This window comes from Archangium violaceum Cb vi76, from assembly GCF_000733295.1.
GTDB lineage: Bacteria > Myxococcota > Myxococcia > Myxococcales > Myxococcaceae > Archangium > Archangium violaceum.
In genome coordinates, this window is record NZ_JPMI01000136.1 from 1 (window position 1) to 57,671 (window position 57,671).

General features: G+C 69.4%; 38 protein-coding genes (1 of these 38 running past the window's edge). 10 read left to right on the forward strand and 28 right to left on the reverse strand.

Annotated features, from left to right (window positions below; genetic code table 11):
* Window positions 1–137 precede the first annotated feature (137 nt).
* A complete protein-coding gene (locus tag Q664_RS20115) occupies window positions 138–1,460 on the reverse strand; it encodes a sigma-54 interaction domain-containing protein (RefSeq protein ID WP_052518411.1) in 1,323 nt (440 codons plus the stop codon).
* Between the two features lie 108 nt (window positions 1,461–1,568).
* Window positions 1,569–2,846 (reverse strand): NAD(P)/FAD-dependent oxidoreductase, encoded by a 1,278-nt coding sequence (locus tag Q664_RS20120; protein WP_084610150.1) that lies wholly within the window; start codon window positions 2,844–2,846, stop codon window positions 1,569–1,571.
* A 311-nt stretch (window positions 2,847–3,157) separates the two neighbouring features.
* On the opposite strand from Q664_RS20120, the gene Q664_RS52400 reads away from it, so the two are divergent.
* The 4 genes from Q664_RS52400 (at window position 3,158) to Q664_RS20140 (ending at window position 11,934) form a co-directional block, all read left to right on the forward strand.
* Complete coding sequence (locus tag Q664_RS52400; RefSeq protein WP_052518412.1) at window positions 3,158–5,500, forward strand: PAS domain-containing sensor histidine kinase; 2,343 nt, start codon at window positions 3,158–3,160, stop codon at window positions 5,498–5,500.
* A gap of 143 nt (window positions 5,501–5,643) precedes the next feature.
* On the forward strand, window positions 5,644–6,636 hold the full coding sequence (locus Q664_RS20130) for a glutathione S-transferase family protein (RefSeq protein ID WP_052518413.1): 993 nt from the start codon (window positions 5,644–5,646) through the stop codon (window positions 6,634–6,636).
* 95 nt (window positions 6,637–6,731) lie between these two features.
* On the forward strand, window positions 6,732–10,781 hold the full coding sequence (locus Q664_RS20135; RefSeq protein WP_052518414.1) for a protein kinase domain-containing protein: 4,050 nt from the start codon (window positions 6,732–6,734) through the stop codon (window positions 10,779–10,781).
* 556 nt (window positions 10,782–11,337) lie between these two features.
* Window positions 11,338–11,934 (forward strand): hypothetical protein, encoded by a 597-nt coding sequence (locus Q664_RS20140; RefSeq protein ID WP_043397910.1) that lies wholly within the window; start codon window positions 11,338–11,340, stop codon window positions 11,932–11,934.
* Window positions 11,935–11,945: 11 nt separating this feature from the next.
* Here Q664_RS20140 and Q664_RS20145 read toward each other — a convergent pair whose 3' ends face one another.
* From Q664_RS20145 to Q664_RS20160, 4 genes are all read right to left on the reverse strand, one after another.
* Window positions 11,946–14,645, reverse strand: coding sequence for an AsmA family protein (locus Q664_RS20145; RefSeq protein WP_043397913.1), 2,700 nt, complete (start codon window positions 14,643–14,645; stop codon window positions 11,946–11,948).
* Between the two features lie 209 nt (window positions 14,646–14,854).
* Window positions 14,855–16,495 carry a WD40 repeat domain-containing protein gene (locus Q664_RS20150; protein WP_160174455.1) on the reverse strand — a complete coding sequence of 547 codons (1,641 nt, stop codon included), beginning with the start codon at window positions 16,493–16,495 and terminating at the stop codon, window positions 14,855–14,857.
* 103 nt (window positions 16,496–16,598) lie between these two features.
* Window positions 16,599–16,919 carry a hypothetical protein gene (locus tag Q664_RS59205; RefSeq protein ID WP_160174456.1) on the reverse strand — a complete coding sequence of 107 codons (321 nt, stop codon included), beginning with the start codon at window positions 16,917–16,919 and terminating at the stop codon, window positions 16,599–16,601.
* 347 nt (window positions 16,920–17,266) lie between these two features.
* Window positions 17,267–18,934, reverse strand: a complete 1,668-nt coding sequence (locus Q664_RS20160) for a hypothetical protein (protein ID WP_160174457.1) — start codon at window positions 18,932–18,934, stop codon at window positions 17,267–17,269.
* 202 nt (window positions 18,935–19,136) lie between these two features.
* Here Q664_RS20160 and Q664_RS56440 point away from each other — a divergent pair, with 202 nt between their 5' ends.
* Window positions 19,137–20,582, forward strand: a complete 1,446-nt coding sequence (locus Q664_RS56440) for a hypothetical protein (RefSeq protein ID WP_160174458.1) — start codon at window positions 19,137–19,139, stop codon at window positions 20,580–20,582.
* Between the two features lie 169 nt (window positions 20,583–20,751).
* On the opposite strand, the gene Q664_RS20170 is transcribed toward Q664_RS56440, so the two are convergent.
* From Q664_RS20170 to Q664_RS20185, 4 genes are all read right to left on the reverse strand, one after another.
* Entirely contained in the window at window positions 20,752–21,411 is a 660-nt protein-coding gene (locus Q664_RS20170) for a hypothetical protein (RefSeq protein WP_152622227.1), read from the reverse strand.
* An 8-nt stretch (window positions 21,412–21,419) separates the two neighbouring features.
* The gene (locus tag Q664_RS20175; protein WP_160174459.1) at window positions 21,420–23,087 is read right to left on the reverse strand and encodes a hypothetical protein; all 1,668 of its coding nucleotides are present in this window, start codon (window positions 23,085–23,087) and stop codon (window positions 21,420–21,422) included.
* A 253-nt stretch (window positions 23,088–23,340) separates the two neighbouring features.
* Window positions 23,341–23,988 (reverse strand): hypothetical protein, encoded by a 648-nt coding sequence (locus Q664_RS20180; RefSeq protein ID WP_043397932.1) that lies wholly within the window; start codon window positions 23,986–23,988, stop codon window positions 23,341–23,343.
* A gap of 20 nt (window positions 23,989–24,008) precedes the next feature.
* Complete coding sequence (locus Q664_RS20185) at window positions 24,009–25,667, reverse strand: hypothetical protein (protein ID WP_152622230.1); 1,659 nt, start codon at window positions 25,665–25,667, stop codon at window positions 24,009–24,011.
* A 107-nt stretch (window positions 25,668–25,774) separates the two neighbouring features.
* Between Q664_RS20185 and Q664_RS20190 the strand changes: the two genes are divergently transcribed.
* Window positions 25,775–27,550: a DUF885 domain-containing protein gene (locus Q664_RS20190; protein WP_200883733.1), complete on the forward strand. Its 1,776-nt coding sequence runs from the start codon at window positions 25,775–25,777 to the stop codon at window positions 27,548–27,550.
* A 16-nt stretch (window positions 27,551–27,566) separates the two neighbouring features.
* On the opposite strand, the gene Q664_RS54965 is transcribed toward Q664_RS20190, so the two are convergent.
* The 6 genes from Q664_RS54965 to Q664_RS20220 form a co-directional block, all read right to left on the reverse strand.
* Window positions 27,567–28,463, reverse strand: coding sequence for a nucleotidyl transferase AbiEii/AbiGii toxin family protein (locus Q664_RS54965; protein ID WP_075207472.1), 897 nt, complete (start codon window positions 28,461–28,463; stop codon window positions 27,567–27,569).
* 3 nt (window positions 28,464–28,466) lie between these two features.
* A complete protein-coding gene (locus Q664_RS61040) occupies window positions 28,467–29,054 on the reverse strand; it encodes a type IV toxin-antitoxin system AbiEi family antitoxin domain-containing protein (protein WP_075207473.1) in 588 nt (195 codons plus the stop codon).
* A 165-nt stretch (window positions 29,055–29,219) separates the two neighbouring features.
* Window positions 29,220–31,262, reverse strand: coding sequence for a lipoxygenase family protein (locus tag Q664_RS20205; RefSeq protein WP_043397944.1), 2,043 nt, complete (start codon window positions 31,260–31,262; stop codon window positions 29,220–29,222).
* A 52-nt stretch (window positions 31,263–31,314) separates the two neighbouring features.
* Window positions 31,315–32,025 carry a hypothetical protein gene (locus Q664_RS20210; RefSeq protein ID WP_052518415.1) on the reverse strand — a complete coding sequence of 237 codons (711 nt, stop codon included), beginning with the start codon at window positions 32,023–32,025 and terminating at the stop codon, window positions 31,315–31,317.
* Between the two features lie 102 nt (window positions 32,026–32,127).
* Window positions 32,128–34,173 (reverse strand): M56 family metallopeptidase, encoded by a 2,046-nt coding sequence (locus Q664_RS20215; protein ID WP_043397946.1) that lies wholly within the window; start codon window positions 34,171–34,173, stop codon window positions 32,128–32,130.
* Window positions 34,170–34,565, reverse strand: a complete 396-nt coding sequence (locus tag Q664_RS20220; RefSeq protein WP_043397949.1) for a BlaI/MecI/CopY family transcriptional regulator — start codon at window positions 34,563–34,565, stop codon at window positions 34,170–34,172. Before Q664_RS20220 ends, Q664_RS20215 begins: the two co-directional genes overlap by 4 nt.
* Before the next feature lie 89 nt (window positions 34,566–34,654).
* Between Q664_RS20220 and Q664_RS20225 the strand changes: the two genes are divergently transcribed.
* Window positions 34,655–35,140, forward strand: a complete 486-nt coding sequence (locus tag Q664_RS20225; protein WP_152622231.1) for a hypothetical protein — start codon at window positions 34,655–34,657, stop codon at window positions 35,138–35,140.
* An 11-nt stretch (window positions 35,141–35,151) separates the two neighbouring features.
* On the opposite strand, the gene Q664_RS20230 is transcribed toward Q664_RS20225, so the two are convergent.
* Genes Q664_RS20230 through Q664_RS20245 form a run of 4 tightly spaced genes read right to left on the reverse strand, consistent with a single transcriptional unit; the run spans window position 35,152 to window position 39,182 of the window.
* Window positions 35,152–36,903, reverse strand: coding sequence for a fatty acyl-AMP ligase (locus Q664_RS20230; RefSeq protein WP_043397955.1), 1,752 nt, complete (start codon window positions 36,901–36,903; stop codon window positions 35,152–35,154).
* A 1-nt stretch (window position 36,904) separates the two neighbouring features.
* Window positions 36,905–37,204: an acyl carrier protein gene (locus Q664_RS20235; protein WP_043397958.1), complete on the reverse strand. Its 300-nt coding sequence runs from the start codon at window positions 37,202–37,204 to the stop codon at window positions 36,905–36,907.
* A 28-nt stretch (window positions 37,205–37,232) separates the two neighbouring features.
* On the reverse strand, window positions 37,233–38,198 hold the full coding sequence (locus Q664_RS20240; protein ID WP_052518416.1) for an acyl-CoA desaturase: 966 nt from the start codon (window positions 38,196–38,198) through the stop codon (window positions 37,233–37,235).
* Between the two features lie 21 nt (window positions 38,199–38,219).
* Window positions 38,220–39,182 carry an acyl-CoA desaturase gene (locus Q664_RS20245; RefSeq protein WP_235216785.1) on the reverse strand — a complete coding sequence of 321 codons (963 nt, stop codon included), beginning with the start codon at window positions 39,180–39,182 and terminating at the stop codon, window positions 38,220–38,222.
* Between the two features lie 116 nt (window positions 39,183–39,298).
* Between Q664_RS20245 and Q664_RS20250 the strand changes: the two genes are divergently transcribed.
* Window positions 39,299–40,531, forward strand: a complete 1,233-nt coding sequence (locus tag Q664_RS20250) for a cytochrome P450 (protein ID WP_043397961.1) — start codon at window positions 39,299–39,301, stop codon at window positions 40,529–40,531.
* Here Q664_RS20250 and Q664_RS20255 read toward each other — a convergent pair.
* The 8 genes from Q664_RS20255 to Q664_RS20290 form a co-directional block, all read right to left on the reverse strand.
* A complete protein-coding gene (locus Q664_RS20255; protein WP_043397964.1) occupies window positions 40,515–41,675 on the reverse strand; it encodes an acyltransferase in 1,161 nt (386 codons plus the stop codon). The genes Q664_RS20250 and Q664_RS20255 overlap by 17 nt on opposite strands.
* Window positions 41,676–41,759: 84 nt before the next feature.
* Complete coding sequence (locus Q664_RS20260) at window positions 41,760–43,475, reverse strand: lamin tail domain-containing protein (RefSeq protein ID WP_043397966.1); 1,716 nt, start codon at window positions 43,473–43,475, stop codon at window positions 41,760–41,762.
* 186 nt (window positions 43,476–43,661) lie between these two features.
* The gene (locus tag Q664_RS20265) at window positions 43,662–44,759 is read right to left on the reverse strand and encodes a hypothetical protein (protein ID WP_043397969.1); all 1,098 of its coding nucleotides are present in this window, start codon (window positions 44,757–44,759) and stop codon (window positions 43,662–43,664) included.
* Between the two features lie 16 nt (window positions 44,760–44,775).
* The gene (locus Q664_RS20270; RefSeq protein WP_043397972.1) at window positions 44,776–46,200 is read right to left on the reverse strand and encodes a vWA domain-containing protein; all 1,425 of its coding nucleotides are present in this window, start codon (window positions 46,198–46,200) and stop codon (window positions 44,776–44,778) included.
* 107 nt (window positions 46,201–46,307) lie between these two features.
* Window positions 46,308–48,839, reverse strand: coding sequence for an ATP-binding protein (locus tag Q664_RS20275; protein WP_084610158.1), 2,532 nt, complete (start codon window positions 48,837–48,839; stop codon window positions 46,308–46,310).
* Between the two features lie 134 nt (window positions 48,840–48,973).
* Window positions 48,974–51,481 carry a sensor histidine kinase gene (locus Q664_RS20280; protein WP_043397976.1) on the reverse strand — a complete coding sequence of 836 codons (2,508 nt, stop codon included), beginning with the start codon at window positions 51,479–51,481 and terminating at the stop codon, window positions 48,974–48,976.
* 92 nt (window positions 51,482–51,573) lie between these two features.
* Window positions 51,574–53,280: a sensor histidine kinase gene (locus Q664_RS20285; protein ID WP_052518417.1), complete on the reverse strand. Its 1,707-nt coding sequence runs from the start codon at window positions 53,278–53,280 to the stop codon at window positions 51,574–51,576.
* Window positions 53,281–53,369: 89 nt separating this feature from the next.
* A complete protein-coding gene (locus Q664_RS20290) occupies window positions 53,370–53,882 on the reverse strand; it encodes a GreA/GreB family elongation factor (protein WP_043397979.1) in 513 nt (170 codons plus the stop codon).
* 62 nt (window positions 53,883–53,944) lie between these two features.
* Between Q664_RS20290 and Q664_RS20295 the strand changes: the two genes are divergently transcribed.
* Together Q664_RS20295 and Q664_RS20300 are read left to right on the forward strand one after the other, a co-directional pair.
* A complete protein-coding gene (locus Q664_RS20295; protein WP_043397982.1) occupies window positions 53,945–54,226 on the forward strand; it encodes a rhodanese-like domain-containing protein in 282 nt (93 codons plus the stop codon).
* Between the two features lie 112 nt (window positions 54,227–54,338).
* Window positions 54,339–57,671: the 5' portion of a Dyp-type peroxidase gene (locus tag Q664_RS20300; RefSeq protein WP_052518418.1), read on the forward strand. The gene runs 591 nt beyond the window's last position; only the first 3,333 of its 3,924 coding nucleotides appear in the window; its start codon is at window positions 54,339–54,341; its stop codon lies beyond the right edge, outside the window.

Here is a 57,671-nt window from a genome sequence, read left to right on the forward strand (position 1 = left end):
GGTACGGGAACGGGGACGACGGCCCCGGGTGAGGTGTTCTCAGAGGGCGCTGACCCTCACCCTGACCCTCTCCCAGAGGGAGAGGGGATTCAAACGGTGAAACAGTTCGTGAAATCGGTGAAACGGTCTGAAACGGCTCAGGCGATGCCCACGTCCCGGAGACGGCGCCAGAGTGTCACCCGGCTGATGCCCAGCATCCGGGCGGCCTCCGTGCGGTTTCCTCCCGCTCTCGCCAGTGCCGTCCGCAGTGCCTCCGGATCATGGGTGTCCTCCGCCGGGATGGGCTCGGACACCACGGTGGCGGCCAGGGGCCGTGGCTCGGAGAACTCGGGCGGCAGGTCGGCCTCGTGCAGCACCGGCCCCTCCCCGATGACGTAGGCGTACTCCATCACGTTGCGCAGCTCGCGCACGTTGCCCGGCCAGCCATGTGACTCCAACAGGTGCCGCGCTCCCGGCGAGAAACGCTCCACGCACCGTGGGCCGTTCTGCTCCAGCTCGTCGAGGAATCGCCTCGCCAGTGGAAGGATGTCCTCGCGCCGCTCGCGCAAGGACGGCAGGAAGAGCGGCACCACCCGCAGCCGGTACATCAGGTCCGCTCGGAAGCGGCCCGCCTCCACCTCGCGCCGCAGCGGCCGGTGGGTGGCGGCCACGATGCGCACGTTCACCGGCACCGGCGAGCGTCCTCCCACCGGAATCACCGAGCGCGTCTCCAGCACCCGCAGCAGCTTCCCCTGGAGCTCCAGCGGAATCTCTCCCACCTCGTCCAGGAAGAGCGTGCCCCCGTCCGCGAGGCGGAAGTGGCCCGGGCTGTCCCGCACCGCGCCGGTGAAGGCGCCGCGCACGTGGCCGAACAGCTCGCTCTCCAGGAGGCTCGGCGGAAGCGCCGCGCAGTTGATGGCGCGGAAGGGCCCCTTGCGCCTCGCCGAGATGGCATGCAGCGCGTTGGCCACCAGCTCCTTCCCCGTGCCCGACTCGCCCCGCACCAACACGCTCGACTCGGTGCGCGCCACCTTCTCCACGATGCGGAACAGGCGCTTCATCCCCGGGTTCCGCGTCCACATGCCGTGGAACGTCTCCTCGGCGTCTCCCCGCGTCCCCTCGGTCTCCGCCTCCGCGCCGAGCAGCACCACCCACCCGAGCCGCTTCGCTCCCTGCTCCACGGGCACGGCCCTCACCCGCATTATCCGCACGGCTCCCGGCGTCCGCGACCGGGCCTCCACCTGGCGCCCATGGGAGAGCAGCGCCTCGAGTCCCCGCGCTCCCTCGGACACGGAGAGCGCTTCCGCCAGCGGTGTGCCCGGGCGGACGGTGGTGGGGCCCAGGCGCTCCTCCGCCTCGGGGGTGGCCGCCGTCACCCGCTGCTGGGGGTCGACGAGCAGCACGGCCCCCGCCAGCGCCTCCAGGGCGGGTAGAAGAAACAGCGGGGAACCGGTGGAGGGGGAGGAGCGCGAGGTGGGCATGGGCGCGGGCGGGTGAAACACCGTGTTTCACCCCGGTTCATACCCCTCCCGGCCGCGCGCTTCACCAACTGGTCCGACTGTTGGACCAGTTGCTCACCACCGCGCCCGTCAGGCCCGCCCGCGCAGCATCAGCTTCCAGTAGAGCTGCGGCAGGCCGTACTTCTTGAGCAGCCACATGTCATGCCGCTCCTTGAGGGTGTCGATGAGCGGGATGCTCGGCGTGGGCTTGCCGTCGTAATCGAACTCGGCGAGCAGCAGCTTGCCGTAGCCCGTGGTGAGCGGGCAGGACGCGTAGCCGTCGTAGCTCGCGGTGGGCGCCCGGCCGGCCATGATGGCGAGCAGGTTCTCCACCAGCACCGGCGCCTGCTTGCGGATGGCCGCCCCGGTCCTCGACGTCGGCAGGTCCGACGCGTCTCCCAACGCGAACACCTCCGGGTGGTCCGGGTGCTGCAACGTGTGCTTGTTCGCCTTCACCCACCCCTTCGTCCCACCCTCCTGCCAGGCCAGCGGGCTGCGCTTGATGAAGTCCGGCGCGCTCTGCGGCGGGCACGCGTGGAGGAGCTCATAGGGGATGACCACCTCCTCGGTGCCCCCTTCCGGCAGCGTCCGCGTGAAGACGGCCTCGTTCCGGTCGCCCCGCACCTCGGTGAGGTTGTGCTGGTAGCGCGTGTCGATGCCGTAGCGCTTCACCACCTGCTCCAGCACCGTGGCGAACTCCTTCACCCCGAAGATGGCCTTGCCCGCCGAGGCGAAGATGACGTGCGCCTTGTCCTGCATGCCCCGCTTCCGGAAGTGGTCCGCGGCCAGGTACATGATCTTCTGCGGCGCGCCCGCGCACTTCACCGGCGTGGCCGGGTGGGTGAAGAGCGCCGTGCCTCCCTGGAAGGCGCGCAGCATCTCCCACGTCTTGGGCGCGTAACGCACGTCGTAGTTGCTGGAGACGTTGGGCCGCTCCGCCAGCGCCTGCCGCAGGCCCTTCACCTTGTCCCAGTCGAGCTGGATGCCCGGTGCCACCACGAGGAAGTCGTAGCCGATGCGCTTGCCGCTCCGCGTGCCCACCGTCTTGGCGACCGGGTCCACCTCCTCCGCCCAGTCTTGAATCCACTTCACGCCCCGGGGGATGAGGCGGGCCTCGTCGCGGATGGTGTCCTCCACGCGCGCCTCGCCCGCGCCCACCAGCGTCCAGAGCGGCTGGTAGTAGTGGTGCGCGCTCGGCTCGAGGATGGCCACGTCCTTCTGCCCCGCGTGCGCCAGCCGCGCCGCCACGCTGATGCCCGCCGTGCCCCCTCCGATGATGAGGACCCGGTGCCGCTCGGTCCCCGGCCCCCGGGCCACCGGCACCATCACCGGATCCTCGCAGACCTGCTCGGTCACCACGTCGCTCATCTCGGCCTCCCGTGCCCCGGAGGGCAGTTCATGTCTCGTGCAACACCTGTCTCCGTCTCATTGGAGCCAGGTTCCGTTCCACGGGGTTCGTGCAGATGGCGTGCCACCCGTTCGCTGCCGGGCACTCGGGAGGTCACGGGGCGAACGGACGGGCCCGTGACTGTTTCACGGTGTTTCATACCGGGGACCATGCCGTTACAGGACGAGCGCCTTCCTGGATGAGCTCCAACCGGGCGGACCCCTGGTGGCGCCGGGGCGGCTCCCGGCCGCACCTTGAAAGTCTCAGGGCTTGTCCAACCCCGGTTCGAGGAATGCGCACGGCACGGGAAATCCGGGAGGAGATTGAAGCGCGCTTCGGGTTCTTCCCCCCGTTCTTCGCGTCCGCGGAGGACGACGCCCGGGTGCTGGAGAACCTGTGGGGGCAGTCGCTGCTCGCCTACGTGGACAATCCCCTCCCCGCCCTCTTCCGCGAGAAGCTCTTCGCCTGGTTGTCCCGCTACTGCGCGGTGCCCTACTGCATCGTGTGCCACTCCTGCGCCCTGCGGCCCATGGGCCTGCGCGCCTCCGAGGTGCTGGCGCTCCTGGAGTCCCTTCCTCCTCCCCACGGGGCCATCGACGAGGCGCTCGCCCGCATGGATGCCGGCCATGAAGCCCTCGAGGACTGGCCAGCCCCTGGCTCGGCCCTGGAGGAGGACCTGTTCCGCTGCTCGGTCTTCCTGTTCGACCACCACGCGAGGGCGGAGCGGTGCCGGGAACGGGTGCGCCGGTTGCTCGGTCCCGTGCGCTACGACCACCTCGTCGTGTTCCTCGCCTATGTGAAGACGTGCCTGCTGTGGGCGGAGACCCATCCAGAGCTGTCCTACGAGGCGGACCGACGTGCCCGGGAGCACCTGGGGCCGCTGCTCCAGGAGGAGCCCCGGCTGAGGGAGTTCTTCGCGGGGTACACCGAGCGGGTGCGCCAGGAGCGGGAAGCGCGCGAGCGGGAGGCGGCGCGGGCGGGCGAGCGCGCCGAGGCCCTCTCCCAGACGTTGAGCCAGCGGACGGAGGCGCTGCGCGAGAGCGAGGCCCACCTGCGGCTCGCGCTGGAGTCGGCCGCGCTCGGCACGTGGGACTTCAATCCCCTCACGGGCGAGCTGCGCTGGGATGCGCGTTGCTCGGCCCTCTTCGGACTGCCGGTGGGGGCGCACGTGGACTACCCCATCTTCCTGGCCAGTGTCGTCCCGGAGGAGCGGGAGCGGGTGGATGCGTCGGTGGTGCGGGCGCTCGCTCCAGGCGGTGACGGCGAATACCGCGAGGAGTTCCGCATCCGGAGGTTCCAGGACGGCATGGAGCGGTGGGTCGCCTCGCGCGGCCAGTGCTTCTTCGGCGAGCAGGGCCACGCCGTGCGTTTCATCGGCACGGTGACGGATGTCACCGAGCGCCGGCGCGCGGAGGACGACCTGCGCTTCCTCGCCCAGGCCAGTGCGGTGCTGGCCACCTCGCTCGACTACGAGGACACCTTGCGGCGGGTGGCCACGCTGGCCGTGCCGGTGCTCGCCGACTGGTGCGGGGTGGACGTGGTGGATGAGCGGGGGGGGGCGCACCGGCTCATCAACGTCCACAGGGACCCGGAGAAGGTGCGGCTGATCGAGGAGCTGCTCCGGCGCTACCCCATCCAACCGGACGCCGCTTTCGGCGTCTCCCGGGTGCTGCGCACCGGCGAGCCGGAGCTCATCCCGGAAGTCACCGACGAGGGGCTCGTCCGCTACGCGCGGGACGCGGAGCACCTGCGGCTGATGCGGGAGTTGGGGCTGCGCTCCTATCTCACGGTGGTGTTGCGCTCGCGCGGGCGGGTGCTGGGAGCCCTCACGCTGGTGCGCACCGGGACGGGGCGGTGGTATGGGCAGGAGGAGCTGCGGCTGGCCGAGGAGCTGGCTCGCCGGGCCGCCGTCTCGGTGGACAACGCGCTGCTCTACCGCGAGGCGCAGAAGGCCATCGGGTTGCGCGATGGGTTCCTCCAGGTGGCCGCGCACGAGCTGCGCACGCCCGTCACCGCGTTGAAGCTCAACGTCCAGACGCTGGTGGCCGGTGCGCGCCGGGAGGCGGCCTGGAGCGAGCGGACCGTGTCCCGGCTGACGGGCCTGGAGCGCGGGGTGGGCCGCCTGGGCGTGCTGGTGGACGAGTTGCTGGATGTGTCGCGCATCACCTCGGGACGGCTGGTGCTGCGGCCGGAGGCGCTGGACCTGGCGGAGTTGGTACGGGAGGTGGCCGGGCGTTTCCGCCCCGAGGCCGAGCGCGCGGGCTGCACCCTGCGCGTGCGGGTGCCCGGGCCGGTGGTGTCGCGGTGGGACCGGCTGCGCCTGGAGCAGGTGTTGAGCAACCTGCTCTCCAATGCCCTCAAGTATGGCGCGGGCCAGCCGGTGGAGGTGGCGTTGAGCACCTCGGGCGAGCGGGCCCACCTTCACGTGCGTGACGAGGGCATCGGTATCGAGCCCGCCGTCCAGGCGCGCATCTTCGAGCGCTTCGAGCGCGCGGTGAGCGACCGGCACTACGGAGGCCTGGGGCTGGGGCTGTGGATTACGCGGGAGATCGTCACCGCCATGGGGGGCACCATCCACGTGGAGAGCGTGCCGGGGCAGGGGGCCTCCTTCCTGGTGACGCTGCCCCGGGGGTGAGGCGCTCCAGCCCACCCGGGCCCCTGTCCCTCCGCCTGCCCGTCGTGCGCGCGGGCTCGCACCAGTCCTGTCGCACGCTCGGGTGATTGCCCGCCTGACGCGGCGTGCCAACCGTTACCGGGTAACGGAGGTGAAACGTGGGAATGTTGGTGGACGGAGAGTGGCGTACGGACTGGTACGCCCCGGACGAGGCCGGACGCTTCGTGCGTCCGCGAACGCGCTTCCATGACCAGGTCTCCGCGAGCGGGGAAGGCCGCTTCCCGGCGGAGGCGGGCCGCTACCATCTCTATGTGTCCTATGCCTGCCCGTGGGCGAGCCGCGCGCTCATCATCCGCAAGCTCAAGGGGCTGGAGTCGGCGGTGGGCATGACGGTGGTGGATCCGCGCATGGGGCGCAACGGCTGGGGCTTCGGGGGCTACCCGCGCTCGGGTCCGGACAAGCTCAATGGCTCGCGCTACCTGAGCGAGCTCTACCTGAAGGCGGATCCCCACTACTCGGGGCGGGTGACGGTGCCGGTGCTGTGGGACACGCGCGAGCGCACCATCGTCAACAACGAGTCGCGCGAGCTGCTGCGCATGCTGGACACCGGGTTCGACGCCTTCGCCGAGCACCCGGTGACGCTGTGTCCCGAGGAGCTGCGCGAGCAGGTGGACGAGACGATCGACGCGCTCTACGAGCCGGTGAACAACGGCGTGTACAAGGCGGGCTTCGCCAACAGCCAGGGCGCGTACGAGCTGGCGGTGCGCGAGCTCTTCACCGCGTTGCAGCACTGGGAGCGGGTGTTGGAGCGGCGGCGCTACCTGTGTGGCGACGTGCTCACCGAGGCGGACATCTGCCTCTACACCACGCTGGTGCGCTTCGACTTCGTCTACTACTCCCACTTCAAGTGCAACCTGGCGCGGGTGCAGGACTTCCCCAACCTGTGGAACTACCTGCTGGACCTGTACCAGACGCCCGGGTTCGCGGAGACGACGAACATCGAGCACATCAAGGTGCACTATTACTGGAGCCAGGACGCCATCAACCCCTCGCGCATCGTGCCGATGGGGCCGCAGGTGGACCTGCTGACGCCGCACAACCGGGACCGGATCGGCCCGCGCAGGCTGGCGCCCGCCCCGGGAGTCACGAGGCACTGAGCCATCCCCATTTCCCCTCTCCCGCCGGGAGAGGGTCGGGGTGAGGGTGCCGGAACTCCCGGGTTGACCCCGCGCACGCGGGGCAGGAGGGAGCCGTGGACAACTCGGACTTCGAGGACTCCTTCCTGGAGACGTTGTTGAGGTCGGAGCCGTTGCCCGTGTTGCCGTTTCCCGGGCAGCGGCTGGGCGGCCCGGACGGACGCCGGTTCGAGGTGCTCGAGTGGATGGGCGGCGGGGGCATGGGGCAGGTGTTCCGCGCGCGCGACGAGACGTTGCGGCGCGAGGTCGCGCTCAAGTTCCTGCTCCCCCGTCCGGGCTTCGAGGCAGAGGCGCTCGCGGAGGCGCGGGCGGTGGCCCGGCTGGACCACGAGAACATCGTCCGCATCTTCGACGTGGGCACGCTGCGGAGCCGTCCCGAGGGGCCGGACGTGCCCTTCCTCGTCATGGAGTGCCTGGAGGGCGAGCCGCTCGCCGCGCGGCTGAAGCGGGGGCGGTTGGAGGTGGGGCGCGCGCTGGAGGTGCTGGAGGGCATCTGCGCGGGGTTGGAGCACGCGCACGAGCGGGGCATCGTCCACCGCGACCTCAAGCCGGGCAACGTCTTCCTCACCCGGAAGGACGTGGTGAAGCTGCTGGACTTTGGCCTGTCGCACATGGCGGTCCGCGCCAGTGACGTGCCCCATCTGCCCACGGTGGGGACACCCGCGTACATGGCACCGGAGCAGTGGCGGAGAGAGCCGCCGGATGCCCGCACCGACATCTGGTCGGCGGGCGTGGTGCTCTACGAGCTGCTCACCGGAGAGCTGCCCGTGTCGGGGGCCACATGGGAGGAGTTGCGCGAGCGGGTGACGTCCAGGGAGCCGGTGCCTTCGGTGCGCGCGCGCAACCCGGAGGTTCCGCGAGAGGTGGAGTCGCTGCTGGCCACGGCGCTGGCCAAGGAGCCGGCCCGGCGTTTCCACTCGGCCCGCGAGCTGCGGCGGGAGCTGCACGAGCTGCGGGCCCGGCTCACCCGCTCCGGCGCCGGGGCTGCGGGGCCCGTGACGCGGCAGCGCAGGCAACTGGTGCTGTTGTGCTGCCAGCTCACGGGCATGTCCGGACTGGTGGGGCGGGTGGATGCCGAGGAGCTGGGAGAGCTGGAGGCGGCCTTCCACCAGGGCTGTGAGGAGCTCCTCCGGCCGTACGAGGGCGGTGTCACCCTGGCCATGGGCGCCGAGGTGTTCGCCTGTTTCGGAGGGCACCAGGTGCGGGAGGACGACGCGGAACACGCGGTGCGCGCGGGGCTGTGCCTGGCCCGCGACGTGCCGGAGTGGCTCCAGCGGAGGTTGCCGCACCTGCCGCTCCCGGTGCTGGGCGTGAAGGTGGGCCTGCACACGGACCGGATGGTGCTGGACACCCGTGCCATGCGGGGTGAGGCACCCCGGGTGGTGTCCTGGCTCGCGGCCCAGGCCGGGCCCGGAGAGGTGCTCGCCAGCGAGACGACGTGGAAGCAGGTACGCGGGGCCTTCGAGACGGAGCGGCTCGGCACGCGGGAGTTCACGGGCCTGGCGGGGCCGGCCACCTTGCGCATTCACCGTGTGCGGCGCGAGCGGGAGGTGGGGAGGCGCTTCGAGCGGAGGCTCGTGGCCGGGGGTCTCTCGCCACTGGTGGGGCGGGAGTCCGAGCTGCGGTGGCTGCGGGCACTCTGGGACGCGGCGCGAGGCGGGCGGGGCGCCGTCGTGCTGCTGCGCGGCGAAGCGGGCATCGGCAAGTCCCGCCTGCTCCAGGAGTTGCGCGAGCGTGTGCCCTCGGAGGCGGCCACCCAGGCGTGCTTCCAGTGCTGGTCCCAGCCGGGGGCCAGCGCGTTGCCTCCCACCGCCGAGGTGCTCCAGCGCCTGCTGCGCTTCTCCCCGGAGGGCACACCCGCGCGGCACCTGGCGGAGCTGGAGGCGCGGTTGGGCGAGCTGGGCCTGTCCGGAGAGCACCTGCCGCTGCTGGGCCAGCTCCTCGCGCTCCCCATCCCCGAGGACTCCCCGGTGTTCCGGCTCACCGCCGAGCGGCGGCGGGAGAAGGCGGACGAGGCCCTGGGAGACCTGCTGCTGGCCATGTCGCGGCGGCATCCGGTGTTCCTCGCCGTCGAGGATCTGCACTGGGCGGACTCCTCCTGGCTCGGGTTGCTCGCCACCCTGCTCGAGCGCCTCGAGGGCGCACGCCTCCTCATCGTCCTCACCGCCCGCCCCGAGTTCCAGCCCGCGTGGCCCGCTCGTGCCGGATTCCATGTGCTCGCCCTGGAGCGCCTGCCGGCCGGGCTCGCCACGGCGCTGGTGAAGGAGGTGGCGGGAGCGCGTGCACCGCCGGAGGAGACGGTGCGGGAGCTGGTGCGCAAGGCGGATGGGATTCCCCTCTTCATCGAGGAGCTGACGCGCCGGGTGGTGGAGGACGGAGAGGTGGCGTCCATCCCCGCCACCCTGCACGAGCTGCTGCTGGCCCGGTTGGATCTGCTGCCCTCGCGCCAGAAGGCACTGGCGCAGCTCGGCGCGGTGGTGGGGCGGGACTTCTCGCTGGAGTTGCTCGCGGCGCTCACGGGGCACGGGGCCGAGGGCCTGCGGCGCGAGCTCGGGGAGCTGGTGGCCGCGGGGTTGCTCCAGGAGGCGCGCGAGGGGACGGACGCGTCCGGGTTTCAGTTCCGGCACGCGCTCTTCCAGGAAGCGGCCTACGAGTCCCTGCCGCGCGACGAGCGGCGGCGGCACCACCAGCGGGTCGCACGCGTCCTGGAGGAGCGCTTTCCGGCCATGGAGACGATGCGGCCCGAGGTGCTCGCGTATCACCTCACGGAGGCGGGGGAGCACGCGCGGGCCCTTCCCTGTTGGATTCGCGCGGGCTGGTTCGCCCTCCAGCGCATGGCCATTCCCGAGTTCGTGAAACAGCTCTCCCAGGCGCTGGAGCTGCTGCCACGCCTGCCTCGGGACAGCCAGCTCCAGGGCGGGGAGCTGCAGCTGTTGTCCATCCAGGGCTTCTCCCAGGCCATGCTGGAGGGGTTCGACTCGCCGGAGGCGGCGCGAATCCATGACCGGCTGCGGGAGATGTTGCGGCGGATGGAGGCGCTCCCCCCGGGGCTCGAGGAGACGCTCTGGAGCATCTTCACCTATTACCAGCTCCGGGCGGACTTCCCCTCGGGGCACGACGTGGCCGAGCAGGTGGTGCGCCTGGGAGAGCGTCAGCGAAGCCCGGAGCTGCTCGCCACGGGTCATGGGATGCTGTCGGTCGAGCTCACCTACCGGGGACGGATCCGGAGGGCCCTGGAGCACAGCGAGCTCGCCGTCGCCTGGTCGCGCTCCCGCACCGAGCCCCATTGGGCGGTGCTCGTCTCGCAGGGCCTGGCCCATGCCTCCATCATCCATGCGATGTCGGGCGGGCTGGTGCGAGCGCGGGAGTATTGCCGGGAGGGCCTGGAGCTCGTCCGTCAGCTCGGCGAGCCCCTCTACCGGGCCCTGACGCTGACCTATATGGACGTGGCCTGTCTGATCCGGCGGGACGTCCAGGAGGCCGTGCGGTTGTCGGACGAGGTCATCGCCATCTCCAGCGAGCGCAGCCATTGGGTGTGGCCGACGTGGGCGAGGGCCATCCGGGGTTGGGTCATGGCCGAGCAGGGGCGACCCCGGGAGGGGCTGGTGCTCACGCAACAGCAGGCCGTCCACTGGAGGGAACGGGGGCTCCGGGGAGGGCTGACGTGCTGCTTCGTGTTGATCGCGGAGATGCACCTGCGGCTGGGGCAACTGCGCGAGGGGCTGGTGGTGGTGGACGAGACCTTGAGGGAGGTAGGGGAGACGGGAGAGCACGGCTTCAAGGCCGAGCTGCACCGGGTCCGGGGCGAGCTGCTGCACGCGGCGGGACAGGAGCGTGAGGCCCAGGGTGAATTCCTCCGGGCCCGCGCCATGGCGCACGAGCAGGGGGCCCTGCTCTTCGAGCTGCGCGCGACGGTGGGCCTGGGCCGGCTGCTGCGGGACACGGGGCGGCCCGAAGCGGCACGCAAGCGCCTGACGCGGGTGCTCGCCCACTTCGAGGAGGACGTGGACTCGGCGGACCTCCGGGAAGCGAGGGCCCTCCTGGAACAACTCTCCCTCGCCCTCCGGGAGAGGGACGGGGTGAGGGTGCCGGAGCTCCCGGGTTGAATCCCGACCCCCCCGCCGTGCCACACCGCGGGCCTCACTGGGGGACGACACATGGGACGCCTCGGCATCCTCGGAGGCGGGTTGTCCATCGCGGCGCTGGTGGCGCTGCGCGACCGGGGCGAGCCGCTCTGGAGGTGTGGCCGGAGATGGTCCACTTCCCCGAGTCCGTGCGTGCCACCGCGAAGCTGTGCGAGCACCTGCGGAGGGTGCTCGGAGGCGCCGAGGCTCGCGCCCACGTGGGCTGAAAACGTGGGCTGAAGGGGCTCACTTCTTCTCGTGCCATGGGAATCGTGCGGCCATGGGCGATGGCACTGTTGCGCCTCCGACGCTGAAGGCCCGCTGGCGTCGGGGAATGGCCATGGGGGGATTGCCGGGATTGCGGAGGTTGCCGATATAGGTCTGCACCCGAAAGGGAGGGCCGGGTGGGTCGCACCCCGGGAAATCACGAGGGCTGGGGGCCTCTCGCCGGTTTCGGAAACGCGCCCCGTCTGGAAGTCACACCATGGCCCGGCACCCAAGCAGACGTTCTCCTCGTGCGGGTACGCGAGTCTCCGGCTTGTTCATCCAACTGCTCACCACCGAGTGGACGAAGGACACGCGGGGAGGCGCGGGCGCGCGGGTGCGCGACGCCACGCCCCTGGCGAGTGTGCTGCCGGAGGCGGTGAGTGGGGCCGGGGGCAACGCCAGCTTCCAACTGCACCACGTCTACTTCTCCGAGCAGCGGCGCTTCCTGCCGAGGGACTGGACGGAGGTGCGCAGGGGCAGGCCCTTCATCGAGGTGGAGGCCTTCCGCGTGGAGCGTACGGACGAGGGAGAGGTCCGGGTGCTGCTCGACTACGGGAAGATGGGGATGCCGGGACGGCTCGAGTGGAGCGGTGTGTCCCGGGGCGAGCCCCACGAGGAGCTGTTCCGCGTGGCTCCCGGCGAGTGGGCGCGCGGGGTGTACAACGAGCGGCTCCAGTACTGGGAGACGGGGCACTGGGGCTACTGCAAGCACGTGCTCAACGTGGGCCTGCTGTTCGACGCGGAGCGGGGTGTCTTCGTGCGCACCGCGCCGGAGACCGAGGTCCGCCGCGAGTTCTCGCTGCACCCGCGCGGGTCCGTGGCTCCGGGAGCGCACACCTCCCGGATGCCCGCCGTCGCGCGGCACTGAGCCATGACGGATTAGCGCCCGAAGATGCCGCGGAGGCGCTTCTTCGCTTCCTCCTCGGCCTTCTTGCGCGCGGCCTCCGCTTCCTGCCGCGCCTTCTCCTCCAGCTCCTTCTGACGCTTCTCCGCCTCGGCCTTCGCGGCCTCCTTCGCCGCGTCCGTGCCGCCGGTGATGATCTTCCCCACCTCCTTGCCCTTCTCCCCCAGCGCCTCCGTCGCCGCGCTCGCCACCGCCATCTTCCCGATGGCCAACGCCGCCGGCTTCACGTCCAGCCCCGTCACCTCCGGGCTCCACGCCTTGCCCGTCAGCTTCAGCGCCACCGGCACCGGCTCGGTCGGCTTCGCCCGGCCCAGCGTCATCTTCTCGATGAGCGGCGGCCCCAGGTTCACCGTGCCCGCCAGGTCCAGCGTCCCGTCCAGCCGGATGCCGCCGTCGAAGCTCATCGCCGCTTCCGGCCGCGTCCACGTAATCGGCTTGGACAGCTGCGCCACGCCATTCTGGATGGTCACCCCGAACGGCAGTTGCTCCGCCAGCTCGGTCACCCCATCACTGTCCAGCACCTTGCCCGCGAAGGGCAGCGCCTTCACCAGCGGAGCGGACACCGCCGCCGGAATGTCGAGGCCCGTGAACGCCCCGCCCAGCAGGCTGCCGTCGATGGCCCCGGCGAGCCGCTCCTGCAGGCTCTCCATCTCGTAGCCCACGCCCGACAGGTTCATCTGCCCGTTGAACTTCCCGTCCAGCACCTTGCGCGGCACCCGCGTGGACAGTGCCTCCGCCACGTTCATGTCCTTGACCTCGGCCTTCAGCTCGAAGGGCCGCTGCGCCGCGTCCGGGCCCAGCCGCACCGAACTCCCGCTCGCCGACACCGTGCCGCCGTAGATGCCCGTGGTGAAGCGCTCCACCGTGATGAGGTCGTCCACCATCTTCAGGTCCGCCACCATGTTGGACAGGTCCATCCCGTTCATCCGCAGCGCGCCCATCTTGAAGGACATGTTCCCGCGCATGCCGTTGAAGCGCTTGGGATCCTGGGGCCCCTCTTCCTCCTCGGGCAGCGGACCGCCCGCCGTGGCCGCCACCTCCTCGTCCGTCATCAGCAATTCATCCACGTCGAGCCGCGGGCTCTCGAGCGCCAGGGCGAACGTCATCGTCTGCTTCGCCCCCGTGCCCGCCTGCGAGTACGACGCCGTGCCGGCCATCGTGTACTCGAGCAGGGCGATGCCCAGCCGGCTCAGGTCCACCTTCATGGGCTGCTTGCCGCTCTCGGGCTGGTACGTGCCCGCCGCGTCCACCGTGAAGGTCTGCCCGGGCCGCTTGTCCAGCAGCAGCCCCGGCCGCATGTCCACGCCCGACAGGTCCGACTTCGCATCGAAGCGCAGCGCGCCGCCGCTCGCCGCCGCCCCGGTGAGCCGAGCCGTCAGCCGCATGGGCGCGCCCGCCTCCTTGGAGAGCTGCTCGGGGATGCGCAGCCGCACCGGCGTCAGGTCCACCTCCGCCGTCAGCGCCTGCGACTCCTGCGTGCCGCCTCCGCGCACCACCAGGCCGATGGGACCCGCCACCTGGTTGGCGAGCTGCTTGCGCAGCGGCGGGTAGTACTCGGCCAGCACCGCCGGGTCGAGGTTCTGCCCCACCAGCTCGAAGTCCTGCACCGTGGGCTTCTCCGTGAGCAGCCCCTTCACCTGGCCCTTGCCGGTGATGCGCGCCGGGCCGAGCTCCACCCGCAGCGTCTGGAGGGACAGGTCTCCCTTCTCCATGTCGCCCGTCACGTCGGTGTCCACCACCACGTCGAGCGCCTTGCCACCCTCGGCCCCGGCGAAGCGCAGGCCCTGGGCACGCAGGCCGCCCTTGAGGTTCGTGGGCCCGGTGCCGCCGGGCACCGCCGCGCCGAGCCGCGCCGTCCAGTCCGCCTGGAGCGTGCCCGCCTGCAACCCCGCCTCCGCGCCGAGGAAGGGCCCCAGCGGCGCCAGGTCGATGGGCTCGGACTTGAGCGCCACGCGCTCGGGCACGGGGATGAGCGAGGCCGGCAGCGGTGTGGTGTGCAGCGTGAGGTGGAAGTTCTGCTTCTGCGCCAGCACCGCGGCGTGGAGCACCACGTCCAGCGGCTTGCCCGCGCGCAGGTCCTTCACCTCCACGTCCAGGTCGGTGATGGCCAGCTCGCGCGCCTGCGCCGCGCTCCGGTCGATGAAGCGGATGGTCGCATCGGTGAGCGCCGCCCGGTCCACGCGCACCATGGACAGGTCCGTGGGCTGCTCCTCGGCGGGAGGCGTCTCCTCCTTGGGCTGCTGCTGGGCGAGCTTCTCCATCAGTCGCGAGACATTGGTGGTGCCATCCGGCAGCCGGACGACGTTGACGGTGAGCCCGGTCACCTCGGCGTTCTTCACCTGGATGTCCTGGCCGCGCGAGGTGAGGGCGGGCCAGAGCGCCACCGCCACGTCGAGCTTCTTCATCTCCGCCAGGGGCACCTGCTCGCCCTCGGCGGCACCGACCACCACGTTCTCCACCTCGACGCCCACGTGGGGAATGAGCTGGGTGGAGATGTCACCGATTTCCACCGGCCGGCCCAGCGTCTGGGCGAAGGCAGCGGCCTCGGTGCGCGCACGCTGGAGCAGGAAGGCGTCGAGCCGCCACAGGGCCACGGCGACGACGACCACCAGGAACAGGACGATGCCGCCCAGGACGTAGGGCCAGCGCTTCTTCTTCGGCTGCTGTTCGGACATCTCTCGGTACCTCCACCCGCCCGGGGCCTCGGGGGTTGCTCGGAGCCCGGGCTGTCAGGCAGGCGAACCCTTAACCCAGGAGGACCCATCCCGCACGTTCCTCTTATGCGGGGGCGTGGGATTGGATGTTGAAGATGGCACTCACGGGCTGGGACGGGAGCCGCTCGCGGAGATGCACTCCGTTTCGTGAGGCCTGCCCGCCCGGCCGCTCACCGGGAGCGAACCGCCGGGGTCCACTGGAGGGGGCCTTGGCCCACCTTCTGGCTCCAGGCGGAGCTGTCGAGCACCATGCGGCCCTGGGTATCGAGGGTCTGCACATCCTCGGGGACCTTCCGGACGACCCGCCCGGTGCCCATGTCCACCAGCAGGCCCTCGGAGTAGGCGAAGTCCCCCGCGGCCGCGAAGCCGTACCCCCGCTGCTCGCCGAGCTCGCGCTGCTCTCCCGTCGTGGTGTCCACGAACCAGAGGCGCCTGTTCTCGTTCTTGCGTCCGGTAGACCGCTTCACCAGCGCATGGGTTCCCTCGACGTAGTGCACCTCGCCGCGCATCGGGTGCACGGTGCGCGTCTCCAGGTCCACCACGCTCTGAGCGGAGTCACCCTGGGTGGAGGCGGGTGAGATGGGGAACAGCCGGGGAGGACCCAGGGAGGGCGGGGGCCGCCCCGCGTACTCGGTGGCGATGCCGAGCGGCTGGTGGACCCGGGCCCCGTGCAGCTCGAGCGCGTTGCCCTGGGCGGTGCAGGCCACGAGCACCTGCTCCCGCGCTGCATCCACGTGGAGGACATTGGCGCGGCAGCTCGCGGGCACCCACTCGGTGCGCTGGCCCGAGGCCTGCTCGACGAACACCTCGCCCTGCTCCCCCTGGCGCAGCAGGGCGTCTCCGAGCGGTTGGAGGACACCCTCCTTCGGGACGAGCGGGCCGCCCTCCACCCGGCGCAGCAGCCACGAGGCCGTGTCGCCCTCCTGGCCGTAGTGGCCGTAGGACATGATGGGGCCGCGGCAGTACCTGGAGGCGAGCGACGTCTGCGCCCGGGGCCAGGTGAGCTGTCCATCCCCATCCGTGTCCTGGGTGACCACGCCGAACCAGACCCACCGGCCCTCGGGGTCGAGCGAGGCACGGCCCAGCAAGCCGGGGCCATGGGGCACCTCTCGCTTGCTGCCGTCCTGGAGGTTGATGAGGAAGGCCGTGGCCCGCTTCTCCGGCCCGCTCAGGGACACGAGGAGCAGGCGCTGGCCGTCGCGCGAGAAGGACACGGGCAGGGAGGCGCTGGGCGCGGTGCTGTCGGGGATGGTGTCGGGAGGGGCCAGCTCGGCGTCGGTGCGCGTGTACGTGTCGAGCAGCCGGAGCGAGCCGCCGCGGACCACCACGAGGTAGCGGCCGGTCGGATCCGCGGCGAGGAAGTCGTCGAGCCGTTCGCCCTCGCCGGGCTCGAGGAACAGGTAGGGGGCGAGCGTGTCCCCGAACGTGTCCCCGTGCCGGCCGAAGCGGACCTCCAGCTTGCCATCGCCGTTGGTGTCCTCGCGGGCCTGGCAGGCGATGAGCCAACGGCCATCCTTGGCGGCCCGCTGGAAGAGGATGGGGTGGCGCGTGCCGATGGGGCCTGACTCCCGCTGGAGGGCGGTGGGGGGCGCCACCGAGAACTCCTGGGCCGGAGGGAGAAAGGCAACCGGTGGGCTGATGGGTTCGGGGGCCGGAGGGGCGGCGGCAACGGGCGCGTTCGTGGGCTCGGAGGGCTGAGCGGGAGCAGCGACCGGTGGGGTGGTGGGCTCGGCGGAGGGTGGGGGCGAGGCTCTCCGCGCCGCACAGGCGGGCAGGAGGAGGGCGGAGGCGAGCAGCACGCGGAGTTTCATGGGGGGCGAGGCTGGAGGAGGAGACGCCGGGAGCGCAAGCGCAACGGGTCCACTCCGAGCGCCTTCCCTGTCATGCGTGGGGACTGGAGACTGCGGAGGTGCATCACCCTCGAGCGGACTTCACCCGGGCGAGCCAGTCCTGGAACTCGTCGCCCAGGTTCATGATGAAGTCGAAGCGGCCGGTGGCGATCATCTCGACCAGCCGCCGGTCACGGGCGATGAGCTCGGGGACGCTGTCGGGAAAATGGATGCCGGGCATGCCATCGAAGAGGTAGCCCTGGTCCACCACGAGCATGTCGACGAAGTGGGAGAGGGTATCGAAGAAGCGGTCCACGTCCGAGGCGATGGGCAGGACGTACCTGTCCATGTAGGCATCAATGAAGATGACGGGCTGGCGGCCGCGCTCGTCGGCGAGCTTGGGCACCACGGCGAAGTAATGGGCGAGCCCGGGGATGCTCCCAAAAAATACGGAGGAACAGAAGGGCTCCTCTTTTTCTCGAAACTCCTCGGTCCTGCGTGCGATTCCGTTGTGCTGGTCATCGACCCGGCTGAGGAAGAGCTGCCCCCCGAATTGCCCTCCGAAATCAGCTCTGCCAAGGCGCTTGTAGACGGCCGCGAGTACGGGGTCGAAGGGGTAGCCTGCGACGAGTGCTCCTGCTTCAGGCGGGGAACGCCCTGGTGGAAGGAGCTCCATGTGCAATCCGTACTTCCGATACACCTCCATCAACCGATCGAGCCCAGGCAGTGGGATGTCCGCAGTCATGGTCATGCTCATTTCAGGAGGAGGTCGACCAGTGCCTTCACTTCGTCGAGTGCATCCGCCTCGGCTTTGGCGAGTGAGGATGCGGAGCGGCTCACTTCATAACGTTGGTTGAACCAGCGGCCAAAGTGCCGGTCGACGATGTCGGCCACTTTTCGCACGTCTTCTGCGGTGGCCTTGCCTTTCGCCCGTCTGAACGCCGTCCAGATATTGTTGATCTTCTTGTGCACGGAGTCGTGCACGCCCCACAGGTTTTCGCGGGCGTTGATGTTCAACCGCTGGAAGAGATGAGCGTACTCCAGGGGAATGCGATGGTGCACAGGGTAGATGAATCCATCGTCATCAATGAGGAGCCTGGCCAGGTCGGTATTGAACTTGCCGTAGAAGTCCTTGTGCGCCATCTGCCTGAGGTCGTTGCTCGCATCTTTGTCCAGTTTGGTATCGAGGAGTTTCTCGAAACGGGCCATGAGCTTGCGGAGCTGCTCCTTCTCCGCGACCGACAGTCCCTGTGTCTGGGCCTTCGTCCACAAGCGATGGAACTGTTCTCGCTCCGCCGGACGTACGCGGGCGAGAAAGGAGCGGAACCAGGCCACGGCTTCCGAGCCGCCGCGAGCCAGGATGGGGGCCAGCCTGGGCGCCACTGCCTCGAAGAGCGCGATGCCGCCGCGTAGCGCGAGGCCGCTGATGAACCAGGTGGCGAGGAACTCGGTGCTGCTGACGCCCGCTTCCAGGAAGGCGTCCCGGGTCTCCTCCCTCCACTCGCGGAGGATGCGCTCGTAGAGCGCGTAGTGCTCGGCGGCCAGGTCGGGTGGGGCCTCCATGGCCGGGCGCAGCGTCCCTGCTTCCATCACGCGCCAGCGAGCATGCCGTTCAGCCCGGCGGTGTTCCGCCTCCAGCGACAACCGGACGGTGCGTGGCCCGAGGCCGTGGGTGAAGGGCAGCAAGGCTTGGGTGAGTTGCGCGGCCAGCTCCGGCGAGGGCTCGCGGATGGGCGGGCCACCATGCGACTCGTATCGCGCAATCGTCGCGCCAAGGACCCGCTCGTCATCCAACCGGACATCCGCCAACGCCGTGGCGCTGCCCCCATCGGGTACCCGCAGCCCCTTGGCCAACCGGGTGGCCATGGCATGCGCCTGGGCAAGAGTGTCCGCCGTTACGCCCGTGCGCCGCACGGGGAGCGTCCTGGCCTCCAGGGGTTTGGAACTCTCCGAGGTGGTGAGTGCCCGCAGGCCCCAGCCGTGCCGCTCCCGTTGCAAGGTGAGGGCAATCTCGCCGGTGCGTGCGTCCACGTAGGCAGGCAGGTGCGTTTCGAGACCTGGGGCGAGCGCCGCACTCGTCCCCGCGGAGCCCGAGCCCGAGGCATCACGCTTCCAGGACAGCAGTGTCAGCACCCCGTTCTGTGCCCAGAAGCGGAAGACCAGGTTGGCGCCGGGCTCCTCCACGTGGCTGGCCACTCCCCGCATGCCCGAGAGCGCCGCCGTGGTTTCGGCCCGGCGCGCGTCTTCGTCCGCCTGCGTGTCACGAGTCTCCCAGGGTGGAGGCAGGTCCCTCCCGACTTCCTCCGCCGGAAGGTCCTCCTCGGGCTCGATGCCCTCCATCGCTCCCGTCGTCGCGCAGGCCTGGAGCACCAGCGCCAGGAGGCATATCCACCCGGCGGGTCGAGCCGTTCCCCATCTCATGTGGGGGAGAGCCTATATCGGAGTTCTCCGATACCTGCCTGGGGGGCGGTTTCCACGACCGGTTTCTGCAACTCGTACTGCCCGTACCGCTGGTGCGGCAGGTACGGACGCCGGAGGACACGAGTCCGTTGCCGCAGTATCGTGTGCCTCCTCACGGTATGCGCTTCGATATCCCGAAGCGGCCGAAGAGGGGGAGTACCGCATGAAGCGCGTAGTGATTGCGAGTGTTCTGCTGTCCACGCCTGTTCTTGCAGCGGACTATCGGGACTGCAAGGAATTGTTCGTCTCGCCCATGGAAGTAATTGCTCCTGAAACCAAGTCCACTGGAGCCGCATGGGACAATGGGTCGCATGCAGACCCCGAGTTGATGGCCAGACCTGCCGAGCGGAACGACGTGCCCAGTGTCACTATCGGGCCAAAGTTGGAGGATACGCCCAAGCCGCGGTGGAACAGCATCTTCGTGGACGAGACAAGTACTGGAGCGTGGCTTCCGGTGCGCGTGGGGGACAGTGTCAGGCTGAGCCTCGTTGACCGTGATGCCATGTCGGACGATTTGATGGCGCAGTACACCGTGGAGGTGCCCAAGCAGCTCGCGACGAATGGAGTCACTTTTGTCGTGGCAGGTGGGGACACGCGCAACCCTTTGTTCCTTCGTGTTTCCGTCACGGACGGCAAGCGCGCGTGTTCAGGGGTCGAGTCCCTGGAGCCGCTCGTCTACGAACTGCCCAAGCCGGCCTTCATTGCCAAGGTGGACAGCGCGCTCTTCGAGAAGATCAAGGCCTATAATCGTTGCAGCGTGAACGGGGCCTCGGCTGCATGCAAGGCGTCGAACTACACTGCTGTGTACGGTGACATCAACAAGGACGGTGTCCCCGATACGATCGTCAAGGGAGGGCCTTTTGGTGGTGGAAAGGCCATCGTGATCGCCATCACCCAGGGTTTCGAGCCGTCGACTCGTCAGGACGTCTTCCTGGGGGCCTGCGAGGACATGGGAGTCTCCGCTTCGGGCGAGGCCGCGTGCACCGCGGAAGGGAAGACCACCCTCATCTCCATGGGCAACGGCAAAGCGGAGGCCCGGGAGGCTTCCGCGAAGGAAGTGGAGGCCGTGAGCGCGAATACGGCTGCCCTCAAGGCCGGGGAGGCCAAGGCCAACCTGAAGGCGCTCTTCACCTCACAGCGAGCGTTCTTGCAGGAGAAGGATCGATACTCAGCCAATGCTGTCGAACTCGGATACTCGCCCGAGCGAGGAAACCGCTACGCCTATTTCCTCGCCGCCCGCGGGGTCATCCAGAAGCGCGATTCAGCGCAGCTCCTCTCGCAGCAGACTGTCAACATCATCGCTCCAGACACGCATCGGCATCCTGAAGCGGTTCTGCCTTCTGGGTTGAAGGAAGCGGGCTGCCCGCTGACTTTTGGCACGAATCAGGACGGGGAGCCGGTGGGATTGGGTGTCTCGGGCGCAGGGGCGGAGCAGCATTTCATCGCCTATGCCATCGGTAACGTGGATTCGGATCCGGACATGGACTGCTGGTCCATTTCCGATGTGGAGCGCAAGACGAAGAGCGGGGACATCATTCCCGCTGGCGTGCCCTTCCAGGAGCGCAGCGACTACGAGGAGCCGAAGACGGCGACTTCGCCGACGCCGTGAGGTGCCCTCATGCCTGAAGGGTTCACTGGTGGGTGGATGCGGCGCTGCATCAGGAACCCTCCGCGGCGCTGACGCGAGCGGTGGCCGAGGTGGAGGGCTTCGCGCGCGGTGGAAGGAGCAGCGGCTGCTGCCGAAGGGGGATACGGCTCCTTCGCTGGAGTGAGGAGCATTACCCTCGAGCGGACTTCACCCGGGCGAGCCAGTCCTGGAACTCGTCTCCCAGATTCATGATGAAGTCGAAGCGGCCGGTGGCGATCATCTCGACCAGCCGCCGGTCGCGGGCGATGAGCTCGGGGACGCTGGTGGGAAAATGGATGCCGGGCATGCCATCGAAGAGGTAGCCCTGGTCCACCACGAGCATGTCGACGAAGTGGGAGAGGGCGTCGAAGAAGCGGTCCACGTCCGAGGCGATGGGCAGGACGTACCTGTCCATGTAGGCATCGACGAAGATGACGGGCTGGCGGCCGCGCTCGTCGGCGAGCTTGGGCACCACGGCGAAGTAGTAGGCGAGCCCGGGGATGTTCCCGAAAAAGACGGAGGAGCGGAAGGGTTCCTCTTCTTCACGAAATTGCTCGGTCCTGAGTGCGACTCCATTCAACTGATCATTGACGTGGTCGAGGAAGAGTTGCCCTCCGAACTCCCCGCCGAAATCAGCCCCGCCAAGACGCCTGTAGACGGTCGCGAGCACGGGGTCGAAGGGATAGCCCGCGACGAGTTCTCCACCTGCGGGCGGAGAGTGCCCTGGTGGCAAGGTCCTCATGTGGAGTCCGTGCTTCCGGTACACCTCCATCAACCGGTCGAGTCCGGGCAGTGGGATATCCGTATTCATTGCCATGCTCATTTCAGGAGGAAACCGACCAGCGCCTTCACTTCGTGGAGTGCATCCGCCTCGGCTGTGGTGAGTGGGGATGCGGAGCGGCCCACTTCATAACGTTGGTTGAACCAGCGGCCAAAGTGCCTGTCGACGATATCGGCCACTTTCCGCACGTCTTCTGCGGTGGCTTTGTCTTTCGCCTGTCGGAACGCTGTCCAGATATTGTTGATCTTCTTGTGCACAGCGCTGTGCACGCCCCACAGGTTTTCGCGGGCGTTGATGTTCAACCGCTGGAAGAGATGAGCGTACTCCAGGGGAATGCGATGGTGCACGGGATAGGGCTTTCCTCGCTCGTCGAGCAGGAGCCTGGCCAGGTCAGTATGGAACTTGCCGTAGAAGTCCTTGTGCGCCATCTGCCTGAGGCTGTCGCTCGCATCACGGTCCAGCCTGGAGTCGAGGAGCTTGTCGAAGCGGGCCATGAGCTTGCGGAGCTGCTCCTTCTCCGCGACCGACAGTCCTTGTGTCTGGGCCTTCGTCCACAAGCGATGGAACTGTTCCCGCTCCGCCGGACGTACGCGGGCGAGGAAGGAGCGGAACCAGGCCACGGCTTCCGAGCCGCCGCGAGCCAGGATGGGGGCCAGCCTGGGCGCCACTGCCTCGAAGAGCGCGAGGCCACCGCGTAGCGCGAGGCCACTGATGAACCAGGTGGCGAGGAACTCGGTGCTGCTGACGCCCGCTTCCAGGAAGGCGTCCCGGGTCTCCTCCCTCCACTCGCGGAGGATGCGCTCGTAGAGCGCGTAGTGCTCGGCGGCGAGGTCGGGTGAGGCCTCCGTGGCCGGGCGTAGCGTCACCGCTTCCATCACGCGCCAGCGTGCATGCCGTTCAGCCCGGCGGTGTTCCGCCTCCAGCGACAACCGGACGGTGCGTGGCCCGAGGCCGAGGGTGAAGGGCAGCAAGGCTTGGGTCAGTTGCGCGACCAGCTCCGGCGAGGGCTCGCGGATGGGCGGGCCACCATGCGACTCGTATCGCGCAATCGTCGCGCCAAGGACCCGAGCGTCATCCAACAGGACATCCGCCAACACCGTGGCGTTGCCCCCATCGGGTACCCGCAGCCCCTTGGCCAACCGGGTGGCCATGGCATGCGCCTGGGCAAGAGTGTCCGCCGTTACGCCCGTGCGCCGCACGGGGAGCGTCCTGGCCTCCAGGGGTTTGGAACTCTCCGAGGTGGTGAGTGCCCGCAGGCCCCAGCCGTGCCGCGCCCGTTGCAAGGTGAGGGCAATCTCGCCGGTGCGTGCGTCCACATAGGTAGGCAGGTGCGTTTCGAGACCTGGGGCGAACGCCGCACTCTTCCCCACGGAGCCAGAGCCCGCGGCATCACGCTTCCAGGACAGCAGTGTCAGCACCCCGTTCTGTGCCCAGAAGCGGAAGACCAGGCGGGCACCGGCCTCTTCCACATGGCTGGCCACTCCACGCATGCCCGAGAGCGCTGCCGTGGTTTCGGCCCGGCGCGCGTCTTCGTCCGCCTGCGTGTCACGCGTCTCCCAGGGTGGAGGCAGAGTCCTCCCGACTTCCTCCGCCGGAAGGTCCTCCTCGGGCTCGATGCCCTCCATCGCTCCCGTCGTCGCGCAGGCCTGGAGCATCAGTGCCAGGAGGCATATCCACCCGGCGGGTCGAGCCGTTCCCCATCTCATGAGGGGGAGAGCCTATCTTGCATGCCCTTCCAGGGGTGTGGCGACTACGAGGAGCCGAAGACGGCGACTTCGCCGACGCCGTGATGTGCCCTCATGCCTGATGGGGTCACTGGTGGGTGGACGCGGCGCTGCATCAGGAACCCTCCGCGGCGCTGACGCGATCGGTGGCCGAGGTGGAGGGCTTTGCGCGCGGTGGCAGGAACAGCGGCTGCTGCCGAAGGGAGACTCGGCTCCGTCGCTGGAGTGAGGGGCATCACCCTCGAGCGGACTTCACCCGGGCGAGCCAATCCTGGAACTCGTCTCCCAGATTCATGATGAAGTCGAAGCGGCCGGTGACGATCATCTCGACCAGCCGCCGGTCGCGGGCGATGAGCTCGGGGACGCTGGTGGGAAAATGGATGCCGGGCATGCCATCGAAGAGGTAGCCCTGGTCCACCATGAGCATGTCGACGTAGTGGGAGAGGGCCTCGAAGAAGCGATCCACGTTCGAGGCAATGGGCAGGACGTACCTGTCCATGTATGCATCAATGTAGATGACGGGCTGGCGGCCTTGCTCGTCGGCAAGTTTTGGCACCACGGCGTAGTAGTAGGCGAGCCCAGGGATGTTGCCGAAGATGACGGAGGAGTGGAAGGGCTCCTCCGGGCGGCGAAATCCTTCCGTGTCCAGTGCGATTCCATTGAGCTGGTCATCGACCCGGTTGAGGAAGAGCTGCCCCCCGGATTCATCTCCAAAATCGGCCGCGCCAAGGCGCCGGTAGACGGCCGCGAGCACGGGGTCGAAGGGATGGCTCGCGACGAGTGCTCCCGCTTCGGGCGGGGAACGCCCGGGTGGCTTGATGTTCATGGCCAGCCCATGCTTCCGGTACACCTCGATCAACCGGTCGAGCCCAGGCAGTGGCATATCCGCATGCGTAGTCATGCTCATTTCAGGAGGAGTTCTAACAGAACCTTTACTTCATCGAGTGCATCCGCCTCGGCCTTGGTGAGTGTGGATGCGGAGTTGCCTGCCTCATAACGTTGGTTGAACCAGCGACCAAAGTGCCGGTCCACGATGTCGGCCACTTTCCGTACGTCTTCGGCTGTGGCCCTGCCTTTCGCCGGACGGAACGCCGTCCAGACATTGTTGATTCTCTCATGTACGAGCCTGTGCACGCCCCACAGGTTTTCCCTGGCGTTGATGTTCAACCGCTGGAAGAGATGGGTGTACTCCAAGGGAATGCGATGATGCACGGGGTAGCGTTTGTTCTTACCATCGATCAGGAGCTTGGCCAGGTCTGTATGGAACTTCCCATAGAAGTCGTTGTGCGCCATCTGCCTGAGTTCCCTGCTTGCAGCGTCGTCCAGCCTGGAGTCGAGGAGCTTGTCGAAGCGGGCCATGAGCTTGCGGAGCTGCTCCTTCTCCGCGACCGACAGTCCTTGTGTCTGGGCCTTCGTCCACAAGCGATGGAACTGTTCCCGCTCCGCCGGACGTACGCGTGCGAGGAAGGAGCGGAACCAGGCCACGGCTTCCGAGCCGCCGCGAGCCAGGATGGGGGCCAGCCTGGGGGCCACTGCCTCGAAGAGCGCGATGCCCCCGCGTAACGCGAGGCCGCTGATGAACCAGGTGGCGAGGAACTCGGTGCTGCTGACCCCCGCTTCCAGGAAGGCGTCCCGGGTCTCCTCCCTCCACTCGCGGAGGATGCGCTCGTAGAGCGCGTAGTGCTCGGCGGCCAGGTCGGGTGGGGCCTCCATGGCCGGGCGCAGCGTCACCGCTTCCATCACGCGCCAGCGAGCATGCCGTTCAGCCCGGCGGTGTTCCGCCTCCAGCGACAACCGGACGGTGCGAGGCCCGAGGCCGAGGGTGAAGGGCAGCAAGGCTTGGGTCAGTTGCGCGACCAGCTCCGGCGAGGGCTCGCGGATGGGCGGGCCACCATGCGACTCGTATCGCGCAATCGTCGCGCCAAGGACCCGAGCGTCATCCAACAGGACATCCGCCAACACCGTGGCGTTGCCCCCATCGGGTACCCGCAGCCCCTTGGCCAACCGGGTGGCCAGGGCATGAGCCTGGGAAAGGGTATCCGCCGTCACGCCCGTGCGCCGCACGGGGAGCGTCCTGGCCTCCAGGGGTTTGGAGCTCTCCGAGGTGGTGAGTGCCCGCAGGCCCCAGCCGTGCCGCTCCCGTTGCACGGTGAGGGCAATCTCGCCGGTGCGTGCGTCCACGTAGGTAGGCAGGTGCGTTTCGAGACCTGGGGCGAACGCCGCACTCTTCCCCGCGGAGCCTGTGCTCGCGGCATCACGCTTCCAGGACAGCAGTGTCAGCACCCCGTTCTGTGCCCAGAAGCGGAAGACCAGGCGGGCACCGGCCTCTTCCACGTGGCTGGCCACTCCCCGCATGCCCGAGAGCGCCGCCGTGGTTTCGGCCCGGCGCGCGTCTTCGTCCGCCTGCGTGTCACGAGTCTCCCAGGGTGGAGGCAGGTCCCTCCCGACTTCCTCCGCCGCCTCGGGCTCGATGCCCTCCATCGCTCCCGTCGTCGCGCAGGCCTGGAGCATCAGTGCCAGGAGGCATATCCACCCGGCGGGTCGAGCCGTTCCCCATCTCATGTGGGGGAGGACCTATATTGCATGTCCTTCCAGGGGCGTGGCGACTCCGCGAAGTCCACTCCGAGCGCCTTCCCTGTCACGCGTGGGGAATGGAGACTGTGGGCGTGATGATTCGAGCCACCCTCTGCAGTGCCGCCCTGCTCCTGATGCCCGCGTGTGCTCCGCGTACGGGCTCCGGGCCGGCGGCCTCCGCGTCCGCCATGGCCTCCACTCCCGCCGATGCCGAATACGCCCGCTTCGCTCGCGAGTACCTCGACTGGTACTACGCCACGCACCCGGTACGAGCGACGAACCTGGGCCTGCACCAGTACGACACGCGGGTGCAGGACCTGTCGGCCGAGGCCTTCCAGCACCGGGCGAAGGAGTTGCACGGGTGGCTCGCGAGGCTGGAGCGGCTGGACCGGGCGGCGCTCACGGGGGACGCGGTGTTCGACGTGCGCATCCTGGAGAACGCCATCCGCGCGGAGTTGCTGGAACTGGAGGAGGAGCGCGGCTGGCAGCGCAACCCGATGCTCTACAACAGCGTCATCGCCAGTGCGCTCTCGTCGCTGTCGCAGCGGGAGTTCGCTCCGGTGGAGGAGCGGGTGCGGAGCCTGCTGGCGAGGCTGGAGCGGATTCCGGCGGTGGTGGCCTCGGCGAAGGCCAACCTGCGCGACGTGCCGAAGCCGTGGGCCGAGCAGGGGCTGCGCGACACACGCGGCACGGTGGGCTTCCTGCGCTCGGACCTGCCGAAGGCGCTGGAGTCCCAGGGGCTGGCGCGGGTGGACGCGGCGCTGCGTCAGGAGCTCTCCGTGGCCCTGGCGCGAGCGGTGTCCGAGGTGGAGGACTTCGCGAGGTGGCAGGAGCGGGAGTTGTTGCCGAAGGCGAACGGGGACTTCCGGCTGGGGAAGGCGCTCTTCGAGAAGAAGCTGGCGCTGGAGGAGCACGTGGAGCTGACGGCCGAGCAGCTGCGGGACGTCAACGAGCGGGCCATCCAGAGGTACCAGGAGTGGGTGGCGAAGGAGGCGGCGCGGGTGGACGCGACGAAGTCACCGGTGGCGGTGATGGACGCGCTGGTGCACGACCATCCGACGGCGGAGGAGCTGATTCCAACGGCGCGCAAGCAATTGGAGGAGTGTCAGCGGTTCGTGGTGGAGAAGGGGCTGCTGACGTTGCCCTCGGAGCGGCTGCCGACGGTGCGCGAGACGCCGCCGTACGCGCGGATGGGGTTCGCGTCGATGGACACTCCGGGGCCCTTCGAGACGCGGGCGACGGAGGCCTTCTACAACATCACCAACGTGGAGCCGGAGTGGACGGAGGAGCAGAAGGCGCAGCACCTGACGTACTTCAACCGCGCGGGGCTGTTGGGCATCACGGTGCACGAGGGAATGCCGGGGCACTTCGTGCAGCTGTTGTACGAGGCCCGGATTCCGACGGAGGTGCGCAAGGTGTTCACGCCGGCGTCGCTGGTGGAGGGCTGGGCGCACTACGTGGAGCAGATGATGGTGGACGAGGGCTTTGGCGGAGGAGACCCGGCGGTGCGTCTGGGACAGCTGCGTCGGGCGCTGCAACGGCATGCGCGGTGGCACGCGGGCCTGTCGATGCACGCCTTTGGCGAGTCGGTGGAGAACGCGGCGAAGCGTTACGCGGAGATCGCCTACTTCGAGCCCTTCCCGGCGCTGCGCGAGGTGCAGCGAGGCACGTTCAACCCGACGTATCTCTATTACGCGCTGGGACGGATGCAGATTTTGAAGCTGCGCGAGGACTACAAACGTTACCTGGAGGCACGGGGACAGACGTTCTCGCTGAAAGACTTCCACGACCGGTTCCTGCAACTCGGGTTGCCGGTGTCACTGGCGCGTCAGGCGATGATGCCGGGGGACACGGCTCCGTCGCTGGAGTAGGGGGTGGCCTGGCGCGTCAGTCCCAGGTCCAGCGGTCTGGGTTCCACATCTTCCCTTCGCTGCTCAGGACCGGGTCGAGGAATGTCCTCGCGGCACGGTAGACATCCGCGAGCGTGGGCCATGGCAACCCGTCGTCCCGCGCCAGGTGTTCATAGGGTTGTGCCCAAGAGAGTGGAGGTGGGGGCAGTGCTGCCGGTAGTGCGTGTGAGCGGCGGAAGGTGAACGTGCTTTCGAGCGCCGAGCGCAGGAGTTCCTGATCAAAGGTTCCGGTCTGCGCAAGGAGCGCGAGATCGGGTAGATCCTTCATCCGCGAGTTCACCCGTTCGCGTGGAAGGGTATACGCGTGCACCTTCTCGGCGACGTGAGTCTCTCTCGGGTAGACGCGCAGTTTCGAGCGAGGAACGCCTGCGAAGGCGAGGAGGTTGCTCCCCTCGATGATTTCGGGAACTCCTACGAGCACATCGCCAAAGGCCGCGTCCACACCAAATGGATGGCCATAGGGTTTGTCCGCCAATCGAGCTTCAACGCGGAACCGGCGTCCCTCGTACACCATGCCTTCGCCGTCGATGATGGGGCCGTGCAGTCCAACTCCCACCTCGAACAGGATGTGATCCCCGGCATCGCGCCTGCCAGCTTCCCGCAGTTGTTCCAGCAGGAGGTCCGGTTTCCCTGTGCAACGCAGGTCAACGTCCCTGGTTGACCGGGCTCGCTCGAGGCGCAGCTCGAGGACGATGCCGCCTTTCAAGACAACTGCATCCCCCAAGACCGCGAAAACACGTGTGAGGAACCGGTCGAAAACGAGTTGCTGCCGCAGTCGGTTGAGAGGTCTGCCACTCGTTCGCGCCGCATCCTGCAAACGGGCTTCAAGCGCCTGTTTGAATGCCGCAGGGGTCTTGTACTGACGAAGAGTCACCCACTAAGTACTACTCCTCAAGTCAGATGATGGCAACCAACATGAAGCGTTCTGTAGCTCCGTGGGGCTGACAAGCCCTCGTTGGAGGATTTGTTGGTGTGCTGCGTGAATGAACTCGGGAGAGACATGCGCTTTCACGCAGTCCATGAGGGTACGGAGCGGAGAGGTGATGGGGACATTGCCCACCCAGCGCCGCTCCGATTCACTGACATCCGCGTAGTACAGCCGTACGCCTTCAGGGACACGCAGACGCCGGCGTGCCCAGGCCGCGGGAAGCGTGAGGTGGTTCACCGCTGGGAGCGCATCCGAAAGGTCCTGAAGCAGAAGGGCCGTTTCATGGCTGAAAACCCCCGCCTGCTCGCTCCACAGCCAGAGCACGATGAGGTCCTCATGCTCGCCTGCTGGATAGTAGGTGAGACGGAAGATTCCCCGGCGGGCCCGTTGGATGCGACCGCGTTTCATGTGATGGGCCAGCAGGGGCAGTGAATAGCCGACTTCCTGCGCCTGCCGTGCGCTGAAGTAGCCCCCTTGGCTTGCGGCTACCTCGTAGAGGTGAGCCCACTCCGGGCCGCTTGAGCGAGTCGGCTGCATGCACAAAGATTAAACGGCCTTTAATGATAGTGCCTACCCCCCTGGAGGTATGGACCTCTTCATGGTAGGGAGATGTGGTTGAAGGTGTTCTCGCGGTGATGGGCCCGCGCCCCCACCTACCGGCGGAGCCGATGGCGGGGGCGGACGAGTTCCATGTCTGGGAGCTTAGATGTTGATGCTCTGCGGAATCGCCGTGGGCAGCAGCGTCTCGTAGGGGATGCGCGACAGGTTGCGCTGGCCGATCTCCCGCTCCGTGGCGCGCAGGCGCTTCTGGAAGACCTCCAGGGCGGGCCACACGCGCGCGTCCGCGAACCAGGGCTCGCGCAGGTACGTGTCGTAGCCGCCCAGCCGGGTGAAGTACACGTTGCCCAGCCCGAAGGTGACCGCCTGCTGCAGGAAGGCCATCTGCAACGGCGGCAGGTGGGTCAGCTCCGTGCTCGGCGGCAGCTCTTCCACGGAGGTGGGCGCGGGAGCGTAGGCCGCCAGCGGCAGCGCCGGGGTGTAGCTCATGACCGTGCGCTGCGGGAAGTTGACCGCCGCGTGCTGCACGCTCGCCGTGAAGATGATGTAGGTGGTCAGGTCCACCAGATACTCGAAGGTCTGGATGCCCCCTCCGCCCTCCGTCACATCCTTCAGCTTGCCGGCGTCGGGGCTGGCGAGCTCCGTGACCCAGGCCTGCAGCTCGTAGTCGCTCCGCACCGCCGCGTCATCGTTGTAGTAGATGGCCAGGTAGTCGCTCACCCAGGCGCGGATGTCGTTCCAGAGCAGCAGCGCGTCGTCGCGGTACGGGTAGTCCGGCAGCTTCGAGGCGTCGTCCACCCCGCGGGCCGCCAGCGCCCGGGGCAGGAACGACTGGTTGATGGATTGGTTGGCCACGGCCTGGATGCTCACCTGGGTGGAGGCCTTGATCTCACCGGCGAGCAGCTGGTCCACCGGGCCACCGGGCGCGATGAGGGACGTCTCCGCGGCGTTGTTGATGGCCAGGGTGCCCTGGAAGTGCGGCGTCAGCAGCAGGTAGAGCGGGTGCTGGGGCGCGAGCTGCCGGTGCGTGGACAGGGTGAACTCTTCCAGAATCAGGTGCGTGAGGCCCAGGTGCGCGATGAGCTCGTGGTAGTTGCCATCCGCCACCTGCACGTGCAGGCGCGCCAGGCTCCAGGAGGTGCCGTCCGCCGGGGTGAAGATGGGGTTGGAGCGGCCCGGCGTCTGCGAGCACTGGATGGCCACCGCGCGCAGCTTCCGGTCGGCCTGGTTCGCGGCGGGCACGGCGAACAGGGCGAGCGGCGCTTCGATGTACTTCTGTCCGCCCGACGTCTGTCCGGTGGGGATGCCCTGGAAGACGGCGTAGTCCAGCAGGTACAGCCGACCTTCCTGGCCCGCGCGGGCCAGGGTGTCCTGCGAGCCCATCACGGACTGGTACTGCGCGTCCGTCACCGGGAACTTCTCGGGGAGGGCCGCGATGCCCTGGAGCAGCGCCGGGTTGGGCCCGGCCAGCCGCATGCGCGCGAAGATGAGGTCGGTCTCGTAATTGCTGGCGACCGACGGAGGCTGCAGCAGCGAGAACTGGGCCGTGTAGTTGTCGAGCGACGCCGCCTTGCCGTACAGCCCCAGGTACTTCAGGAACAGATCTCCGGCCTCGGACAACAGCTTCTTCAACAGGGTGTCGATGAGGTCGAGGATGTCCTGCCCGATGGCGGGCGCATCCAGCGCGGCCTGGGTGGCGAGCTCGGAGACGATGGCGACACCGGCGGTCTCCTCCAGCTTCTGGCCCGCCGCCTTGAGCAGCGTCCGGGGGCGCTCGATGACATCGGCGATGAGCGTCACCGCCGGGGAGCGCGGCGCCTGGTGGAGCCGGGAGGTCCGGTCCGACAGCCGGCTGAATCCGTCGGTCAGCTCCCGGTAGGTCCCCTCGACCCTGCGGAGCTCCAGCTCGGACAGGCCGGCGTCGTTCTGGATCGCCTCCCCGTTGTCGAAGAGCTTCGCGCCGATGGCCAGCACGTTGCCCAGCAGCTGCAGGCCGGTGGTGGCGACGCCATCCAACCAGACGAAGGAGAAGTTGTCCTGACGGGGGACCTGGGCCGCGATCCCCAGCGGACTCAGCCGGCTGTCGAAGTTGTAGGCGTAGACCTGCCGCTCTTGTGTGAGCGTGGCGAGGCGCAGCTCCTGCTGGGCGGGAGAGTCATTCTGGGGCAGGGAGGGAATGGAACGCATGGGGCTCCTGGGCAGTGGAGCCGCGCATCATCTTCTCTCCCAGTGAAACCCTCTACTCCTTCCGGCCGCCTCCCTTGTTCTTGGAAAGTGCGCGGATGTAGTTCCCGTCGATTCCGTGGATGCGCATGTCCACGAGTTGCTCGAGCGTGACATTCGGATATCCGGCCTCGCGTATCTCCTGGACGAACTTCGGGGTGACGCCGTGGATGCGCGTGGCCACCAGGTCATCCATCGTGAGCTTGTCGTAGCCGGCCGCTTTCAGGGCGCGGATGTGCTCGGGCGTCACCTGGAAGATGGCCACCTGGAGCAGCTCGTCGTGGGACATCTTCGCGTAGCCGAGCTCCGCCAGCGCCTTCACCCGCGCCGGCCCCAGGTCGAAGATCGCCAGCTGGAAGTGCTCGTCCGGGGTGATGTTCGTGTAGCCGAGCTTCCTCATCTCCTCGAGGTACGCGGCGTTGGGCTCGAAGGTGTAGTGGCCCGCGCCCTCGCCGTTGGCGAAGCGGCCCTCGAAGCGCAGCGTGCCCGCCTCGCGCACGAGCTGGAACTTCGTGTCCGCGCCGTCCTCCGTGTTCAGTCCCTGGAAGGAGGCGCGGGGAATGCCGAGTCCCATGTTTCCGTGCTCATGGACGCGGAAGTTCATCTGCAACGAGTCCTCGCGCGGGGTGGCCGTCCACGTGCCACTCCTCGGTGCGGCCAGCGCGGAGAAGGTCCACAGCAGCAGGGCGGAGATGAGCAGCGTGTACGTCGTCCGTGGGGTGGTCATGTTCAGGCTCCTTCAAGGCATTTCGGGCAAAAGGGAGCCCGGCGGCGCGCGCGCGGGGCGCGGCCGGGGGCTCGTGGGAGGTGAGGGGAAGGGGACTGCCGGTTACTGCTTCTTGCGCAGCTCGCGGATGAAGTCCGCGTCCACGCCACTGCTGCGCAGGCGGATCAGCTCATCCACCGAGAGCTTGTCCAGGCCCTCGTCGCGCAGCTTGCGGATGAAGGCCGCGTCCACGCCGAGGGCGCGCATCTGCGCCACCTCCTCCGCGGGGAGCTTGTCGAGTCCCGCCTCGCGCAGCGAGCGCAGGTACTCCGGCGACACGCCGAGCGCCTTGAACTGCGTCAGGTCCTCGGCGGAGAGCTTGTCGTAGCCCGCGGCCTTCAGCGTCTGCACGTACTCGCCATTGACGCCGAGGGCGCGGAACTGGACGAGGTCGTCGAAGGGCAGCTTGTCGTAGCCGGCGGAGCGCAGCTCGTTGATGAAGCGCTCGTCCACCCCGAGGGCCGCCGCCTGCGTCAGCTCGTCGGCCGAGAGCTTGTCGTACCCGGCCGCCGAGAGCCCCTTCACGCGCTCGGGCGTCACGCCGACGTGCCGCATCTCCACCAGCTCCTCGGCGGTGGGCTTGCCGCCGAGGATGGCCGTCATCTCCTTCACGTACTCGGGCGTCATGTGGGCGTGGCCGAACTGCACCAGGTTGCTCACCGTGGGCTCGTAGCCGAGCGACTCCAGCTCCTTCACGCGCTCGGGCGTCACCCCGGCCACCTTGAGCGAGACGAGCTGATCCACCGAGAGCGGCTTGTCGCCCACGCGGGTGGTGTCCTCGTCCGCGTCGTAGTCCGAGTCCGGATCCACGTCCACGTCCATGCCCCGCTTCCCGGAGATCATCGGCCTCGGAGCAGGAGCCGGAGCGGGCACGGGAGCAGGGGCGGGCGCCTGGGCGAGCATCGGGGCCGGTGGCGCGGGCGGAGCCCTCACCGGAGCTGGAGGCGCGGCGAGGACGGGAAGCGCGGGCTCCAGGGGCGTACTCACGGGGGCGGGAGGCACGGGAGCCTCGGCCGTCGCCGCGGGAGGCGTGGAGGGCAGCGCGAGGGCCACCAGGGGGCCGGCCACGGCCACGCCGCTCATCAGCGTGACGAGCGATGCACCGGCCACCCACCGCGAGGACGAGGAGCAGCGCGCCGCGGGAGCGCCCACCAACCGGCGGACGCGCTCCGTGAGCGAGCCACCCAGGGCGGACATGGCCGGGCTCGCCGTCCCGAGGGGCATCACGCGCAGGGCCTCCAGCGCGGTGAGGGCCCGGGCGTAGGAGAGGGCGTTGCCGCTGGTGCCCACGGCGATGTCGTCACAGCAGTGCTCGCGCTCGACGCGGATGACGCGCGACATCCACCACACGGCCGGGTGGTAGAAGAGCAGCGTCTCCACCAGCGTCTGCACCAGGTTGACGGCGAAGTCGTGGCGGCGGATGTGGGCCAGCTCGTGGGCCAGCACCATCTCCAGCTGGCGGGCGGACAGTCCGGTGAGCGCCGTCACGGGCAGCAGCACCACGGGCCGCAGCCAGCCCACCGCCGCGGGCACGTCCAGCGCCGCCGAGCGCAGCAGCCGCACGGGGCGCGTCATGCCCAGGCGCCGCGCCAGCCGCTCCAGCGCCTCCTGCCACTCGGCGGGCGCGGGCTCGGCCTCGCGCACCAGGCGGCGCAGCTTCAGCCATCCCGAGAGCAGCCGCAGCGACGACACCGTCACGCCCAGGCCCCAGGCCAACACCAGCCAGTGCATGTGCTCACCGAGCAGCGGCATCGCCCGCTCCAGCACGGGCGTGGGCCCGACGGCGAGGGGAGCCACCGGGGAGCGCTTGTCCTCCGCGCGCTCCAGCACGAAGCCGGGGGTCCGGGCCACGGTGGAGGAGTGCTCCACTGCCGCGGGGGCGCTCGGAAGCGACTTCCCCTTCTGGAGGGAGGCGTAGTGGTGCCAGCCGGTGAGGGCGGGCACCACGAGCATGAGGGCCAGAGCGCCACAGGAGAGCAGGTAGCGCACGGAGGCCGCGCGCCGGTCGAGCACGCGCAGGGCGGCGGCGAGCGCCACGGCCACCAGGGTGCCCTGCCACAGCAGGTGCAACAACGCCCAGCCCAGGGACTGCGACACGGCTCCGCTCATGGCGTCTCCTCCCCTTCCAGGGTGTCCAGCAGCTTGCGCAACTCGGCGAGCTCCTCCGCCGAGGCCTTCTTCGTCGACAGCGCCTGCATCGCCAGTTGGGCCGGGGAGCCACCAAAGGCCCGGTCCAGCAGGTCCGTCACGAGCTGCCGCTGCGTCTTCTGCTGCGTCGCCCGTGCCTTGTAGACGTGGGCTCGCTGGGACTCGTCGCGCTCCACGAGCCCCTTTTCCGTCATGATCTGCATCAGCTTGAGCACCGTGGTGTAGCCGGTGCCCTCCTGGCCCTTGTTGAGGGCCTCGTGCACGTCGCGCACGGTGCTGGGGCCTCGTTCCCACAGCACCCGGAGGATGCCCAGTTCCGCGTCCGTCGGGCGCGGCAGCGTCGGTTCACTCATCTCACTCCCTCCCGTCAGCTTCTTCCCCAAGGTATACGAAGGGGTTCGTAGATGTCAACGAAGGTCTTCGTAGATGATGCCAGGGGGGCGTGCCGCTTGCCGACTGTCTGCCTGGCCGCACCCGCCCCGTACCGGGAGGGGACTACCGGCACCTGGGAGCGCACCCCACCTTCCGGGGAGATCGGAATGTGGAGCAGGAGGCCGTGATGGCGGACAAGCGCAAGGGTGGAGCGGGGAAGCAGAAACGCACGGTGGTGCGCCGGCGCCGGACGGTGGAAAACACCGCGGGACGTATCGCGGTGCGCCGGGACACCGCCCCGTACCGCAGCGCCGCGATGGACGAGCACTCCATCCAGGTGCGTGAGCAGATCAACGCCGCGCTCGCCGAGGCCCGGCGGATTCGCGAGGACATCGAGCAGCGCATCGAGGAGCGGCTGAAGGAGGATGATCAGGGCACGCCCGGTCAGGTCATCTCCCGGCTGAGGACCGAGGCCGGCATGCACATGGTGAAGCCCCTCGGCCTCGACGCCCGTGGGAAGGTCGAGGACAAGGGGCGCGCGAAGAGCTCGAAGTAGAGCCCTCCCCGCTACCCTCGCGCGAGCTCCTCGAGCTGGCCCGACTCGAACATCGAGCGGCACAGGCGGCGTTGAATCTTCCCGCTCGAGGTGCGGGGAATGCCGCCCGTCCTCACCAGCACCGCGCGGTGCAGCTGCAGTCCGTACTGCTCCGCGATCGTCTGGCGGATCTCCCCGAGGAGGTCCTCCAGGGGAGCGCCCTCCTGGTGCTCGCGCTGCACCTCCTGGGCGAGGATGAGCTTCTCCTGCCCCTGCTCCTCGACGAGGAAGGCGGCCGCGCACCCGGCGCGCAGCGCGGGATGGCACTGGCCCACCGTCCATTCCAGGTCATGCGGGTAGTAGTTGCGGCCTCGGATGATGAGCACGTCCTTCAGGCGGCCGACGATGAACACCTCGCCCCCCTGAAGGAACGCGAGATCTCCCGTGCGCAGGAAGGGGCCCTCTCCCGTGTCGAGCCGCGCCTCGAAGGTCTCCCGCGACTCCTCCGCACGGCCGAGGTACCCGCGCGCCACTCCGGGACCGCGCACCCACACCTCGCCCACCTGGTCGGCGGCGACTCGTTGGCGCGTCTCCGGGTCCACGAGCAGCACCTCGGTGTCCAACCCGGCGGTGCCACACCCGACGACCTGGGTCGAGCCCGGGGTGCCCTCTCGCACCTCGACGATGCGCCTCTGCTCCAGCGCCGTGTTGTCCACGCTGCGGAAGAGGGGCTCGGCCTCGAGGTCTCCGCCCGTCACGGCCAGCGTCGCCTCGGCGAGGCCATAGCAGGGATAGAAGGCCTTCCACTGGAAGCCCTGGGCGGTGAAGGCATCGTGGAAGCGCACCAGGGTGTCGCGGCGGATGGGCTCCGCGCTCAGATAGGCCTGACGCCAGCTCCCCAGCTCCAGTCCCTCGCGCTCGCGAGCGGGAATCTTCCGCACGCACAGGTCATAGGCGAAGTTCGGGCCTCCCGAGTGCGTGGCCCGGTAGCGGGAGATGGCCTCCAGCCAGCGGCGCGGGCGGCGGATGAACGCCAGCGGCGACATCATCACGCTCAGGCATCCGGCGTACACGGGCTCGAGCACGCCATTGATGAGCCCCATGTCGTGGAAGCACGGCAGCCACGTCACCGACACGCTCCGCTCCTCGAGCTGGATGGTGTGCCGGATGCACTCCAGGTTGGCCATCAGGTTGTCATGGCCCACCCGCACGCCCCGCGGGAGCGTCGTCGAGCCCGACGTGTACTGCAGGAAGGCCAGGTCCTCGCGCACCGGGCGGCGTGGCTCGGAGCCGTCCTCCGCGCCGTCCATGGCATCGGTGGCCAGCAGGGGCATCCCCGCCAGCCGCTCGTCCTGCGCGAGCCAGGATTGGAGGATCGGCTGCAGGTTGCCCGCGGTCAGCACCGCCGAGGCGCCGGCGTCGTCGACGATGGCCTGGATGCGCGAGGTTCGCTCGGTGGGCAGCGGGGGGTTGACCGCGATGGGAACCACGCCCGCGGAGAGGCAGCCGAAGAAGGCCGTCACGAAGTCGAGCCCCGGCAGGTAGAAGAGCAGGACCCGTTGGCCCTCCAGCCCCTCGCGGCGCAGGGCCCGGGCCACGGTGCGCCGCCGCGCGTCCAGCTCCGCGAAGCTCAGCCGTGCTTCCTCGCTCTCGCCCTCGTCCAGGTAGATGAAGGCGGTCCGCTCGCCATGCACCCGCGCCCGGTGCTCCAGGACGTCCAGCAGGGTCCCGAGCTCCTGGGGACGCACCTGCCGCGCCAGCTCCTGCTCCTGGGGTCCGCTCATCTCACTTCTTCTCCGGCTTGCGCAGCTTCGCGTGGTTGGCGGTGACGAAGGCCGCCAGGGCCTCGATGGTCTTGTGCTCGTAGAGGAGCCGGGGATCGATGTCGCAGCCGAGCCAGTTGCCCAGGTCTCCCGTCAACCCCACGGCCGCCGTCGAGTCGAGCCCGTAGCGGCCCAGCGGCAGCTTGGGGTTCACCTCGGAGCGCTCGAACTCCAGCATGTCGGCGATGTAGGCGATCAGCCATTGCTTCACCGCCTCGGCGTCGGGCACCGCCGGGGAAGGCGCGGCCTGTTCTGTCGTCATGGGGGGGATTCTCCTGGGGGGGAAGGATTCACTGCGGGGACTGCGTGTGGCTCGCGGCGGCACGGGCCGCGCGCTCGGCCGGGGAGGGCTCGCTGCCCCAGGACTCCTCGGGGGCGGCGCTCCGGGCCGCGATGGCACTGGCGGGCGGGACCTTGATGTTCCACACCCAGCCGAGCGCCGCGAGCCCCCGGAGCACGATCGCCCCGGGGTCCACCTGCCACCACTGGAGGCCGAACACGCCCGAGTAGGGGAAGGCATGGTGATTCTGGTGCCAGCCTTCTCCGAAGGTGGGCAGCGCGAGCAACGCGCTGTTCGCGCTCTGTCCCCGGATGTGGAAGGGCCGGCTGCCATGGCTGTGGGCGATGGAGCCGATGGCGAGGCTGACCTGATAGGCGACGAAGATGCGCACGAAGCCGCCCCAGAGCAGGCCCCGGAGCGCGCCCTGGAGGCTGAGGGTGAAGAGGCCTCCGAGCAGCGCCGGCAGCGCCAGGCCGAGCACGAGCCACACGAAGTACAGGCGGCTCAGCTCGCGCGTGGAGGCCGAGCGCAGCAAATCCCTGGCATGGGTGACGGTGTCGGGAATCTCGTGGCTGTAGGTCCAGCCCAGGTGGGCATGCCACAGCCCGCGCAGCTTCCCGAGCGGCGTGGTGCCATGGAAGTAGGGGGAGTGGGGATCTCCCGGTGCGTCGGTGAAGCGGTGGTGGATGCGGTGGTTGGCCACCCAGTAGATGAGGGGCCCCTGGCAGGCCATGGAGCCGCAGATGGCCAGCGCGGCGCGGACCCAGGGGTGGGCCTCGAACGAGCCGTGCGCGAAGCAGCGGTGGAAGCCCACGGTGATGCCCACCATGCTCAGCGAATACATGAGGCAGAAGAGCCCCAACTCCAGCGGGCCCACGCCCCAGCGGCGCGCGAGCAGCAGGGCCACTCCCGTGCCAGCCAGGGGGAGCACGGCCACCGCCACCGCATGCGCTTTCTTCGAATGCTCGAGCCGCACCTGTTCCTCCTGGTGGCCGCGCTAGGGTGAGCCCGGTTCCGGGTGCTGCCGGGCGTCGGGTGGAGGCGCCTTGATGTCGGTGGCGAGCCCGCAGGTGCCGAAGAGGCGGATCAACCCGCCGCCGATATCGCAGTGCCACCACTTGAAGCCGACGAACGCCGAGCTGGGGAACGCGTGGTGGGTGTTGTGCATCGCGCCGCCGAAGGTGGGCACGACGAGCAGCAGGTTGTTCGTGCTCCCGTCCTCCGTGGGGTACGGGCGCGTGCCGAAGTAGTGGCAGAAGGAGTTGCCCGCGAAGGTGGCGTGCTGCACGAGGAACATCCGCGTGAGCCCGCCCCAGACGAGGCCCGACCAGGCCCCCTGCCACGAGCCCTCCGCCAGCCCACCGGCGGCCGCCGGGAGCACCAGCCCGAGCAGCACCCAGGTGGTGTAGTGCTGGTTGATCCCCATCAGCGTCGTGTCGCGCAGCAGATCCTTCGCGAGCCGCAGGGGATTGGCCGGCTCGTGCTCGAACATCCACCCGACATGGGCATGCCACAGCCCGGCCAGCATCCCGCGCCGTTCGCCCTCGCGGTCCACGTGGGGCGAGTGGAGATCCTCCACCGTGTCGCTCCGGGCGTGATGGAGGCGGTGATTGCTCGACCAGTAGACGACGGGACCCTGTGCCGCCATGCTCCCGCACACGGCGAGCAACGCCCGGAGCCACGGGTGCGCCTTGAACGAGCGGTGGGAAAACAGCCGGTGGTAGCCCACGTCCACGCCCATCATCGTCACGCTGTACATCGATACGAGCAGCGCGAGCTCGAGCATCCTGGGTCCTCGCGTGACGAGGTCATGCGTGGCGAACAGCGTTCCGGCCAGGGGCAGCAGCAATGTCAGCAAGGCATGCAGACGCTGGCGCGAGCGCACCGAGCGGCCATCGATTGTCAGACTCGCGGCCGCCCGGAGGGAAGACGGGGCCTGCGTGCCGTCGGAGAGCATCATGGAGGGGGGGCTCGCGCGAGGCGTATGGGGGGAGGCGGATGGTACAGCCCCGGTCGTTGGAGTGTCAAAATGCGTCTGTCTTCACCTGTTTTTCCTCCCTGGAGGCGCTGAGCGTGATGCGTGCGGAGTCAACCGAGGCCCTGGGCATCGATCTGGCGGACCCCAGGCACTACGAGCATGACGCGGCGCGAGATCTCTTCGCGCGGCTGCGCGGGGAGCGTCCCATCTGGTGGAGCCCGCAGGCGGATGGAAGGGGATTCTGGTCGGTCCTGCGCTACCGGGACATCGTCACGGTGTCGAAGAATCCCAGGCTCTTCTCGTCGGCGCGGAGCCTGGGGGGGCACCGCATCCACGACGAGACGGAGGTGGAGATCACCCAGGGCCTGGAGGCGTCCATGCTCAGCATGGATCCGCCCGAGCACAACACCTACCGGGGGATGGTGTCGCCCGCCTTCACGGCCGAGCGCATCCGCCGGCTGGAGGCCAGCATCCGCGCGCGGGTGACGGCGCTGCTCGACCGCATCGCTCCGAGCGGTGGATGTGAATTCGTCTCCTCGGTGGCGGCGGAGCTGCCCATCCAGGTCATCGCCGAGCTGCTCGGCGTGCCCCAGGAGGACAGACTGCGGCTGTTCGAGTGGTCCAACGCGCTCGTGGGCGAGGACGACCCGGACATGCGCAGGTCCGAGGAGCACATCCGCCAGTGCACGAAGGACATGGGCGCCTATGCGCTGAAGCTCTGGCGCGAGCGGCTGCGCCGTCCCGGAGATGATCTCGTCTCCATGCTGGTGGGCACGGAGGCCGATGGCGAGGGGATGTCCGTCCCGCGCTACTTCGCCACGTTCTTCCTGCTCGTCATCGCGGGGAACGAGTCGGTGCGCAACACCCTCTCGGGAGGGCTCCTGGCGCTCTCGCGGTATCCGGAGCAGCGGCGCAAGCTCGTGGAGCAGCCGGCGCTCATTCCCCAGGCGGTGAAGGAGCTCGTCCGGTGGGTGTCTCCGTTCCTCCACATGCGCCGCACGGCCACCGAGGACACGGAGCTGGCGGGACAGCGCATCGCCCGGGGCGACAAGGTCGTCCTCTGGTACCTGTCCGCCAATTTCGATGAAGAGGTGTTCGAGCAGCCCGAGCGCTTCGACGTGACCCGCGCCGGCCCGCAGCACCTGTCGTTCGGCCAGGGGCAGCACTTCTGTCTGGGATGGCGCCTGGCGGAGTTGCAGCTCACGGTGCTGTTCCAGGAGTTGCTGCGCCGCTTCCCGGACATGGAGCCCCACGGACCCGTGCGCCGGGTCCGGTCCAACTTCGTGAGAGGCATCAAGGAGCTGCCGGTGCGCTTCACGCCGGAGCGTTGAAGGAGAGCTCGTAGCCGCTGTCGGTCTGTTGGATGGCGGCGGTCCTCGGCTCGACGGCGGGCATCAGGACGTGCACGGGGGGTCCGGCTCCGAAGTCGAGTGTGCCGAACGGCACGCTCGCGACGTTGGTCACCAGGAGCCCCGCTCGGGGATCCACCGTGTGCAGCTCGCCAAGGATGCGGCCGCCCCGTTCGCGCAGCAGCCCCGCGAGGCAGGCCAGGGAGTCCCGGGCTCCCTGTGCATTCAGGGCGGCGCGGACGGCCTCCCGCACGCGCACCGCCAGCTCGGGGAGGCTTTCGCGCTCGAGCGTCTCCCGATCGAGCCACAGGGGCGCGCCGCGGATGGCATTGCCGAAGTAGTTGTTTGGCAGCCCGCCATGGACGCGGCGGTAGTCGATGGGGAACGTGACCGCCAGCCCGTCCGGACCGGCGAGCGCGTCCGCCCGGGTCTGGATGAGCCAGGCGCAGAGGAGGTCGTTACTGGCGAGTGCCGGGTCCGCGGCCAGCGTGCGGAGCTCCGGTGGCACCAGCCGGGTGCCGAAGGAGGCGGGCCGCGGTGCCGCGAGCTCCCTCGGGGGCTGGCACCAGCGGAAGCCGGTCCTCCGCCAGAAGTCCTCCGGGGAGCGCGCCGCGGTGGGCTCCGGGTCCTCGAGGGCCAGCAGGTTCCGTTCCCAGGGGAGTGGCTCGAGGGGGCGGCCGTGCACGGCCCGGGACCAGGCGCGCAGGAACAGGAAGAGGCTGAAGCCATCCGCCACGGCGTGCGCCAGGGTGATGCCGAGCAGGCCTTCCGTGGGGGATTGAGTCAAGCGGAGGCCCAACACGGGTTGCCCGGGCGCCGCGCTCAAACGTGGCACGAGCCCGAGCGAGGAGGTGGGCCCGGTGGAGTCCTCGGGCAGGTGGGGCACCTCGTGGACCTCGAGGTGGGGTGGGGCGTTGCCCGGGGAGACGAGGCCCCAGCGGCCATCCTCCCACTCGGCGAGGTGGCAGGTGAGCGGCGGAATCGCCTCGAGCACCGGGGCCAGCGCCGCCGAGAGCCGCCCCGCGTCCAGGCGCGCGCCGTACCGCAGGACGATCGAGAAGGAATGACCGATGAAGAACTGGTCGATCGGTGAGAGCGGATGGGGCTCGACGGGCAACACGGGCATGCGCTTCTTCTCGGGAGGTAGATGGCACGGTCCCCCGCCGGCTCCAGCCAGGACGGCGCTGGAGCCGTGGGGAACGTCCGTCACTCAGTAGGCGGTGCCGTTGGCGCGCTTACCGGGCGAGGACGTGGAGCTCGACAGGGTGGTGTGCAGCACGAAGGTGCCGCCGCTGGTGACATCCGGGCTGCGGTTCATGGACACGCCATCGGTGCCCGAGAGCGACGATGTATAGGTGGTGGTGTTCACCGTCGTGCCCGACGCGTTCTTCAGCGTCACGGTGTCGCCGCTGTTGCTCAGGTTGAGCATGTTCGTGGAGGCGCCCACCGCGTTGGTGACGCCCGAGGGAATGCCCGCGGCGGCGCCGAACACGACGATGGCCTTGCCCGCGGCGAGCGAGGTGCCGCTCGCGAAGGTGTGGCGCACGCCGCTGGCGTCCGAGAGCGTCCAGCCGGAGAGGTCCGCGGCCGTGCCGCCCGAGTTGACGATCTCCACGAACTCCCCGTTCACGTCCGAGCCGGCCTCGTTGGCGAGGATCTCATTGATGAACACCACCGCCGCACCGCCTCCACCGCCGGAGGTGGTGATGGAGAAGTTCGCGTTGCTCGAGTCGGTGATGGCGGAGTTGGAGGCATCGCTCACGCGCACCTTCGCGGTGGTGGAGGTGGTGCTCGGGACGGTCCACGCGTAGGAGCCCGTGGAGGCCGAGGTGCTGGAGGTGAGGGTGGTCCAGGTGGAGCCGTTGAGCGTGTACTCGAGCTTCACGTTCGTCACGCCGGTGGCCGTCCAGGTGATGCTCTGGGCGCTGCCGGTCGTCCAGCTCTCGCCGCCGTTGGGGGAGCCCACCGTGATGCTCGCGGTGGTGGTGGTGCTGTCGGGGATGAGGAAGTCCTTGATGACGGCCATGTGCTGCATGTTGGTGGCGCCGCTGTCACCCGAGAGCGCGGGGGAGATCTCCGAGAGGGGCGAGTACACGCGGGTGTCGATCACCGTGCCGGCGGCGAAGGAGCTGGAGCCGATGACGGTGGCCGTCTGGTAGGCGCGCAGGTCCGCGTCCACGAGCACGTGGTCATACGGCTTGCCTCGGCTGGCGTTGGTGTTGCCGTTGCCGTTGCGGTCCACGGGGTACGGGCTGGCGGTGCTCACCACCTGGGAGAAGGTGCTGAAGCAGGACTCGGAGCGGCTGTCGGTGTTGAGGTCTCCGGCGATGACCAGGTAGTCGCTCGTGGGGACGTTGGCCTTGATGTAGTTGACCAGGTTGGTGGCCTCGGTGTTGCGCACGCCGCTGCCGGAGGTGAGCAGGTGCACGCTCACCACCCAGAGGTCCTTGGGCCCCGGCACGTCGATGCGCGCCCAGGCGAAGTCGCGGTTGGACACCTGGGTGTCCGTCCACTCACCCGAGGCGATGATGGGGTAGCGGCTGATGATGCCGTTGGGGATCTGCGCCCCGGTCTCCCGGTAGTAGTAGAACCCCGTGCCGAAGGCGGTGTTGACGAAGCTCCGGATGGCGGTGGCCGAGTTGTCCCCGTAGTTGAACTCCTGGATGGCGACCACGTCCGGCCGGGTACCCTGGAAGATGCGGGTGCCATGGCCCGGGTCGTAGCTCTGGTAGTTGCCGCTGGAGATGTTGGCGGCCATCACGCGCAGCCGCACGCTCGCCGCGGCCTCCTGGGTGCCCAGGGTGTCGTCGCCGGCCTCCTCCAGGGACGCGCCACCGCAAGCCGCCAACGTGAGGGAGAGCACGGCCGCCAGCAGACGGCGGCCGAGGAGCGTGGGCCCCGAGGAAGAGGTTTCTGTCTTTCGCACGATGTCGGTTCCTGCCCCGGGGACCCCGGAGCGGTGGGAGGGTTCGCGGAGACACCACGTCTCCTGGCGAAGGAGGCGGATGCCCGCCTGCTTCTCCTCCTCTCGTTATCGGCGAAAAAACGGGCGCTGTTGCGTAACGGTGTGTGAATTCCGCTACGGCTCGATGCGTGAGCCGAAACGGAGCGCTCAGCTCCCGACCTTGGTGGACTCGGGCAGGGGGGCCGGGGCGGGAGCGGAGCCCGAGTCCTCCTGGCCCAGGGCGGCGAGCTTGCGCGCGAGCTGCTCGGCCTGCGCGCCCTTGGAGCCGATGTCGCCGCCCTTCACGCCGACGAGGGACACCCGGGCGCGCTCCAGCAGGGCCACCTGCGCGTGCAGTTGCGCCAGCAACCGCTCCCGCTTGCGGCCCAGCAAATCCAGGTGGTTGAGCTCCTCGCCCAGCGACGAGGCCGCGAGCTCCAACTGCCGGCGCGCCACCGCGTCCGTGGCCGCGGCCGCCTTGTCGCGCAGCTCCTTCACCTGGGCGTCCACGTCGCTCTGGTGCACCGCGCGCAGCTGCGCCTCCAGCTCCGCGTGGGACTCGGCGAGGGAGAACACCTCGCGCGCCATCTTCTCCAGCACGCCCACCAGCTCCGTCTTCCCGGGCCCCGGCGTCAGGCGCGCCGCCTCCTTCTGGCACTGCCGGTACAGCGTCACCGCGCGCGACACCAGGCCCTGCGCCTCGCCGGACAGCTGCTTCTCCAGCGCCGTGCCCCGTGCCTCCACCGCGTTGCCGTGCACCGTCACGTGGGTGGCCAGCATGCCCACGCTCCAGAAGAGCGCCACCGCCGCCATGCCCAGCACCGTGCCCACCGCGCCCAGCCGCCCGTCGAAGAGCCGCGCGTCCATCACCGTCTTCACGTACAGCCCGAGCGGCACCAGCGCGCCCGCGCCCACCGCTCCGGCCAGCACCTGCAGCGGCCTGGGCTTCCACCGGGTCCCCAGCCAGCCCACCACCCCGGCGGCCAGTGCGCCCGTGCAGGCCTCGGACAGGGGCGAGGGGATGAAGAGCATGTCCGGGACGTTCAGCAGCACGGGGAAGCCCAGCAGCATCCCCACGCGCACCTTCCAGTCCGTGCGCGCCCCGGCCAGCGCCGCGCCCGCCACCGCGAAGAAGCCCGCGTCCACCTGCACGTACAGCCGTGAGGCCGCCACCGCGAGCAGGCCCGCGGCCACTCCGCCACCCAGCGCACGCAGGGTGCGCACCTCGAAGTCCTCGCGTTCCTGGAGCTGTATCGACAGGGGCATGGCCGGGCTTTCCTGCTCAGTCTGTACCGTAGGAGTTGTTCTGACCGAAGGTTCTCAGCGACTTGCGATGAAGCTGTAACGCCTCACGCTTCACGGAAGTTTCATCCTGGGCGTTGAGATAGGCTGCCTTCGTCCGGTCCACGTCCGCAAGCTCCCCGGCGAGCGCCTCCGCGGAGCTGCCGAACAGGCCCCGGGCGTTGTCCAGCAGGCCCAGGGCCTTCTCCCGGTTGCCGCGCTTCATCTCCTCGGCGGCCGCCTGCATCTCCCGGGCCCCGAGCGCCTTCACCGCGTGCACCCGCACCTCCTGGTCCAGGTTGGCCCGCACCAGCCCCTCGTCTTCCGTCACCCGGGCCGACAGGGGCAGGTACGTCTCCACCGGCCGTGCGGCCTCCACGTCCTGGTAGCGCAGCCGCGCCCCCAGCACGCCCCGGCCCTCCTTGGAGGACTCCTTGGAGGACTCCAGCGACAGCGTCAGCTTCACCACCACCTGCGCCTCCTGCCCGCCCGCCAGGTCATACAGGCGCACCACCCGGCTCTTGCCCTCGCGCCGCGCCGGCACGCCCATCACCTCCGCGTCCAGCACGCCCTCGGGCAGCTCCAGCCGCAGCTCCATCCCGCGCGCCAGCGTCCCCGCCGCCTGCTCCAGCTCCCGCCGCAGGATTTCCGCCAGCTTCTCCGAGTCCTGGATGTAGCCGTAGAAGCCGCCGCCCTGCTCGGCCAGGCCGCGCATCAGCCGCTCGTTGAACTCATCCCCCACGCCCAGGCCGCTCACCGTCAGGCCCTGGCGCTGGTAGGTGTCCGCCAGTTTCAGCAGCTCCGAGTCCTCCACGAGGCCCTCGGTGGGGTGCCCGTCGCTGAGCAGGAGGATGCGGCTCACCCGGAAGCGCTCCACGTACGGGAGCAGCTGCTGGGCCGCCGCCTGCAGGCCGCCGCTGATGTTGGTGGCGCCCTCGTCCTGGATGGTGTCCACGAAGGCCAGCATCTGATGGCGCACCTCGTCCGTCACCTGCTGGCTGGGGAAGACGCGCACGTCCGAGCCGTAGTGCACCAGGGCCAGCCGGTCCTCGGCGCCCAGGCGCTCCACCAGCAGCCGCGCCGCGAGCCTGGCGTCCGTCAGCTTCTGGCCGCGCATGGAGCCCGAGCGGTCGATGACGAGCGCCAGGCTCACCGGCACACGCTGCTCCTCGCGGGGCTTGTCCGCGCGCACCGTCAGCACGGCGTAGGCCTCGCTGGGCCCGGACATGAGGTAGGCCCCGGACAGCTTGCCCTGCAGCGTCACCGGGCCGTCCTTGGCGGTGGCCGGGGGCAGCACCACGCCGGTGGGGGCCTCGCCGGGTTGGGCCAGGGTGTGGCTCGTGTCCTTCTGGCGGGGCAGGCCCACCACCGCCGCCGTCAGGGCGAGCAGTCCGGTGGTGGCCAGCAGCAGGGCGGTTCGGTTCATCGGCAATCCTCGAAAGGCGGGGGGATGGCGTTCCACGCAGCCTGTCCCAGGTTCGCCACTTTCCCCATCCGTCACCAGGAGGAGGGTCCGGCAACGGGAGGATGCCGTCAGCTCCCCACGGCGGACGCGTTGTTCGTCACCAGCTCGCGCACCACGCGCCGCACGGCCGTCTCGTCGAAGGGCTTCTCCAGGGTGGGGTTGGGCACCCGGGCCAGGAAGTCCCGCGCCCCCTGGGTGAAGGCGCCGCCGGAGACGAAGACGAAGCGCCGCTCCAGCCCCGAGCCTCCCTGCTGGACGGCCTCGTACAGGTCCTTGCCGCCCAGGTCCGGCATCATCACGTCGCACAGCACGGCGTGGAAGCGGTTGTCCGCGGACAGCTTCTCCAGCGCCTGCCTCCCGCTGGTGGCCAGCTCCACCTCGTGCTCGCGCAGAATCCGCCGCAGCGCCCGTCCGACGGCGGGCTCGTCGTCCACGATGAGCACCCGTCCGCGCTGGGTGATGGGCACCTGGGGCGCCGGCACCGGCTTCTGCACCCGGGCGCCCGGCTCGGCCGCGGGCAGCACCACCCGCACCGTGGTGCCCCGGCCCGGCTGGCTCTCCACGGAGATTTCCCCGCCCAGGCTGGTGATGATGCCGTGGCAGATGGACAGGCCCAGGCCCGTGCCCACGCCCACCGGCTTGGTGGTGAAGAAGGGATCGAAGATGCGGCCCATCACCTCGGGGGGGATGCCCGAGCCCGAGTCCTGCACCTCGGCGATGACGCGGCCCTGCTCGCCCTCGCGCGTCACCAGGCGGATTTCGTTCTTCTCCGCCGCGCCCTCGGGGATGGCCTGCGCCGCGTTCACCACCAGGTTGAGGAACACCTGGCACAACCGGCCCTCGTTGCCCTTCACGTGCGGCATGGGCCCGTACTCGCGCTTGAGCCGCGCCCGGTGCTTGATTTCGTTGGCGGCCAGCATCACCGCCGAGTCCAGCACCGCGTGCAGGTCCACCGCCTCCAGCCGCTCCTCGTCCGGGCGGGAGAAGGCCTTGAGCTGGCGGACGATCTGCCGCACGCGCTCGGCGCCCTCGCGGGCCTCCATGATGACCGAGCGCCACTCGTCCACCTCGGGCCGCGCCGCCAGCCCGCCCGGCATCATGGACGGCATGCGGCGCATCTCGTCCAGGAGGAAGCCCAGGTTGGAGATGACGAAGGCCAGCGGGTTGTTGATTTCGTGGGCGATGCCCGCGGCCAGCGTGCCCATGGAGGCCATGCGGTCCGCCAGCGACAACTGCGACTGGAGCTTGCGCTGCTCGGTGACGTCTCGCGCGATGGACACCACGGCCGGCTCGCCGTCGAAGAGCAGCGGCAGCGAGGCGAACTCCACCACGCGAATCTTCCCGTCCTGCCGCCGCATGCGCCGCTCGCCCGTCACCAGCGACACCATGCCCTCGGGCGTGGGCGGCTCGTCCACCAGGAATTCCTGCAGCCGCCGGCCCATCAAGTCATGCGGCCGCTCGAAGCCCAGCGCCGTCACCAGCGCCGAGTTGGCGTAGATGATGTGCTCGTCCCGCTGGATGGCCGCCGGCTCCGGCACGCCCTCCAGCAGCAGGCGGAAGCTGGCCTCGGACAGCTTGAGGGCCTCCTCGAACTGGCGGCGCTCGGTGATGTCCCGGGCGATGCCTTCCACGGCCACGCACAGGCCGGTGGCGTCCAGCACCGGCGTCACCACGTGCTGCAACCACACCAGCCGCCCGTCGCGCCGGGTGAAGCGCACCACCACGGGCGTGTCCGCCATCCGCTGGGGATCGGACAGGAGCTGCTCGAGTACCTGGAGATCCTCCGAGTGCACCTGGCGGTGCCACAGCTCGGGGTCCCGGTAGTGCTCCTCCGGGGAGAAGCCCAGGTTGTTCGTCACCACGCCGCTGATGAAGGCGAAGCTGCGCGTGCCCGCCAGCTGGTAGCGGTAGAGCACGTCCGAGGCGTTCTCCGCGATGCGCCGGAAGCGCAGCTCCCGCTCGCGCAGCGCGCGCTCGGACTGCCGCTGTTCCATGCACAGGGCGATGGCCCCCGCCGCCGCCCACAGCAGATCCACCTCCAGCTTGTCCCACTCGCGCTCCTCGGCGCAGTTGTCGAAGCCGATGAAACCCGCGAGCGTCCCGTGCACCCACAAGGGCAGCGTCAGCACCGAGAGGATCTGCTGCGGCTCCAGGACGGCCCGCTCCTCCTGTGGAAGGTCCCTCACCCGCCCCGACAGCACCTGCCCGCGCGACAGCAGCTCGTACAGGCGGGGCATCTGCCGCTCCAGCGGCATGTCCTGCAACTGCGGGTTGTGCAGCTCCGGCGTCACCCCGGGGGCGCACCATTCGGCGCGCTGGCTGAAGAGCTGATTGCCGTCCGGCGAGCGGTGCGCCTCGAAGATGTAGGCGCGGCTGGCTCCCGAGGCCTCGCCCAGGGGCGCCACCAGCCGCTCGAAGAGGTTCTCCGAGGCCGACGCCGCCAGCAGCCGCTGTTGGAGCTCCACCACCGCGGTGAGGTAGCGCTCGCGGCGGGCCAGTGCGGCTGTCGTCGCCCGCCGCTCGGTGACGTCGTTGGGCGGGCCGCCCGTCCCGGGGGACGTGGCGTCTTCCGCGTGGGTCTGCTGAGGCTTCGGATGCATGCGGATGGGGGTGCTTCGATTCCAACGGACTCGGGGGGGCCCGGGGAACCGCCTCGCTGGAGAATTACGATAGCCTGCCCTACACCCTTCTGCACCATCCTCCAAGAAAACGTGTATTCCCGCTTGTTCGGGGATCAGCTGGCCACGGCGGCCACGGGGGTGGCGGGCGCCTCGCGGGGCAGGCGGACGTGGAAGCAGCTGCCCAGTTGAGCGCCGGGGCTCTCGGCCCAGATGGTGCCGCCGTGGCGCTGGACGATTTCGCGGCAGATGAAGAGGCCCAGGCCCAGGCCGCCGAAGTGGCGCGCGGTGGCGTTGGAGGCGCGGGCGAAGGGTTGGAAGAGCAGGGCGATGCTCTCGGAGGGGATGCCGATGCCCTCGTCGCGCACCTGCAGCTCCACCGCCTCGGGGGACAGGTGGAAGCTGACGCGCACGGTGCCGCCCTGGGGCGAGTAGCGCACGGCGTTGGCCAGCAGGTTGGTGATGACCTGCTCCAGGCGGGGGCCATCCCAGAGTCCCTCCACCGCCTGGGTGGGGGCCTCCAGCACGAAGCGCAGCCCCTCGTTGCCCCGCATCTCGAAGCGTTCGATCACCTCGCGCACCAGGGGGAGCAGGTCCAACGGGGCGCGCTCCAGCTCGAAGCGGCCGGCCTGGATGCGGGAGGTGTCGAGCAGATCATCCACCAGCCGGGTGAGGCGGTCCGTCTGGCGGGCCATGGAGCGCAGGGCCTTGAGGGTGCGCTCGCGCTCGGGGAAGTCGCCGCTCTTCTCCATGCGGCTGAGGGTGAGGGCGGCGAAACCCTTGAGGGGCGTGAGCGGGGTGCGCAGCTCGTGGCTGGCCACGGAGAGGAACTCCTCGCGCAGGCGCACGGCCTCGCGCAGCTCGCCCTGGGCGGCCTCGGTGCGGGTGGCCATTTCATTGAAGCCGTGGCACAGCCCGCCCAGCTCGTCGTTCTCCTCCGCGGGGACGCGGCGGGACAGCTCGCCCCGGCCGATGGCGGCGGTGGCCTCCACCAGCGTCTCCAGGCGGCGGATGATGTCGCGGGCCACGAACTGGGACAGGGCCAGCATGAGCAGCACGCCCATGGCGAGGATGGCGATGAAGGCCACGCTGGTGCGGGTGATGGCGCGGTAGGCCACGCCCATGTCCTGGGCGACGACGACGCTCCACTCGGTGCCGGGCACGGGCGCGTTGGCGGCCAGGAGAATCCGCTGATCCTCCGGGCCGAACGTCTCCACCACGCCCTCCTCGCTGGTGGACAGCTTCTGGCGCAGGACGCCGGGCAGGTAGGCCTCGCTCAGCAGGGGGGCGCCGGGCTGGGTGTCGCGCAGGAGCAGCAGGCCGCGCCGGTCCAGCACCTGGACGCGGAAGCGCTGGGCGGCGGGCGTCACCGCGGCGGACAGGCGCTCCAGCGAGAGCAGGCCCACCAGCATGCCCTCCAGCTTGCCGTCCTGCTTGAAGGGCAGGGCGATGGCGACGTGGGGCAGGTCCAGGATGCTGATGTAGGGGCGCGAGACGTAGGGGGCGCCGGTGCCCATCACCCCGGCGTAGTAGTCGCGGTGGGCGAAGCTGCCGAGGTTCTTCGTGCCGTAGGAAGCGGCGAAGCCCTCGCCGTCCTTGCCCACGACGATGGCGGCGTCGAAGGCGCGGGCCTGGGCGGGGAGGTTGCGCAGGTAGAGGGCCACCTGGGATGTGTCCCGGTTCGCGTAGGCCTTGCGGAAGCCGGGGGACTCGAGCAGCAGTTGCAGGGACTCGCGCGCGTCGTCGAGGTAGCGCACGAGGAAGTCGGCCTCGCCGGCGGCGGCGCGGAGGGTGTCGTCACGCACCTGGCGCTCGACGGCGTTCTGGGCCATCCAGGCCGCGAAGCCGCCCAGGGCCAGCAGCGGCACCACGCCGGCGAAGGCCAGTCCGCGCAGCAGCTTGAAGCCGATGGTGCGGGGCGCGCGCGGGCGGAGGCCGAGCGCCGAGATGACGCACGCCAGGGCGAGGATGACGTAGATGCTGGCGGCCGGCATCGAGCCGCGGCGGGCCACGGCCCAGGCGAGCAGCGTGAAGTCCAGCGCGAGCAGGCCCAGCAGCAGGCGGGGCAGCCGGAGCCCGCGGTGCACCGCGGGGGACAGCAGCCCCACGCCGCAGCCCAGGAAGACGAGCCCCATGGGCACCAGCAGCGGCGCCAGGGAGGCGTAGAAGACGGGCGGGAAGCGGTGGCGCGCCACCAGCAGCAGCAGGCCGAAGGCGAGCGAGAGCAGCGCCACCACGCCGCGGAACACCTCGCGCCGCCGCCACGAGGGGGACACCTCCAGGGCCAGTCCCGCCAGCAGCAGCGGGTAGAGGATGGCGCCCGTGAGGCCGCCGGTGCGCACGTGCAGCACCCACCAGTACAGCCCGGTGACGGCGCCGAAGCCCACGCGTCCCAGCACGTCCAACCAGCGCGGGGCCTGGGCGTAGAGCATGGTGGCCATGAGCACGATGCTGCTGGCCAGGTAGGCCACGCCCATGGCGCGGACATAGGGATACAGGGGCCGGAAGTACGCCGCGTGGAACTCGTACGGCACGTACGTCATGGCCACGCCGAAGATGAGACCGAACACCGCCGCGGGCCAGGTGAGGGGCAGGGATGAAGGGCGGGGGTGCTCTGCTCTCATGCACCTCCCTTCCAATCAGCTTGCCCGTTCCAAATCCACCGCCCGCGGGTGATTCGTCCATCGCCCGACACCCCGTGTGTGGGGAAGGGTGCTCAGGGGGTGGCCTCGAGCGGAAGCTGGACGGTGAAGGTGGCGCCAGCCCCCAGGGTGCTGGTGACGCTCACGGTGCCTCCCAGGGCCTCGACGATTTGCCGGGTGATGTAGAGGCCCAGGCCCAGGCCGCCGTAGTGGCGATCCGACACGGCGCGCTCGAAGCGGCCGAAGAGGCGGGGGAGGCTCTCGGGGGCGATGCCGATGCCCTCGTCGCGCACCTCGAGGCGGGCGCACGCGCCGTCGGAGGACACCTTCAGGCGCACGGGCTTGCCAGCGCCATACTTGAGGGCATTGGAGAGGAGGTTGGTGACCACCTGCTCCAGGCGGATCCGATCCCAGGCGCCCACGGCGGGGCCGGAGAGCTCCAGGTGGATGGGGCTGTGGGCGTGGGTGGCGGGCAGCTCGAAGTGGGCGGCCACGTCCTGGACGAGCGCGGACAGGTCCACCGGCTCCCGGTCCAGGCGCAGGCGGCCGGCATGGAGGTGGGTGACGTCCAGCAGCTCGTTGACGAGCGCGTTGAGGCGGCCGGCGTTGCGGTCGATGTTCTCCAGCTTGGAGAGGAGGTCGGCGGGGGCCTGGCCGGCCTCGGAGCGGCGGGCCCCGCGCAGCAGCGACTGCACGTTGAGCTTGAGGGAGGTGGTGGGGGTGCGCAGCTCGTGGGCGGCGACGGTGAAGAACTCATCGCGCTGGGCCACGGCCTGGCGGGCCTCGCGGAAGAGCAGGACGTTGTCCACGGAGAGGGCCACGCGGTCGGCGAGGTCCTCGGCGAAGCGCAGGTCCTCCACGCCGAGGGTGCGCGGGGAGAAGGTGAAGAGGACGAGCGCGCCCAGGGGGCGTCCGCGCGCGCGCAGCGGCACGGCCAGCACGGAGTGGGGCCCGAGTGCCTGCATGAGGCGCAGGTGCTCCGCGTCCCGGGCGAGGGCGTGGAGGAGGGGCGGCGTCAGCTCGGTGAGGAGCTGGGGCACGTCCTGGGGCAGCCTCAGGCCCACGAGGCCGGGCTCGCCGGGCGTCCCGCCGGAGGCCTGGCCGCCGGAGGCCTGGCCGCCGGAGGCCTGTGAAGACCGCCGCAGCACCTCGAGGAGCAGGGCCTCCTGGACGGGCTCGGTGGTGACGGTCTCGCACAGGAGGGGCTGGCCGCGGCTGTCCATCACCTGGAGGATGCAGGCATCGGCGAAGGAGGGGACGCAGCGGCGGGCCAGCTCGCGCAGGGCGCTCTCCACGTCGAGGGAGGCGGTGAGCAGGTGGCTGGCCTCGGCGAGGAAGGTGGACTCGCGCTCCTCGCGCTTGCGGCGGGTGATGTCGTTGAACCAGATGGAGAGCCCGTCGCCGCGCTTGAGGGCGACGAGGCGGAACCAGCGCTCGCGGTTCTCCAGGGGGAAGTACACCTCGTCCACATAGGGCTGGCCGGTCTCCACCACCAGGGCGAGGCGGGAGTGGATGCCGCGGCTGCGCGCGTCGGGGAGCAGCTCGACGATGCCCCGGCCGAGCACGAAGGCCAGGCTCATGCCCATCAGGGTCTCGGCGGCGGGGTTGGCGTACAGCCAGCGGAAGTCCACCAGCGCCCCGGTGTCGTCGCGCACGGCGGCCACGGCCATGTAGCCATCGGGGTGGTCGGCGGCGAAGACCCAATCGTCCACGGGCGTGGGACTGGGCTCCTCCGGGCACTCCGGACGGATGCTCTTCGCGGCTCCACGGGCTTGGGACATGGCGCGCGACCTCCTGTGGTGCGGGGCCCCCCGGCGCTACTCATGCTGGAAGCGTGAAAGGAGTCGCGGTGGGGAGCAAGCCGGGGAGCTCAGGCGACCTCGAGGACCGTCCACTCGCGTACCTCCCCGGCGAGGGTCACCTCGATGGTGTCACCCGCCCGACGTCCCAGGAGGGCGCGGCCCACGGGGGAGGCGGGGGTGATGACGGAGAGGAAGCCATCGCCTCCGGGGCCGGTGAGCTCGGTGCCGGCGCCGACGGGCAGCAGGAAGAAGGTGCGCTCGGAGAAGCCCTCCTCGTCCTCGGTGGACACGTCGATGAGGGCGCCGAGGGCGACGGGGCTCTTGCGGGAGAAGCGGGGGACGCCTTCCTGCTGGAAGTCGGAGAGGGCCTTGATCTCCTCCTGGACGCGGCGGGCACGCTGGGCCTGTCCGGTGGCGAGGCTGCCGTACTCGATGACGGCGCGGCCATCTTCCTTCTTCTCGGACTCGGTGGCGAGGGTGCGGGCGGCCTCACGGGCCTCGAGCTCGGCGCGGTGGGCGAGGCGGTCGCTCTGGCGGAGCCGATCGGCGAGCTGGTCGAGCAGGGCGTGTTTGTCCAACATGGTGCGACGGGACTGTAGCGTCCTGGTGGGAGGGCTCCAGTTTCCGGCTACAGTCCGGGGCCATGACGCCGAAAGAACTGTCACAGAAGGCCCGGGAGCTGGTGGAGCAGGGGTGGGTATTGCTGGACGTGCGGACGCCGGAGGAGTTCCAGATGGGGCACCCGGAGCCGGCGAGGAACATCCCCGTGCAGGAGTTGCCGCGGCGGGTGGCGGAGGTGGGCCCGCCGGGGACGAAGGTGGTGGTGTATTGCCAGGCGGGAGGGCGCAGCGCCATGGCGACTCAAATCCTCCAGGCTCACGGTATTACAGACATCTTCGATTTGAAGTCCGTGTCCTATTGGTGACAACAGCAACACGGTCACACGGAAGAATCCTTCCAGCGCCGCGCCCCTGCTAGCGTTCGATGGTGAGCACTTACCAAGGGTGCTCATCACCACTACCTGGGGGAATCACGACATGAACGCGCGGTTGCCGTTGTCTCGAGAGCACCATTCCGCGGAGCGCCTGTCCACGAGGCACGGACGGCAGATCAGCCACGACGTCTGGGGACTGGTGCAGCGTGGCCTGGTCTACCCGGCGCCCTACGCGTTGTTCGCGACCTTCTGGCGCAAGCCCGAGGGAACGGGCCAGCCGGTGACGCTGGACATCCTGCGGCGGCTGATGAAGGACGTCCGCGAGGAGATCCACGCGAATTACGGCAGCGCCAACACCAGCGCCATCGTCGGGGTGGGTTTCCGGCTCTGGCAGCAGTGGTGTGCCGAGGCGGGCACCGAGCTTCCCAAGGGAATGCAGCTGTGCTTCCCGGAGGAGGGGTCCGCCTATCGCTCGTCGGTGTTCTCCCGCTCGTGTGGGACCTTCGTGGATTCGCAGGGCGATCTCTGGTTCCACATCAAGTCCGATGAGGAAAGCCATTGCGAGGGGGTCTTCGAGTTCATCCGCAAGCGGTTGGAGGAGGAGGAGCGCTGTGCGCACTCCCCGCCCGGCAGCAACCAGAAGGCGGCCACGAAGTCCACGCGTCCGGACAAGCGCGGCGGCAAGGTGCTGGGCTGCCGGTTCTCCGAGACGCTGAACAACCCCGCGGACCCTGTCTCCGTCCAGGAGCAGACCCTGGTGGGCTTCGAGGACCCGGTGCACGTCGGCGCCTCCTTCGTGGTCGCGCAGCGGTTCGTCATCAACTGGGAGCACCTGCTCAACATGAGCCCCCAGCAGATAGAGGACCTCGTGGGGCGCACGACCGAGGACATCCTCATTCCCACGCATGACGACCGGAGCCACATCAAGAGCGCCCGCGTGCAGGACGCCCAGGGCAACACCATGCAGGTGCTGCGGCTGAGCCTCCCCTTCGGGAGGGCGCGCTCCCTGGAGAACGACGAGCTGCGCGCCAAGGGGGCGAGCCTCCGGGATGAGGAGGGGCTCTACTTCGCGGGCTATGCCCGGAGCATCCAGGTGCTCGAGTCCATCATGAACCAGCAGATTGGCGACACGAGCGGCTTCATGAGGGACCGGCTCCTCTCCGAGATGAGCGCCAACCTGGGAGGCTTCTACTACGTCCCCAGCCAGGCGGACCTCGGGCTGGAGCCGGTGAGGCTCAAGGGGGTGGATGAGACGGATTGGACGCGCTTCCCCGGAGTGGACTGGAGCCGGTTGGATCGGCACTTCGACATGTCCTCGCCGAACGGGTACATGCAGTACAACCACAAGAACTACCTGTTCGAGATGTCCACGATGTCCGAGGAGGATCGCGAGAAGTACCTGCCGCCCTCCCAGCGGGTGTTGCAGCTGCTCTCCAGCACCTTCTCGCGCTGGCAGGACAACTGGTACTTCGATCGCCGCCAGGAGGAGCTCCAGCACCTGTGTGCCTACGTCGCGCGCAAGTACGGCGCGGACAAGGCCCGGGAGGTGATGGGGTTGCCCGTCGTCGAGCGCATGGGCTGGGCCATCAAGATGAGCCTCGGGGACGCCTTCGTGGACCCCGCCTATGGCTTCCGGGGACGGAAGCAGGATGCGAAGGGCAACTGGTACAACGGGGCGGACACCTACCGCATCCACCCGGCGGAGCTCATCGTGGGAGCCCTGCCCAACATTGGACTCGGACAGGGCCGCTACGTCATCGACTACGCCCGCGAGGACGAGCGCATCGGCAACTTCTTCGCCGGGCTGAGCCATGCCTCGGGCGTGGGTCACCTCGTGCCCGGCTTCCAGCGGATGTTGGACAAGGGTCTCGGTGGCCTCGTGGCCGAGGTGAATGCCCGGCACGACTCGACGACGGACGAGAAGAAGCGCCAGTTCTACCGGGGCGTCCTGCGGGCGCTCGAGGGCGTCCAGGAGCACTGCCTGGCCTATGCGAAGCTCGCGGGCGAGTTGGCGGCCTCGATGGAGCCGGGCCGGCGGGCCGAGCGGGACAACCTGCTGGCCATCCAGGAGCGCATGAAGCGGCTGTCCAGCGCGCCTCCCAAGACGATGCTCGAGGCCGCCCAGCTCATCTTCACCATGCATGCGTGCCTGCACCTCATCGGCGAGCCCACGGCCATCGGCCGGCTCGACCAGATGCTCTTCCCCTTCTACGAGCGGGACGTGGCGAACGGGCAGCTCGACGACGAGCAGGCGCAGGAGATCATCGACTGCTTCTGGATCAAGGTCGGCGAGAAGGTGCAGCTCAACCGCCAGTTCGTCGAGGACCACCAGCCCTACGGCAACCTCGCCATGGGCGGCATGAGCGGCAACTACCCGCAGGGCGCCGCCAACAACCAGTGGATCCAACAGGTGACCGTGGGTGGCACCGTGGCGGATGGGTCGCCGGGAGAGGGCAAGCCCGCGTACAACAAGGTGACGCTGCTCTGCCTGCGCGCCGCCCGGCGCCTGCCGCTCAACGCGCCCTGCCTGTCCCTGCGCGTGCGCAAGGACATTCCCCCCGAGTATCTGCACGAGGCCTCGCTCGCGCTGCTGAGCGGTGGCGCGCACCCCATCCTGCTCAGTGACGAGAAGATCATCCCGGGCCTGCAACACAGCGGAGACGGGGTGGGCAACGGCACGGGGGAGACGGCCTTCACGCCCGTGGCGGAGAAGGCGGGAGCGGTGTGGCGCAGCGAGGTGGCGCTCGAGGCCGCGCGCGACTACGCCTGCGATGGCTGCTACGAGCCGCAGCTCGTGGGCAAGAACTGGTTCACCCTGGGCGGGATGAGCTCCCTGCAGCCGCTCGAGGCCGCGCTCAACCAGGGCAAGAGCTGGACCACCGCCGGGCCCATGTACTTCCGCGGCCAGCGTGTGTCGTTCACGTCGCCGCATCCCAAGGACATCCGCACGTTCGAGCAGTTGCTGGAGCTCTTCTTCGAGCACCTGCGCTGGATGTACGCCAAGCAGGTGGACGGGCTGCTGGGCGTCTTCGGCACGATGAGCGCCGTGTGCCCCTCGCCGCTGCTGTCCGTGTTCGTCGACGACTGCCTCGACAAGGGATTGGACCTCTACGAGGGCGGAGCGCGGTACAACGTCGTGGCGCCCTGCTTCACGGGCTCGTCGACGGTGATCAACTCGCTCTACGCCATCCAGAAGATGGTGTTCGATCCGGACACGGCGGTGACGTCGCTGCCGGAGCTCGTCGAGGCGCTCATCTGCGATTGGGGCTACAAGATGGATGAGCCCTTCATCAGCACGCTGGCGGGCCCGGCGCGCATCGAGGCCAAGGCCGAGCGGTACAAGAAGCTGCGGGAGGTGGCCATGGCGCTGCCCCGGTACGGCCGCGGCCACCAGGAGCTCGACCGCATGGGCGACGAGCTGCTCGCGCGCATCGCG

What these genes read in the sequence shown, in the direction of transcription:
- Q664_RS20220 (WP_043397949.1), bottom strand. Translation starts at nt 34,565, where the DNA reads ATGAGTGAACCGACGCTGCCGCGCCCGACGGACGCGGAACTGGGCATC.
- Q664_RS20145 (WP_043397913.1), bottom strand. Translation starts at nt 14,645, where the DNA reads ATGTCCGAACAGCAGCCGAAGAAGAAGCGCTGGCCCTACGTCCTGGGC.
- Q664_RS20290 (WP_043397979.1), bottom strand. Translation starts at nt 53,882, where the DNA reads ATGTTGGACAAACACGCCCTGCTCGACCAGCTCGCCGATCGGCTCCGC.
- Q664_RS20275 (WP_084610158.1), bottom strand. Translation starts at nt 48,839, where the DNA reads ATGCATCCGAAGCCTCAGCAGACCCACGCGGAAGACGCCACGTCCCCC.
- Q664_RS20180 (WP_043397932.1), bottom strand. Translation starts at nt 23,988, where the DNA reads ATGCCACTGCCTGGGCTCGACCGGTTGATCGAGGTGTACCGGAAGCAT.
- Q664_RS20235 (WP_043397958.1), bottom strand. Translation starts at nt 37,204, where the DNA reads ATGACGACAGAACAGGCCGCGCCTTCCCCGGCGGTGCCCGACGCCGAG.
- Q664_RS20295 (WP_043397982.1), top strand. Translation starts at nt 53,945, where the DNA reads ATGACGCCGAAAGAACTGTCACAGAAGGCCCGGGAGCTGGTGGAGCAG.
- Q664_RS20255 (WP_043397964.1), bottom strand. Translation starts at nt 41,675, where the DNA reads ATGCCCGTGTTGCCCGTCGAGCCCCATCCGCTCTCACCGATCGACCAG.
- Q664_RS20190 (WP_200883733.1), top strand. Translation starts at nt 25,775, where the DNA reads ATGATTCGAGCCACCCTCTGCAGTGCCGCCCTGCTCCTGATGCCCGCG.
- Q664_RS20150 (WP_160174455.1), bottom strand. Translation starts at nt 16,495, where the DNA reads ATGAAACTCCGCGTGCTGCTCGCCTCCGCCCTCCTCCTGCCCGCCTGT.
- Q664_RS20130 (WP_052518413.1), top strand. Translation starts at nt 5,644, where the DNA reads ATGTTGGTGGACGGAGAGTGGCGTACGGACTGGTACGCCCCGGACGAG.
- Q664_RS20210 (WP_052518415.1), bottom strand. Translation starts at nt 32,025, where the DNA reads ATGACCACCCCACGGACGACGTACACGCTGCTCATCTCCGCCCTGCTG.
- Q664_RS20170 (WP_152622227.1), bottom strand. Translation starts at nt 21,411, where the DNA reads ATGAATACGGATATCCCACTGCCCGGACTCGACCGGTTGATGGAGGTG.
- Q664_RS20120 (WP_084610150.1), bottom strand. Translation starts at nt 2,846, where the DNA reads ATGAGCGACGTGGTGACCGAGCAGGTCTGCGAGGATCCGGTGATGGTG.
- Q664_RS20205 (WP_043397944.1), bottom strand. Translation starts at nt 31,262, where the DNA reads ATGCGTTCCATTCCCTCCCTGCCCCAGAATGACTCTCCCGCCCAGCAG.
- Q664_RS20115 (WP_052518411.1), bottom strand. Translation starts at nt 1,460, where the DNA reads ATGCCCACCTCGCGCTCCTCCCCCTCCACCGGTTCCCCGCTGTTTCTT.
- Q664_RS20230 (WP_043397955.1), bottom strand. Translation starts at nt 36,903, where the DNA reads ATGAGCGGACCCCAGGAGCAGGAGCTGGCGCGGCAGGTGCGTCCCCAG.
- Q664_RS56440 (WP_160174458.1), top strand. Translation starts at nt 19,137, where the DNA reads ATGAAGCGCGTAGTGATTGCGAGTGTTCTGCTGTCCACGCCTGTTCTT.
- Q664_RS61040 (WP_075207473.1), bottom strand. Translation starts at nt 29,054, where the DNA reads ATGCAGCCGACTCGCTCAAGCGGCCCGGAGTGGGCTCACCTCTACGAG.
- Q664_RS20185 (WP_152622230.1), bottom strand. Translation starts at nt 25,667, where the DNA reads ATGAGATGGGGAACGGCTCGACCCGCCGGGTGGATATGCCTCCTGGCA.
- Q664_RS20160 (WP_160174457.1), bottom strand. Translation starts at nt 18,934, where the DNA reads ATGAGATGGGGAACGGCTCGACCCGCCGGGTGGATATGCCTCCTGGCG.
- Q664_RS20265 (WP_043397969.1), bottom strand. Translation starts at nt 44,759, where the DNA reads ATGCCCCTGTCGATACAGCTCCAGGAACGCGAGGACTTCGAGGTGCGC.
- Q664_RS20175 (WP_160174459.1), bottom strand. Translation starts at nt 23,087, where the DNA reads ATGAGATGGGGAACGGCTCGACCCGCCGGGTGGATATGCCTCCTGGCA.
- Q664_RS20250 (WP_043397961.1), top strand. Translation starts at nt 39,299, where the DNA reads ATGCGTGCGGAGTCAACCGAGGCCCTGGGCATCGATCTGGCGGACCCC.
- Q664_RS20245 (WP_235216785.1), bottom strand. Translation starts at nt 39,182, where the DNA reads ATGATGCTCTCCGACGGCACGCAGGCCCCGTCTTCCCTCCGGGCGGCC.
- Q664_RS20215 (WP_043397946.1), bottom strand. Translation starts at nt 34,173, where the DNA reads ATGAGCGGAGCCGTGTCGCAGTCCCTGGGCTGGGCGTTGTTGCACCTG.
- Q664_RS20270 (WP_043397972.1), bottom strand. Translation starts at nt 46,200, where the DNA reads ATGAACCGAACCGCCCTGCTGCTGGCCACCACCGGACTGCTCGCCCTG.
- Q664_RS52400 (WP_052518412.1), top strand. Translation starts at nt 3,158, where the DNA reads ATGCGCACGGCACGGGAAATCCGGGAGGAGATTGAAGCGCGCTTCGGG.
- Q664_RS20285 (WP_052518417.1), bottom strand. Translation starts at nt 53,280, where the DNA reads ATGTCCCAAGCCCGTGGAGCCGCGAAGAGCATCCGTCCGGAGTGCCCG.
- Q664_RS20280 (WP_043397976.1), bottom strand. Translation starts at nt 51,481, where the DNA reads ATGAGAGCAGAGCACCCCCGCCCTTCATCCCTGCCCCTCACCTGGCCC.